Origin of the sequence: Shewanella sp. SG44-6 (genome assembly GCF_014164185.1) — a bacterium.
GTDB lineage: Bacteria > Pseudomonadota > Gammaproteobacteria > Enterobacterales > Shewanellaceae > Shewanella > Shewanella vesiculosa.
Genome location: NZ_JACJER010000026.1, coordinates 1 through 43,755 on the forward strand (window position 1 = coordinate 1; position 43,755 = coordinate 43,755).

The window sequence follows — 43,755 nt, forward strand, 5'->3', positions numbered from 1 at the left end:
GTTAATGCTGTTGTCTGTTTATGGCTACTATTTTCTGCCGCATATTGACGTTTAGCCACAATTTGTACGCCCTCAGTGGATAATTTGAGGTTTAAATCGCTTTCAGGCACACAGCAGCAGGGCAGACATTCGTTAGACTTAAGCTCTGCCAGAGGTTTGGAGAGGTAGCTGACTTCTCCTGATATGACTGTGGTTTTACAGGCGCCGCAAAAACCGTTGCGACACTCTGAAAATACTTTTACTTTTTTCGCTTCAAGCGCTTCTAGTAAGCTTGAGTGTTGGCCGTCAAATAAAATAACCGGCTGTCCTTTCAAGCTTACAATAGGCGCTTTTTTGAAAAATGTTTTATAGGTCAAAATCTAAAAACTCATCGCCATCAACAGAAGAATCAATTTGTCCTACAAGGTATGAAGACACTTCAACTTCTTGTGGGGCAACCTGTACTGCATCACTTTCTAACCAGTTTTTCATCCACGGAAGAGGATTTGACGATTCTTCGTATGGTAGTGGTAAATGTACCGATTTCATCCGCTGATTAGTAATAAATTCAACATACTGGCACAAAATCTGCTCGTTAAGACCAATCATTGATCCGTCTTTAAATAAATACTTGGCCCATGCTTTTTCTTGTTCTGCTGCTTTGACAAATAAGTCGTAGGCTTCTTGCTTACATTCAGCTGCAATCTCGGCCATTTCAGGATCGTCTTTGCCGCCTTGCATTAAGCTTAATATGTGTTGCGTACCGTTAAGGTGCAAGGCTTCATCACGGGCAATCAGGCGAATGATTTTAGCATTTCCTTCCATGACGCGACGCTCAGCAAAAGCAAATGAACATGCAAAACTGACATAGAAACGAATCGCTTCTAAAGCATTAACCGACATCATGCACAAATATAATGACTTTTTCAGTATGCGTGAGTTAACGGTAATTTCTTTGCCGTCGATCACATGAGTGCCTTCGCCTAACAGGTTATTAATCTGGGTAAGGTGAATTAAATCATCGTAATAAGCCGCAATATCACCGGCACGCTTTAAAATTTCATCATTTTGCACAATATCGTCAAACACCACAGAAGGATTGTTAACAATATTACGAATAATATGAGTGTACGAACGCGAGTGAATCGTTTCAGAAAATGACCAGGTTTCAATCCAGGTTTCTAATTCAGGTAGCGATACTAACGGTAAAAACGCTACGTTAGGTGAACGCCCTTGAATAGAGTCGAGCAATGTTTGGTATTTAAGGTTTGACAGAAAAATATGTTTTTCATGGTCAGGTAAATCACCGAAATCAATTTTGTCGCGACTGACATCAACTTCTTCTGGGCGCCAGAAGAAACTTAATTGCTTTTCAATCAGTTTTTCAAAAATTTCATATTTTTGCTGATCGTAGCGTGCCACATTCACGGATTGACCGAAAAACATAGGTTCTTTGGTCGAATCGTTAGGTATTTGACAAAATGTTGAGTAAGCCATTATTTAGGTGTCCTGAAAACGCATTTTCCAAAAGCGGGGAAGACCCCCGCTAAATATACATAAAGTGAAGATTAAATTTTACACGCACCGCCACCGCAGCCATCGTCTTCTTCTTCGACAGCAATAATGTCGTCAAATTGATCAGAAGCACCGTCGCGAGTGTTATGATAATACAATGTTTTAATCCCTAGCTTGTAGACACTTAACAGGTCTTTAAGCAAGGTTTGCATTGGTACACGACCGCCTTCAAAACGGCTTGGGTCATAATTGGTATTGGCTGAAATCGCTTGATCGATAAACTTCTGCATTAAACCAACAAGCTGGATATAACCATCATTATTTGGCATATTCCACAGCAGTTCATACTTGTCTTTAAGCAACTCAAAGTCTGGTACTACTTGCTTTAACTGCCCGTCTTTACTGGCCTTAACGCTGATCAATCCACGTGGAGGCTCAATACCATTAGTCGCATTTGAAATTTGCGATGAAGTCTCAGAAGGCATTAATGCAGACAAGGTCGAATTACGTAAGCCGTACTGTTTAATATCGCTACGTAAACCTTCCCAATCCATGTGCAATGGTTCGTCACAAATTTTATCTAAATCGCGCTTATAGGTGTCGATAGGTAAAATACCTTTCGAATAAGTTGTCTCGTGGAATAACGGACATGCACCTTGCTCTTTAGCTAAGTTCATTGACGCTTTGAGTAAATAGAACTGAATTGCTTCAAAGGTTTTATGAGTCAGGTTATTTGCTGAACCGTCAGAGTACTTTTTACCATTTTTAGCCAAATAGTTGGCAAAGTTAATCACACCAATACCTAAAGTACGGCGATTCATTGAGCTGGTTTGCGCGGCTTTGATTGGGTAATCTTGATAATCAAGTAAGTTATCTAATGCACGCACTGCTAAATCTGCTAAAGGCTCAAGTTCAGATAAATCCTTAATCGCACCTAAGTTAAGCGCTGATAAAGTACATAAGGCGATTTCACCGTCTGGATCGTCAATGTTAGTTAACGGTTTAGTCGGCAAGGCAATTTCTAAACATAAGTTAGATTGCTTAATCGGTGCCACTTTAGAGTCAAATGGACTGTGCGTATTACAATGGTCGACGTTTTGAATATAGATACGGCCAGTAGAGGCACGTTCTTGCATCATCAGTGAAAACAATTCAACTGCTTTGATCTGCTTTTTACGTATGCTGCTGTCTTGCTCATACTGCAGGTATAAACGTTCAAATTCGACTTGGTCTTCAAAGAAAGCATCGTAAAGGCCAGGCACGTCAGATGGACTAAATAAGCTAATGTAGTCGCCTTTGATTAAACGTTGGTACATTAATTTGTTTAGCTGCACGCCGTAATCAAGATGACGCACACGGTTGTCTTCAACACCACGGTTATTTTTCAGTACTAGAAGTGATTCAACTTCTAGATGCCATAACGGGTAGAACAGTGTTGCTGCACCACCACGGACTCCGCCTTGGGAACAAGACTTAACCGCTGTTTGGAAATACTTATAAAACGGTAAACAACCGGTGTGGAATGCTTCACCGCCACGAATAGGGCTACCTAAAGCACGAATACGGCCTGCATTAATACCAATACCTGCACGTTGGCTCACGTATTTAACAATAGACGATGCCGTAGCATTGATTGAGTCTAGGCTGTCATCACACTCGATGAGTACACATGAGCTGAATTGACGTGTCGGTGTACGAACACCCGCCATGATTGGCGTTGGAAGTGAAATCTTAAATAAAGATGTCGCGTCATAGAAGTCTTTAATGTACTTCAAACGGATTTCTTTCGGATAACGAGCAAACAAACACGCTGCGACTAAAATGTATAAAAACTGTGCGCTTTCATATACTTCGTGAGTCACACGGTTTTGAACCAGGTATTTACCCTCTAGCTGCTTGACTGCGGCGTAAGAGAAATTCATGTCACGCCAGTGATCAATATAGCCATCAAGGATATCTAACTCTTCACGGCTGTAATCCGCCATGATGTGCATGTCATATTTACCAATTTCAACTAACTTGGTGACATGATCGAATAGCTTAGGCGGTTCAAATTGGCCAAACGCTTTTTTACGTAAGTGGAATACCGCTAAGCGGGCTGCCACAAATTGGTAATCAGGTGACTCAGGAGAGATCAAGTCAGCCGCGGCCTTAATGATCGTTTCATGAATGGCTTCAGTTGGAATGCCATCAAAAAACTGCAGATGAGATCGAAGTTCTACTTCAGATACTGAGACGTTTTTTAATCCCTTGGCTGCCCAAGTGATCACGCGATGAATTTTATCTAAATCGATCGATTCACGTTCGCCACTGCGTTTAGTGACTGTCATATTGCTATTCATTGAAGAGAGGCCTTGGTTCTATATCTAATCATGTGATCTGTTGTTGGATGCAGTGCTGCTGGGTTCGATCTGAACCCGTTACAAAACAATTCCATGTTAAAACAATCAACTTGAAGGTACTCACAACATGGCAGTAAACCACCAATACGTTCAGTTAACATCTATCTCCTTGTTATGCTGTGGAGTAGTGTTTTGATTGTCGGCCACACACAAGATATGGTGTTATTTAAAATCTAAGATACAAGATAGTGAGGTTTGAGTTTTTTTGCAAGCCACAATTATATTAACTTCTTGTGGATAACTTGAGGATAAACTGCAGGGTTAGTGACAGCTAACCCTAGAGCCCAAATTTATAACGTGTTTTTTATAAATGATATTTTTTCAACCATCAAATAAGAAAGTTTTGATCGCTAAAATAAACAGCGATCGAAAATTTACCCTCAATTTTAGATTGATCTTTTAGGGCTTTTGATCGGTAAGTGATTGTCAGCATAATCTTTAGCCAATGATGCATTCAGAGGTGTATTTTCGATGAATCGATCTCAAAAAGACGACGGAGTAAAAAAGTGTTTTAATGCTGCACCATGTTCAAATTGGCATGTTGCTGGCCATGTATTCGGTGTGTCGCTGGCTGATAAATAGCCCCATAAGGCAATGCCACCTATCATACTTGCGTTGCGAGCGGCGACTAAATCACGCTCAGCATCGCCTAGGTATAAAATACTTTGAGGTGCGATGGCTATTTGTTGAGCGGCTAATAACATCGGCGCAGTATGAGGTTTAGCGTGACAGGTACTATCGCCGCTGATCATGGTTTTCAGTTTATCGGTTAAGCCCAGCTTTTGTATTAATGGCCGAGCAAATCGAGCTGGCTTATTGGTGACGACACCGTAGGGAATGGCTTGGGAATCTAATAGGGTTAAGAGTTCGGGTAAATCGTCGAACAAACGGCTATGATCGCCATTAATGCGTGCATAATGGCGCAGTAGTGCTTGTTGAATATCAAGTTGAACGTGTTCATCTGCCTGTGGTATGGCGGTCTTGACCAAATATAAACTGCCATGTGAAGCCGCATGGCGCATGGTTTCAAGCGTTTGAACCTTAAAACCGGCTTCGTCTAAACTCAAATTTAATGCTTGGACTAAATCAGGTGCGGTGTCGGCTAAGGTACCGTCTAAATCGAACAGTACCCCTTTAATGTCGTGCATATGCAAGAGTTAGCTCCTCACAGAGAAATGGCAGTAAATCCACGCAGCCTTTAATAGCGTTATCGGTATAACATAACGCTATTGGGCTTCATCTATGTTTTTCACTGTTGCAACATAAGTGAAAAACATAGGCTGGCTAATCTATTTTTTGTGTGGCTATCATATAGTTAACATCGACACTCTTAGTGTACTTAAATACACCTGATAGAGGATTGTAGGTAATACCTAATGCATCTCTGCACAATAAATCGGTGTTATCGACTAATGCCATCAGTTCAGACGGGCGAATAAATTTACTGTGATCGTGAGTGCCAATTGGAAGCATTTTTAATAGATATTCAGCGCCGATTATGGTTTTAAGGTATGACATCATGTTGCGGTTAATCGTCGAGATAAACACAAAACCGTTGGGTTTAACCATGTCACAACATGCTTGAATTACCGATTGTGGATCCGGTACGTGCTCAAGCATTTCCATACAGGTTACTACATCGTATTGCTCGCGGTGCGTATCGCGGTGTGCTTCGGCGGTAGTTTTAAGATAGTTAACCGCTACCCCAGAATCTAATGCATGCAGTTTTGCCACTTCAAGTGGTTCAGTTCCCATGTCAATACCATCAACGTGTGCACCCAGGCGAGCCATACTCTCTGACAAAATGCCACCGCCACAGCCGACATCAAGCACTTTCTTATCGAAAATACCGCCAGCGGTTTGATCAATGTAGTTTAAACGCAGTGGATTAAGTAAGTGCAATGGCTTGAACTCGCCATTGAGATCCCACCATGTTTGTGCCATGGCTTCAAATTTTGCGATCTCTTGCGGATCAACATTGGGTGTCGATTGTTCAGCGTGTGACATAACTTAACCTAAGTGTCTAATAAAGTATGATGGCTATTATAACGATAACCTTTGTGAATAGTAGTCAACAATGGCTTGGCTTGTTCACACTTGCTCATAAAACATCCACTTAAGCCAGCTTAATTGTAAAATTGTGCTCTTAACTGCTTAAAGCATCAGCAAATTGGCTTTGATTATGACTTATTTATCAGCCTATATTCATGTGCCAATAATATAAATTCGCTGAATATATTAGCTTTTTTATCATTTTTAAGAGTCATAGAGCATTTGACAGGTCTTTGTTCTGGCGACATTAATTATCTGTGTTAGAATGCCAAATCACGTTTTTAAGCTAGATAATAATATGGAAGTTTTATTGTCAGCTCACTTTAGAGGAACGCGCAGTTTATGACTGATCTGGCATCATCTATTTCGCCAATTAACATCGAAGACGAACTTAAGAATTCTTACCTTGATTATGCCATGAGCGTAATTGTAGGTCGTGCATTGCCTGACGTTCGTGATGGGTTAAAACCTGTTCACCGTCGGGTTTTGTTCGCAATGAGCGAATTAAAAAACGATTGGAACAAACCATATAAAAAATCCGCTCGTGTCGTTGGTGACGTAATTGGTAAGTATCACCCACATGGTGACACAGCTGTATACGATACTATTGTGCGTATGGCGCAACCATTCTCGCTACGTTACACCTTAGTTGATGGACAAGGAAACTTTGGTTCTGTCGACGGTGACTCTGCAGCTGCGATGCGTTATACCGAAATCCGCATGCAAAAGTTGGCGCATTCATTATTAGCCGACCTTGAAAAAGAAACTGTGGATTTTGTGCCTAACTACGATGGCACTGAGATGATCCCTGCGGTGTTACCAACACGCGTACCGAACCTATTAATTAACGGTTCATCGGGTATTGCGGTTGGTATGGCCACCAATATTCCACCACACAATTTAACTGAAGTGGTCAAAGGCTGTTTGGCGTTAATCGAAGACCCAAGCTTATCGATTGAACAGTTAATGGAATACATTCCAGGTCCAGATTTTCCAACGGCAGCGTCGATTAATGGCCGCAAAGGTATTATTGATGCGTACAACACCGGCCGTGGTCGCGCGATTATGCGTTCTAAAGCGGAAATCGAAACGGAAGAGAATGGTCGTGAACGTATTATTGTTCATGAAATTCCATATCAAGTTAACAAGGCGCGTTTGATTGAAAAAATCGCTGAACTTGTTAAAGATAAAAAATTAGAAGGTATCAGTGGCCTACGCGACGAGTCTGATAAAGACGGTATGCGTATTGTTATTGAAATCAAACGCGGTGAAGTGGGTGAGGTTGTATTAAACAACTTATATGCTCAAACACAAATGCAGTGTTCTTTTGGTATTAACATGGTGGCATTGACCAATGGTCAGCCTAAATTGTTTAACCTTAAAGAAATGCTTGAGTGTTTTATTCTTCACCGTCGTGAAGTAGTTACCCGTCGTACAGTATTTGAATTACGCAAAGCCCGCGAACGCGCCCACATCCTTGAAGCACTTGCTATTGCACTGGCTAACATCGATCCGATCATTGCACTGATTAAAGCTTCGCCTACACCGGCTGAAGCTAAAGCTAAATTAGTCGCACAAGGTTGGGAGTTAGGCCATGTACAAGGCATGCTTGAAAAAGCGGGTGACGATGCAGCTCGTCCAGAATGGTTAGAGCCAGAGTATGGTATTCGCGATGGTCAGTACTATTTAACTGAGCAACAAGCACAAGCTATTCTCGAGTTACGTTTACACCGTTTAACCGGTCTTGAGCACGATAAAATTTTAGCTGAGTATGAAGAGCTATTAGTACTTATCGCAGGCCTGTTATTCATTCTTCGTAATCCATCGCGCTTGATGGAAGTGATTAAAGAAGAACTAGAAGAAATTCTTGAGCAATACGGTGATGAGCGTCGTACGATTATCAACGCTAACGAAATTGATATGAGTCTTGAAGACTTAATCAATGAAGAAGACGTTGTAGTAACCTTGTCTCACTTAGGTTATGCAAAATACCAAGTATTGTCCGACTACCAAGCGCAGCGTCGTGGCGGTAAAGGCAAAGCGGCAACTAAAGTAAAAGATGAAGACTTTGTTGAGAAGTTATTGGTGGCGAACACCCATGACACCATCTTGTGTTTCTCTGACTTTGGTAAAATGTATTGGTTAAAAGTGTATCAATTACCTTTGGCCAGTCGTACTGCCCGTGGTCGTCCAATTGTTAACTTATTACCACTTTCTGACGGTGAGCACATTACTGCCATTCTACCGGTACGTGAGTATGCTGATGATAAGTTTATCATTATGGCTACAGCACACGGTACCGTTAAGAAAACCGCATTAACGGCGTACAGTAACCCTCGTGCAAATGGCATTATTGCTGTGAACCTAAAAGACGGCGACCAATTAATTGGCGTTGATATTACTGAAGGTAGTGACGACATTATGTTGTTCTCTAACGAAGGTAAAGTGGTTCGCTTTAATGAGAAAGCGCGTGATTCTGAAACCGGTGAAGTGAAGATTGATGCTGAAACTGGCGAAGAAGTGATTGCATTGCGTCCTATGGGTCGTACTGCAACGGGTGTTCGTGGTATTAAGCTTGATGCTGGCCAAAAAGTGGTGTCGTTAATTGTGCCTAAAGGTGACGGCGCTATCTTAACCGTAACCGAAAATGGTTATGGTAAGCGTACTGAGCTGAGTGAATACCCAGCGAAGAGCCGTGGCACTAAAGGTGTGGTATCGATTAAAGTCAGTGAGCGTAATGGTGAAGTTGTTGGTGCCGTTCAAGTAGGTACTTTTGACGAAATTATGCTGATCAGTAATAAAGGCACCTTAGTGCGTACTCCTGCTGAAGGTGTATCTATTATTGGTCGTAATACTCAAGGTGTGACGATCATTCGTACCGCAGAAGACGAGAAAGTCGTTGGTTTGCAGCGTATTGAAGAGATTCAAACCGAAGAGTTGTTAGACGCAGAAGGCAATGTTATTCCACCTGCGGACATTATCGAAGGTGAAGCTATTGACCTTGAGGCGGCTGAGTCTACTGAGTCTGACGTAGAGAGTGACGGACAAAGTGATGTAGAGAGCGACGAACAGGACTAACCTGAACGTTTACTTTGTAACATCAATAACGAGCGCCTTATGGCGCTCGTTTTATTTTACGGAAAATAATTCATCAAAATAGGCTGATAAAAGTCTATTCAATTGATGCTAAAGTCCTTAGTATTAATAGTCTTATGTGTGTATTAAAAACTGATTCAAGGAGTTGTCTGTGAGCGCGATTTATAATTTCTGTGCGGGTCCTGCTATGTTACCTCAAGCTGTAATGCAAAAAGCACAACAGGAATTAATCGATTGGAATGGCCTTGGCGTCTCCGTGATGGAAATCAGTCATCGCAGTAAAGAGTTTATTGCCCTGACCGAACAAGCAGAAGTCACACTGCGTAAGTTAATGAACATACCTAAAAACTATCATGTGTTGTTTATGCATGGTGGCGGCCGGGCGCAATTTTCTAACGTAGTCAATAATTTCTTGGGTGATAATGGTCGGGCGCTGTATTTGGTCAGCGGTCAATGGTCATCTTCTGCGGTAACAGAAGCGCAGAAGCTAGCCGGTGAGCACAGTATCGACAGCATCAATATTGTTGAGCAGGTCAATGGCCTTAATCAAGTGACATTACCTGACTTACATGCAATCGATAAAGACTATCGTTATGTACATTATTGCTCAAACGAAACCGTTGACGGTATTGAAATTTTTGAAGAGTTTACTAGTCCGTGGCCGGTAGTTGCTGACTTGTCATCCACTATCATGTCGCATGAAATTGATGTCAGTAAATACGGACTTATTTATGCCGGCGCGCAAAAGAACATCGGCCCATCGGGTTTGTCGATTGTTATTGTGCGTGACGATATGCTCAAATTACCAAGTTTGCCGCAGTCTTCAATAATGGATTATCGTGTCGCGGTTGAATACGGTTCAATGTTTAACACCCCTCCAACGTTTGCCTGGTATTTAGCTTCTGAAGTATTTGCTTGGTTGCAGGCTAATGGCGGCGTGAGTGCCATGGCAGAGATAAACCAGCAAAAAGCGAAGTTACTGTATGAGTGTATCGACAATAATCCATTTTATAAAAATGGTGTTGCGCCACAAAATCGTTCACGTATGAACGTTACTTTTCAATTAGTGAACGATGCTTTAGACAGTGAGTTTCTAGCCCAAGCAGAGCAGGCCGGTTTAGTCGCGTTAAAAGGGCACCGTATTGTTGGTGGTATGCGTGCCAGTATTTATAACGCCATGCCGTTAGCGGGTGTGCAAGCGTTAGTTGATTTTATGAATAACTTTGCTGTAAAGCACAGTTAATTCGAACCGCTTATTTACCGTAAGTTCGGCTTAATAAAGAAAAAAGCGAATGCTAAACAGCATTCGCTTTTTTTATGTCATCGATATATGTGTATTTCAACGCTTCATTCCTGATCAAACAAGCCTTGATAGCAAACATCATCGACGAAGTGTAGGTTCTTGAATGCCATATCATCATAAAGTAAAAATAGCTGGTTTTATCGAGTCGATAACGCTCATCCTTACACCCAAAAATACCCATACTTAATCCCATATCGAGCAATACATGAATGGCATATTCAGACAATTTAAAATCTTGAGTAAATTGAATTAGCTCAATACCTTCGTTTCCGGCGTCATCAACTTTTGCCAGTAAGCCAAATTGACTTAAGTAACGGGCGACTTAAAAGCTTATTAGTGCGAAGGCTATTTTTTGTGCTTCAAACTGGGCATCAAATGCAGACATTTTATGGGGATGGGTAAAAAGACATTAACTGTATTAACTCGAGGTAGGAGGTGATATGACTTTAATCGTAGCCAGATCATGCTAGTAAGGGGTTGAGCGACTTCTCGTTTTTGTTTTTTGATAAAGTTATAGCAATATATGCTAAAGGATAACACTCGTTTTTGGGATTATTATTTCCGGCAATCACCTCTTTATATTCACTGCCGCGTTAGCATGCGTTGAGCCGGCCGTGGAGAATTTGGCATTGAATAGCGTATTTACAATCAATTCTTGCTGACTTTCTATCGCGCCGTTCGCCCTGAGTTTGTTGATATCACTCTGTCTCAATGAATAATTCGAGCGGGGCTGATCCCGCTCGAATTATCTTATTTAACTCAGTAAGCCAAATAGAATGGCCGTCATAGACAATAAACCAGTAATAACGACGAATATGTTGCTTACTCGGCCACGGTAGGCTTTAAGTGCTGGGACCTTGTGTATCGCATACATTGGCATGAGATACAGAATTGCTGCAATCACCGGGCCGCCAAGTGCTTCAATCATACCCAAAATACTTGGATTGATAATCGCTACGCCCCAAATAGTGAAAAACATAAATCCTAAAATACATTTATCTAATGTTTTGCTATTGGCTGGCTTGCTGCTATTAGGCAGTTGCTTAGTGATAATGCCTTTCAAACCCTCAGTGGCACCCATATAGTGACCGAAGAAAGATGAAATAATAGCGATGAAAGCAATCACAGGAGCAAAATAGCTGATAAAGCCACTTTCGTGCACGTTGGCAAGATAAGACAAGATTGGCAGGTTATCAGCCTTTGCTTCTAACAACTGCGCCGGTGTTAACGACAGCACGCAAGAGAACACGAATAACATTACAAATCCCACTAGCATAATGGCTGTATTGCGCAGGATAGCGTCCGCCTTTTTCGAGGCATTGACACCGTGTTGTTTTTTTAGTGACACCGAAAACTGAGAGATAGCAGGTGAATGGTTAAAGGCAAACACCAATACTGGTATGGTTAACCAAACAGTGCCCAAGAAATTAGTGGGTGAAGGCACATCCATCAGTGCATCAAACTTCCAGTCTGGTATGAGATACAATGACATGAAGGCGAGGATCGCAACTAATGGATAGACTAAAAGTCGTGTCACCGAGAGCATAAATTTTTCACCCGCGACCATCACAGACATCATGCATAAGATTAGTGATCCTGAAAGTAACCAGCGCGGAATACCACTTATTTTATCAACAACTTGCACGCCTGCTTCAGTCAGCATAGGCGTTCCATCCAGCATGGCTCTTGGTACGTCGGTAAACATGCCTAATTGATTAATAATAAAACTATCAACAGTATTGGTTATCCCCACACCGTAGATTAACACTATTGGGAAAATGGCCAAAAAATATAGCCAGGTTATGGCTTTACCTGCGCCAATACCAAAATGTTCTTCTACTACTTGGGTGATGTCACTACCAGGAATGGCTGAAGAACACAGGAAACGCGATAAACCACGATGAGCAAAATAGGTCATCGGGCCTATTATTACTGCCATAAACACGAGTGGCCAAAATCCGCCCATTCCGGCATTGATTGGTAAAAATAAAATACCTGCCCCGACGGCTGTGCCAAACAGGCTTAACATCCAGGTCGTATCTTGGCGCGACCAGCCCGTACTTGAAACAACGGTCGACTCGGGGATATCTTGTACACTTACGGCTTCATTTTGCATAACTGACTTACCTTTAAGGTAGATTAATCTTAACTCGGGGTCATAAACGGATATCGAACAGTCCTTTGTTTCGCTAACTGTGCTGCATTGACTTGCAATAGATCCGCTATTGTCTAAGCCAGTAATAAAAGACTGTGTCGTGTTAGTAAACCAAATGACAAGTTCAATATGAAATAGGCTGACTCTTGTTATTGTGCCTTACATTTCCCGAGTTGATGTTAGGTTAAATTCAGCGCCAGACTATATCTTTTTTCGAGGAATTAAATAGTTACCAAGTCGAAATGTTAATAAGGTTCATGAATTGGGAGCTGTATCCCGATGATGGTAAATCAAACATCACAAGCATTTTCAATTTATCTACAACCCTCATGTATAGATTTAACAGTGCAGTTACCAATCTTGCTGCAGCAAGCATTCATCACTCATTGATGGAAGTGGGGGATGGCACTGTTGAGATTCAAAAATAAACACTAGTAATATGGCTTGCAAGACAAAATGATAAAAGATGGGGGCAGATGCTATCAAACCAGTCGATGCTTATGGGTAAATATATTTAGGCTGGTTTAACAGGCTTAAAAAAGGTCGCAATATGCGACCTTTTTGATGAGGTAATGTGGCTTCAACGCACCTTGATGACAATAGCGTTTAGTTACAATACTGCTGCGATAGATTTAGCTAAATAATCCACATTAGTTTCACTGATACCGGCAATACTGATGCGGCTTGAACCTACCATGTAAACGCTGTATTGCTGTTTAAGTATGGCTACCTGCTCAGGATTAACCCCCAAGAATGAAAACATGCCTTTTTGACGAGCGATAAAACTAAAGTCGCGATCAACGCCATTGGCTTTAAGCTTGTCGACTAAAATGGCACGATTACCATTAATGCGATCACGCATGACCTTTAGTTCGTCCAACCATTGCTGCTTCAGGGCTGGGGTGCCTAAAATGGTTTCAACAATCGCCGCACCATGTGCTGGCGGCATAGAATAAAGACAGCGTACTACATATAACAATACCGATTGGGTAATATCTGCAGTGGCGCTGTTTTTAGCCACAATGGAGCAAGCGCCAATACGTTCGCGATACAAACCAAAGTTTTTCGAGCAAGAACTGCATAAAATCATGCTTTCAACGGCCGCAGCCATTTGGCGTACGCCGTAAGCATCTTCATCTACGCCGTCACCAAAACCTTGATAAGCCATATCAATTAATGGCGTAAAGCCTTGCTTAACAGTAACCTTAACCACTTCATCCCATTGCTCTGTGGTTAAATCCATGCCGCTTGGGTTATGACAACAAGCATGTAAAAGCACCACGTCATCTTTTCCAATGCTATTTAAGGTTGCCAGCATTTGATCAAATTTAAGGGTTTTGCTGTCGTAGTCATAGTACGGATAGGTTTTAACTGTAATGCCAGCCGCTTCAAATAATCCCGTATGATTTGCCCACGTTGGGTCGCTTACCCATAACACGGCGTTAGGATTACAACGTTTAATAAAGTCAGCTGCAACGCGCAGAGAACCGGTTCCGCCAGGCGTTGACACTGTTCGAACGCGGTTAGCGAGTAATGCGCTGTGACTGGCACCAAACGCTAATTCACCCATAAGTTGATTGAATGATGCTGAGCCTGTTGGGCCTATGTACACTTTGGTTGTTTCTGTGTCTAAACGAATTTTTTCAGCCGCTTTTACACAATCTAGAATAGGTGTATGACCAAGAGGATCTTTATATACGCCAACACCTAAATCGACTTTATTTGGGTGATTGTCTTCGCGGTATTGAGTCAATAGGCCTAAAATGGGATCGGCAGGCAACGCGGTTAATGAATTGAACATGAATAGACCTTCTTATTTTAAATTTACAGGCATTAGGGCGAAATAAGCTAACAAGATACATATTATGGTCTTTAGCATAACGTGATTTACATCAATAAAGAACTGCTAAATATACTGTGATGGCATATTAGAAAAGCGTAATTAGTGAATTTTGGCAACAATGGCTGACAACTGAAACAAGCATTATTATGCTCGCAATGACCTCCTCAATACCTACTTAATAGTAAATAAATTCAACTTGAGTATAAAAGTCACCTAAAACACAAAATAACGGTTGAATCCTTGCTGACAATCAGTAACGTAGGGCTACGAAGAATTATTTAGTAAATTATTAGTAAACTGTACCGAAACATTGCCAGTGACATGTATTTGTAAAATGTGCACCGCTCCATATTACATTAACAATGTCACGTTTATTTCTCCGGCTAAGCCTTTTACTCATATATCGGTCTATCGACGTTTAATGAGTGCAACACTAAGAAGAGTATTAATGAAACAATTGCGTCTAGACCACATTACCCGCATGAATGGCGAAATTAACATTCCTGGCTCCAAGAGCATTTCTAACCGCGCGTTATTATTGGCAACTTTAGCACAGGGTAAAACCACTCTGACTAACTTGCTCGACTCTGATGACATTCGTTATATGTTGGCATCATTAAAGCAGTTAGGTGTGCATTACCAATTGTCTGACAATAATACTGTTTGTGAACTGACCGGTTTAGGGGGCGCAATTTCATCTGTAAATGCACAGAGTTTATTTCTTGGTAATGCTGGTACAGCAATGCGTCCATTATGTGCCGCACTGACATTAGGTCATGGCGAATTTACCTTAACCGGTGAGCCTCGTATGGAGGAGCGTCCAATTGGCGATTTGGTCGATGCGCTGCGTCAATTAGGCGCTGATGTCACCTATCTGAAAAATGATGGTTTCCCACCATTAACGATTAAGGCAACAGGCTTAAATGGCGGTGATGTTGACATTGCCGGTGATTTATCAAGTCAATTTTTAACCGCATTACTCATGGTCGCGCCACTGACCAAAGACAGCGTCAACATTAATATTAAGGGCGAGCTTGTTTCTAAACCTTATATTGATATCACCATTGCGCTAATGAAGCAGTTTGGTGTCGAAGTGCTCAATCATCAATATCAACGTTTCGAAATTAAGGCCGGTCAGCAATATGTCTCACCAGGTAAAGTACTGGTAGAAGGTGACGCTTCATCGGCATCTTACTTCCTCGCTGCTGGCGCTATCCAAGGCGGTAAAGTGAAGGTCACTGGTGTTGGCCGCTTAAGTATTCAAGGCGATGTTAAGTTTGCCGATGCATTAGCCCAAATGGGTGCCGATATAGAGTGGGGCGATGATTTTATTATTGCTAGAAAATCCACTCTTAGCGCCATTGAAATGGACATGAACCACATACCTGATGCCGCTATGACCATCGCCACTGCAGCTTTATTTGCCACAGGCACCACAAAACTGACTAATATTTATAACTGGCGCATTAAAGAAACCGATCGTTTAGCGGCGATGGCGACTGAATTACGTAAAGTGGGTGCGATTGTTGATGAAGGTTATGATTACATTACTATCACGCCGCCAGCGATATTAAATACCGCAGCGATTGATACCTATAACGATCATCGGATGGCGATGTGCTTTTCAATGATGGCTTTTGCTGACAGCGGTATCACCATTAACGATCCAGACTGCACATCTAAGACATTTCCAGATTATTTTGCGCAATTTGCTCGTCTAGCAAAATAATCCACCTAACCAGATTGTCACTTGCTCTTTTATGTTGTCTTGCAATATAAAAGAGCGATCTTGGTTTTAATAACCGAAAATTCATCAGTAATTAACATTTTTTTGTTATACAATGCGCGCGCTTATTTTGATGAACCCTTTATCTTTTTCAGGGACGATAGATTATTTTCGGAGGAAACTATGTCAGAACGATCTCCAGTGATCACAGTAGATGGCCCTAGCGGTGCAGGGAAAGGCACAATATGCCAATTATTGGCACAACATTTAGGATGGCATTTATTAGATAGCGGGGCGATTTATCGTGTTTTAGCCTTAGCCGCTATTCATCATGACGTTGAGCTAGAAAACGAAGAAGCACTTACCTTATTAGCTGCTCACCTTGATGTCCAATTTTTAACTGGCACCGACATTGATGCCATTAAAGTGATTCTTGAAGGTGAAGACGTTACCACGACCATTCGTACTCAAGAATGCTCTAATGCAGCCTCTAAAGTCGCGGCGCTTCCACGGGTACGTGAGGCATTATTGCGTCGTCAACGGGCTTTTAGTGCCGCGCCAGGTCTGGTTGCTGATGGACGTGACATGGGCACCGTAGTTTTTTCAAAAGCCCCGGTAAAAATATTTTTAACAGCGTCTGCCGAAGAACGAGCGCAAAGACGCTATAATCAGTTGCAGGACAAGGGCTTCGATGTTAAAATCGACCGCCTTTTAGCTGAAATTATTGAACGAGACGACCGTGATATCAATCGCGCCGCTTCGCCGCTGGTCCCAGCTGAAGATGCACTTGTTATTGATACAAGCGGCATTGGCATTGAAGATGTATTGAAGCAAGTGCTTGAGTACGTTAGACAAAAAATTACTGTTGCGTAACCGAATTGTCGATTACTGTGCAGTAGGTATTCGTGTTAAGGATGACACGAATAATATTACTAGACTCCACATCTAGGATGGATGGTGGTTTATTTAATGAAAGTAACCTAAAACATGACTGAATCTTTTGCTGATCTATTTGAACAATCCCTTCAAACCCTAGAGTTCCGTCCAGGTTCTATCGTTCGTGGTACAGTTGTTGCCATCGAAAACGGTATGGTACTTGTTGACGCAGGCCTTAAGTCTGAAAGCCCAATCAATGCTGACGAATTCAAAAACGCACAAGGCGTTTTAGAAATCCAAGTAGGTGATGAAGTTGACGTAGCCCTTGACTCTGTTGAAGATGGCTTCGGTGAGACTCAATTGTCTCGCGAAAAAGCTAAGCGTCATGAAGCTTGGATCGTTCTAGAAAAAGCGTACGAAGATGCTGAAACTGTAATCGGTATCATCAATGGTAAAGTTAAAGGTGGTTTCACTGTTGAATTAAACGGTATCCGTGCCTTCTTACCAGGTTCTCTAGTTGACGTGCGCCCAGTTCGCGACACCGCTCACTTAGAGTTCAAAGAATTAGAATTCAAAGTTATCAAGCTTGACCAGAAGCGTAACAACGTTGTTGTTTCTCGTCGTGCTGTTATCGAATCTGAAAGCAGTGCAGAACGTGATACTCTTCTTGAGAATCTACAAGAAGGCCAAGCTGTTAAAGGTATCGTTAAAAACCTTACTGACTACGGTGCATTCGTAGACTTAGGTGGTGTTGACGGTCTTTTACATATCACTGATATGGCTTGGAAACGCGTTAAGCACCCATCTGAAATCGTTAATGTTGGTGACGAAATCAACGTTAAAGTACTTAAGTATGACCGTGAGCGTACTCGCGTATCACTAGGTCTTAAGCAACTTGGCGAAGATCCATGGTTAGAAATCAGCAAGCGCTACCCAGAAAGCACTAAGCTAACTGGTCGCGTAACAAACTTAACTGACTACGGTTGCTTCGTCGAAATCGAAGAAGGCGTTGAAGGTTTAGTACACGTTTCTGAAATGGATTGGACTAACAAGAACATTCACCCATCTAAAGTTGTTAACTTAGGTGATGAAGTTGAAGTGTTAGTACTAGACATCGATGAAGAGCGTCGTCGTATTTCTCTAGGCCTGAAACAGTGTAAAGTTAACCCATGGGATGACTTCGCAACTCGTTACAACAAAGGCGACAAAGTATCTGGTAAGATCAAGTCAATCACTGACTTCGGTATCTTTATCGGTCTTGACGGTGGAATCGATGGTCTTGTTCACTTATCTGACATTTCTTGGAACGGTACTGGCGAAGACGCAGTTTCTGAATACAAGAAAGGCGATGAAATCCACGCTGTAGTGCTTTCAGTAGACCCAGAGCGTGAGCGCATCAGTTTAGGTGTTAAGCAAACTGAAGACGATCCATTCAACGCATACTTAGCTGACAAGAAGAAAGGCACCGTAGTTCACGGTACTGTTTCTGCTGTTGACGCAAAAGGTGTTACAGTTGAACTAGCAGAAACTGTTGAAGGTTACATTCGTGTAGCTGATATTTCAGCAGACCGCATCGAAGATGCATCTACTGTATACTCAGTAGGTGATGCTATCGAAGCTAAGTTCATGGGCGTAGATCGTAAGAACCGTTCTATCAGCTTATCTATCAAAGCGAAAGATGAAGCTGAACAGAAAGAAGCGATCGCTACTTTGAACAAGCAAGACGAAGTTGTAATGAGCAGCGCAATGGCTGAAGCATTCAAAGCAGCTCGTAAGTAATCGAAAATCGTCTGTTGTATGGGGACGTGGTCCCCATTAGGCGACTGTGTTTGGCTTGATAATATGGGATAGCTAAGATGACAAAATCTGAACTTATCGAAAAACTCGCCACTAGGCAGTCGCAACTGTCGGCGAAAGAAGTGGAAAGTGCAATCAAAGAGATGTTGGAGCAAATGGCAACAACATTAGAAAGCGGTGATCGTATAGAAATCCGTGGATTTGGTAGTTTTTCACTTCACTATCGTGCGCCACGTACTGGCCGTAACCCAAAAACTGGTACCTCAGTTGATTTGGAAGGCAAGTATGTTCCACACTTTAAGCCGGGTAAAGAACTGCGCGAACGTGTCGATGCTGTTAATCCTTGATTAACGCTTTAATAAAAAGCCTCCTCTTGGAGGCTTTTTTGTATCTAATGGCAGTCAATGCTGGTCAGCCCAGTAAATTTCTTGGATAATCATTATATTGATGCACCTTCATGGAGAATAGCGTGAGATCATTTATTGTCGTTGTACTAGTTGGGCTATTGTTTGTTTTAGCATTATTATTTGGTGCTAAAAATGAGCAAGTTGTCACCTTAAGTTACTTTATTGCTGAAGGGCAATATCGATTACCTATCGTGCTTGCCGTGGTATTTTTCAGCGGGTTTATTATCAGCTGGATATTTGCAAGTTACCATATCGTCAAGCTAAAGCTGGCGTTGCGTAAAAGCAATAAAGCCCTTAAAAAGCTCACTGCTGCAGATGCAACAAGTGTTGCTGTAATGCCTAAGGACCAAGCTGTCTAGTATGCTAGAAATCTTGTTCTTGTTATTACCTATCGCTGCCGGTTATGGATGGTATATGGGACGACGCAGTATTCGTCATAGCGATAGCCAGCAGAGTAAAAAATTAAGCCGAGATTATTTTACTGGGCTTAACTTTTTACTGTCTAACGAGTCTGATAAAGCGGTTGATTTATTCATCAGCATGCTAGATGTCGATGACGAAACCATCGACACTCATTTATCGTTAGGTTCGTTATTCCGTAAAAGAGGTGAAGTGGATCGTTCCATTCGTATCCATCAAAACTTGATTGCCAGACCGAGCTTAACCAATGAGCAGCGCGATATTGCGATGATGGAGTTAGGTAAAGATTATATGGCTGCTGGGTTTTATGACCGCGCCGAAGAAATTTTTATTAACTTGGTCAGCCAAGATGATCACAGTGAAGAAGCCGAAACTCAGCTGTTATTAATCTATCAAGTGACTAAAGAATGGCAAAGTGCCATCGATATCACTAAGCGTCTTCCTCGTAAACGTCAGCAAGTGCTTAAGCGCACCACAGCCCATTTTTATTGCCAGCTAGCTGATGAAGCTCATAATGAAACAGATAAAATCAAAAAGCTGCAACAAGCCATTAAGCAAGATGCTCAATGTGGTCGAGCTTGGTTAACTCTCGCCAAGATTTATCTTGATGCTGGCCAAGTTGACTTATGTAAGCACGCGTTACAAGAGCTGAAAGTGGCTGATATTGATTTATTTGCTGATGGCGTTTCAATAGCAAAACAAGTTTATCGCGACACACAAGATCCTAACGGTTTTCACGAACTACTCGCTAAAGCCATTGCCGATGGCGCGGGAGCAAGTGTAGTGGTGGCATTAGCTGAGCACAAAATAAGCCTAGATCAACATCAAAGTGCTGAAACCATGATGCTGGATAATTTATATCGTCATCCAACCATGAAAGGTTTTCAGCATTTAATGAAGTTACACATTCAACAAGCTGAAGATGGTCAAGCTAAGCAAAGTTTATCTATGCTAGAGCAACTTGTTGAACAACAAATTAAATTCCGCCCAAGTTATCGCTGTACTGCTTGTGGTTTTCCTTCTCACGGTTTGTATTGGCATTGTCCATCATGCAAACAATGGGGCAGTATCAAGCGGATAAAAGGCCTAGATGGTGAATAACGTGGCCATCGTAAAATACCAACCCTATAATTAATGCAGTAACACCATATTACCGCTGGAGTTCCAATGACTGAGAAATCAATTGTAGTCGCCCTCGACTATGACAATAAACATGACGCATTGACCTTTATTGATAAACTCGACCCAGAGATATGTCGGTTAAAAATTGGCAAAGAAATGTTTACCTTATTTGGGCCTGAGTTGGTTAATGATATTCACAGCCGAAACTTTGATTTATTCCTTGATTTGAAATTTCATGATATTCCCAACACAGTTGCCAAAGCCGTTGCCGCTGCTGCTGATTTAGGCGTGTGGATGACTAATGTGCATGCCAGTGGTGGACTTGCTATGATGCAGGCCGCTAAAAAAGCACTAATACCATTTGGTAAAGAAGCACCACTACTGATTGCGGTTACCGTATTAACCTCAATGTCAGATGAAGACTTAGCCTTACTGGGTATCAATGTGCCAGCATTTGAACATGTACTGCGCTTAGCTAAGCTGACTCATCAAGCTGGTTTAGACGGGGTGGTATGCTCAGCTCAAGAAGCTAAATTACTAAAATCATCATTTGGCCAAGACTTTACCTTAGTGACCCCAGGGATAAGACCGGCTGGCAGTGATGCGGGTGATCAACATCGGGTGATGACGCCTCCACAAGCCATTGCTGCTGGGTCTGATTATTTGGTGATCGGTCGCCCAATCACTCAAGCTGCCGATCCCTTAGCGGCGCTCAAGGCTATTTACCAATCGCTACATGTTTGATGTAAAGGCATTATTGAAACAGAGATATTCTCTAGCAATGATGCCAGCAAAGTACACTTATCTACATCAAGCAATCACACAGAAATAAAGGATGACTATGTCTGATAATACAAGGTTTGATTACACGGCTAAAAATGTTGTCGTGGTGGGTGGTACCTCTGGCATTAATCTTCAAGTTGCGATTCAATTTGCAAAAGCTGGCGCCAATGTTACCGTTGCCAGTCGCAGTGTTGATAAGGTCAATGCCGCCGTTGAATTACTCAATCAAGCTAATCCAAATTCAATTCATTTAGGGGTGAGTTTTGATGTGCGCGACAACGATGCGTTAATCCTTGGGTTTGATAAAATTGCTTCCACTTATGGGCATATTGATGTGTTAATCAGTGGTGCAGCAGGTAATTTCCCTGCCAGTGCGGCAAAATTGTCTCCTAATGGTTTTAAATCGGTTATCGATATTGATTTAATTGGCAGCTTTCAAGTATTGAAACATGCTTATCCATTGTTATCTCGCCCAAATGGCAGCATTATTCAAATTTCTGCGCCACAAGCTTATATCGCCATGCCATTGCAAGTGCATGTTTGCGCCGCTAAAGCCGGTGTTGATATGCTCACTCGCACATTAGCGTTAGAGTGGGGCGTTGAAGGCATTAGAATTAACTCTATTGTGCCAGGGCCTATAGCTGATACTGAAGGCTTTAACCGTTTAGCCCCCACTGATGAGTTACAGCAACGGGTGGCAAATAGCGTGCCGTTGAAACGTAATGGCCAGGGTCAGGACATTGCTAACGCTGCCTTATTCCTCGCATCAGATATGGCATCATATATTACCGGCGTAGTATTACCCGTTGATGGCGGTTGGTCATTAGGTGGCGCCAGTATTGCAATGACCGAATTAGGTGACATAGCCGCGAAGCACGGTTTATAAAAATCGATAAAATTAAAGGTATATAACATGGCCAATGCATTACAAGATCAATTGCTTAAAGCAGGTCTTGCCAGTAAACAAAAAGTGCGCGACGTTAAAACCCAAAAGCGTCGTGATAAAAAATCAAAGGTAGATGACGGCAGTTCAGCGCTCAAGCAACAGATTGCTGAGCAAAAATTAGCGCAAGCCAAAAAAGATAAAGCCTTAAATGAGCAGCGCTTTGCCGCAGCAACTGAAAAAGGACAAGTCCGTGGCTTAATCAGCGAGTTTGCTAAATTTGCCATTACCGTTTCTAGAGATGCAGAGCTGAAATTCAACTACACCCTAGAAAACAAAATTTATTCGGTTTACATCACCGACAAAATTCAAGCTGATTTATTAAATGGCACCTTAGGTATCATCCGTCATGAAGATAAAAGCTACATAGTGCCGCATAAGCTTGCTGAACGAGTGAAGTTACTTGTGCCGCAGTGGTGTGGTTATTTGTGGGATAAAGCGGCTAAAGATTCTGTGGCGCAGGTAAGCGGCGCTGATGATCCATATGCCGACTACGCGATTCCAGACGATTTAATGTGGTAATCATTAATCATTAATCATTAACAAAAACGCCTCTAAATAGAGGCGTTTTTTGTGTGGTGTTTACTATTCTGCATTAGCCTGCTTGGCCGTTAACGCTATGACTTGCTGACAATAAGCAAGGTGATGGCGGATAGTGTCTAAGTATTGTGATGCTTGATAATCAATTAGGTACCAATAACTGGCTTGGCTGTCTGGGTATTGATTATAAAACAACGACTCAGCCAAGATTAAGTCGCTTTGATTGGCGTAGGTTAACCATTGCACACTAGGTAAGTTACTTAATGCGGCGAGTAACGCATATTGCACCTCAAGATTATCTGGTGTATCCGAGCTGACTTGCAGGGCTAAGCGTTGCGCGACCTTAAAATGTGGATCGGTATTGTCTGGACTTAATAGTTTATTTTGCCGGCGTCGGACCGCATCACTCAGTAATACTTCAAATGGATTAATATCAACGGGTTCGTTATCCTGCGGCAATAGGGGAGATGCATCATCGAGAAATAACGCTGGCCACTGAATATTATGGCTGGTGAGCTGTAATCCTAAGGCGATACGACGTTCGCCTAACCAATTATGCACCATGCAGGGTAAATACTCATTCGCCGGCATGTCATCAGGTCTGGCTAAAGAGGGTAATAAAGACATCCGCTGTACATTGACCTGTTGTGCCATCAGGGACATTAATAAAATAGTCACCAGTCCTGATGATGGCCAACAGGTTAACTGCACCTCGAGAGTTTCGCCTACTTCGGTAAGCAGTGACACTAATTGATCGTTATCCGGGCTATTACTGACCACAAAAGCATAATGTGAGCCAGCATAAGGGCCATTACAAATATTAATCACTTTATCGGCTTCATGTTGAGTGCCATTAAAGATGAAAGTATGTCCAATTTGAGCGGGTTGCCAATCACCACTTGCATTACCAATAACTGTTACTTGCTGAAAGTATTCAGATAAAATCGGTGATGAGGCCTGCGAGTCATTGCGAGTATGCATAAAGTGTCACTTGCTATTATCTAATGCTAAGGTCTGTGTATTGTGGTGAACAATGTGCTTTAAACACACCATGGTTGTTAATCAAATAAGTTGCTCACCCAATCAGCGTTCGACCAATTGTAACTCATTGAAACCCTATTGGGTTGAGAAACCTAAACAATCAACATAAAGGCAAGTGAGAAGCCAACATTCGTCAAAATATGGTTAGATAATTGCTAAAAAGCTTTTCCTTTTGTGACGCTTTAGTATAAATTAAAACAACTGTTTTAATTATTCGTTTAAGAGACTCTTATGAACCCATACCAAGCACCGTTAAAGGACATGCAATTCTTGTTGGCACAGGTATTTGATGCAAAAGCAACATGGGAACAGCTTCCTGCGATGGCAGATGTTGTTGACCTTGATACTGCATTCGCCATTCTAGAGGAAGCCAATAAGATCAGCCGTGATCTGCTTCACCCTTTAAATCGCAACGGTGACGAGCAAGGTGTGGTTCATAAGGGTAACGACATTATTACCCCTGATGGTTTTAAAGAAGTGTATCAGCAGTTTTCTGATGGCGGTTGGGTGGGATTATGCGGCGAGGCGGATTTTGGTGGCATGGGTATGCCCAAAATGCTCGGTGTACTGGTAGATGAAATGGGCTATAGCGCATGTAACTCATTTACGCTTTACAGTTCACTGACCGCAGGCGCTGCCTTGTGTATTAATGCTCATGCAAACGACGAGTTAAAACAAACCTATTTACCTAATTTGTATACTGGCCAATGGGCTGGTGCCATGGATATGACCGAGCCTCATGCTGGTTCTGATCTACGTGGTATTCGCACTAAAGCAGAACCACTTGATGATGGCAGCTACGCCATTACGGGTAACAAGATTTTTATTACTGGCGGCGATCAAGATTTAACTGAAAACGTTATCCACTTAGTATTAGCTAAACTACCCGGTTCAAAAGGTATTTCATTATTTTTAGTGCCTAAAGTTCGCGTTAACAGCGACGGTAGCTTAGGCGAACCTAATGGCGTAACGGTAGGTTCTATTGAACACAAGATGGGGCTGAAAGCATCCGCGACGTGTGTGATGAACTACGATAATGCTAAAGGCTTTTTAATCGGTGAGCCGGATCGTGGTTTAGTGTGTATGTTTACCATGATGAACTATGAGCGTTTAGCCATTGGCTTACAAGGTTTAGGTAACGCGCAAGCGGCTTATCAAATGGCCAGTGAATATGCTAAAGATCGTTTACAAGGTATCGCAGCAGCGGGTTCTGCCACGGGTGCAACATCTGATCCGATTATTGTTCATGGCGACGTGCGTCGTATGCTATTAACGATTCGCGCAATGACCGAAGCGGGTAGAGCATTGTCGGTATATACCGGTAAGCAGCTGGATTTAGCAAAATATGCTAGTGGAGATGTACAAGTAAAAGCGGCTAGATATGTAGGTTTACTGACCCCAGTATCAAAAGCCTTTTTAACTGACCGCGGTTTAGATGCCACCATCATGGGCCAGCAAGTCTTTGGTGGTCATGGTTATATCCGTGAAACAGGTATTGAGCAGTTTGTGCGTGATACTCGTATTGCACAAATATACGAAGGCACTAACGGTATTCAGGCTATCGACTTTTTAGGCCGTAAAATTACCGGTGATGACGTTGCCACCTTGACTGAATTTGTCGCTGAAGTGAATGCGAGTCTTATTGAGTTAACTCAGGCAAATGGCGATCATAAAGCGATGGTAAGCCAAGTATTTGATGAGTTGCTAACAACCGCTAACTACATTAATGCTAACAAGAAAACTCAACCAGCATTAGTAAACTCTTGTGCGGTCGACTTTTTAGATGCCTTTGGTTACGCAGTATACGGCTACTTCTGGTTATTAATGGCCGATAAAGCATCAAGCCACGAAGATCAAAGCTTTGCGGCGCAAAAGCAATTTGTGGCAGATTTCTACATGGATAAGCTACTATCAAAATCTCAGTATCATTTATCACAAGTTAATCAAGGTGATAAATCGATTATGGCCATGCCAGCTGACATGTTCTAAGCCTAGTTACCGCTGAACTGAGTCGATAGCTGAGTCCATTATGCGCTGCTGATAAATTGCAGCCACACAATAAGCCTTCCACTGGAAGGCTTTTTTACTGCAGCTATACACTCACTAACTTGAGTTCAGGTTAACTCGTGAAGGCAATAAGTTTGTTCTTGCTTCGCAATACAGAGCCTAAACTGGCGTTACCTATCGCCTAACCACGAGTCGCTTGATTACTTACTTCGCTTCCAATAGATAAAGGCCACAATGGCCACAAGTACGATGGCTGGAGTGAGTTGAGTGAAATGATGAAAAAGTCCTACCCCTCCATGTCCCTCATGTGCCATGGCAATAGATGGAATGGTGGCAAGAATAAAGGCAAGAGATAAATATTTCATGGTGGAGTCCTTCTGTTGGGTTTACTTTTGTTATCATCGTTTTGATTGAGTTAACGCGTCGTTCAATAATCTGTTAATTGTTATCTGTATAAATGCTAGGTATCGAGCACCAACTGCATCAGCATCATGTCTTCACCATCGATCACCAGAGTGTTATTGCCGCCACACTCAGGGCATATCACAGTGCGCTCATTGACTTCTGATTGCGTTTGGCAGTCGCGGCATTGCAACACTAACGGTTGAATATTTATCATCAATTTAGCGTTATGGCATACCGTTTCAAGCTTGAAGGTGTCAAATGCTTGGGATAATAAAGCGGGTTCGACGCCACTTAAAATACCAATCTTAAGCACCACTTGCTCTATGCCTGTGGCTTGATGCTCCAAAGCTAAGGCTTCGCACTGCTCCATTAACGCCATCACAATCGAGTATTCGTGCATTAGCAAATCCTTGGCAGCAATTCACCTTGTGGTAAATCTAAGTAGCGACTACTGCCCCAAGGGGTTTGCAGCACCACTTTACCAGGATGCCCGTCAGTCACCTGGCCAATTATCGCCGCATGCTCACAATGACCATAACGCTGCATGACTTCAATTGCGCCTTCGGCTACATCCATTGGTAAGGCCATAATAAAGGTGCCTTCATTGGCTAAATCAAAAGGTTCAAAGCCAAATAATTCACATAAGCCTTTGACTTCATCACAAATAGGAATACTGGCTTCGTCAACGTTAATGCCAATTTGCGACGCTTTAGCCCACTCGTTTAATACTGCGGATAAGCCGCCCCGAGTGGCGTCGCGCATAGCATGAATGTTAATGTTGGCCACAAGTAACTGCTCAATAATAGGCCATAAAGTATCGCAATCACTGTGCAATTCAGACTCAAGCGTTAAGCCATCGCGAGCCATTAAAATGGCCGCGCCGTGGCAGCCAATATCCCGAGAGACAATAATCGCATCCCCGACTTGTAAGTTACGCGCTGAAATATCAGGACGTAAAATACGCCCTACGCCAGACGTGTTTATAAACAAGCCATCTGCACAGCCTTTAGGCACCACTTTAGTATCACCGCAGACAATTCGAGCGCCAGATTTACGTAACTCAGTCGCCATGCTGTTAACAATGGTTTTTAAGTCATCAAGAGGAAATCCTTCTTCAATAATAAAGCTGCAGCTCAAATATTCAGGTTGCGCGGCCATCATAGCTAAATCATTTACTGTGCCAGCAATCGCTAACTTGCCGATATCGCCACCAGCGAAAAACAACGGTGAAACTGTGAATGAATCGGTAGTAAAGGCAATATGACCACACATGTTCAATGTGGCCGCATCTTCTTGCGCGGTCAAAATGGGATTATCAAAGGCTTTAAAAAACAGCTCATGGATCAATTGGTCCATCTCTTTACCGCCACCACCGTGGCTAAGCTGAATGGTTTTTTTAGTCGACATGACTCACTTCTCCATAGCGATAATAAGCATTACAGGCGCCTTCAGAGCTGACCATACAGCTGCCAAGCGGGCTTTGTGGCGTACAACCTCGGCCAAATACTTTACAATCTTTAGGATTGGCCAAACCACGCAAAATATCGCCACACATGCAGGCTTTATGATCATCAATTTCCTCTGTGGGCAATATCTTGGCATAAATACGTTCAGCATCACGGTGATGATATTCAGGCCGCAGCGTCAGCGCAGAGTTAGCAATCGGCCCAAGTCCACGCCAACGGAAGCTGTCGCGAACCATAAAGTATTTGTCGACTAGTTGCTGTGCGGCAATATTGCCCTCGTAGCTCACTGAGCGGCTGTATTGGTTATCAAGTTCCGCTTTGCCTGCTACTTTTTGACGCACAATGCGCAAAATAGATTCCATAACATCCACAGGTTCAAAGCCAGACACCACAACCGGTGTCTTGTATTTATCCACAGTAGATTGATAAATTTGGGCGCCGCTAATCACACTCACGTGTGCTGGTCCAATAAAGGCATTGACTTGACAGCGGCTATCAGACATCACAGCATCAATGGCTGGTGGCACTAGCACATGGTTAATATGAAACAATAAATTGTCGATCTTTAGCGCTTCAGCTTGCGCTAATAATGCCGCTGTCATTGGCGTTGATGTTTCAAAACCAATGGCGAAAAAAATCACCGTTTTATCAGGATTATCACGGGCAATCGCTAAGGTATCTAGTGGATCGTATATTGGCCTAATATCACAGCCTTTTGAGCGAAATAGCGCCAAACTGCCCACAGAACCGGGAACTCTGATCATATCGCCTAAGGTGACTAATATGGTATCGGCTTGGGAGGCAAGGGCGGCTGCATGGTCAATGCGTTCTTTGGGCATAACGCAGACCGGACAACCAGGACCATGAATAAAGTGAATGTTGGCGGGTAATAATTGTAATAAGCCGTATTTCATAATGGTGTGTGTATGACCTCCGCACACTTCCATGATGTTTATTTGCTCGTTGGTTTTAGCTGCTTGTTGCGCAATTAATTGCGCCAAATGACGAATCGTCAGTGGATCTCGAAATCCTTGATAAAAGTCATTGAGGGTCATCATTGCGCCGACTCCAATTGCATCGCGGTGACTATTTGACGATACAAATCGAGGCTTTCTTGGGCATCTTTATGGTCAATTTTATTCATCACAAAACCAATATGAATCAATACAAAGTCACCGATGGCGAGCGGATCACTGATTAAATGACAACTCACGCGGCGTTTTACGCCAAGCGTATCAACCGTTACTGTTTCATCATCATGAATTTCAACAACTTTTGATGGGATTGATAAACACATAATTAATATTCCTGATGCTTATCAAACCAGCTCGCCAATGCTTTCATTGAATCAGAATTTTTCACTGATACCACTAATAATTCAACGTTGGGATTTAATTTACTTAACTGTGCTTTAGCCTCATCAATACTAAAATCAAAGTGAGGCAGCAGATCAGATTTAGTAATAACGACCAAATCGGCACGGCGAAACATCACTGGATACTTCTCAATTTTATCGTCACCTTCAGGCACTGATAACAACACAATATTTTTATGGGTGCCGACATCATAACTGGCTGGGCACACTAGATTGCCGACGTTCTCAACGAAACAAATCTCTACATCATCTAAATTAATGTGATGCAGTGCGCCGTGAACCATAAAAGCGTCGAGATGACAAGCTGAGCCGGTTTGAATTTGATAGGCATTGATGCCTTTGGCTATTAAGCGGTCGGCATCGCGTGAGGTTTCAAGGTCTCCTTCAATTACCGCATAACAAGCATCGAGATATTCATGTAAACACTCTAACAGGCTGGTTTTACCGCTACCTGGACTGCTCATTAAGTTAAATGCGCTTACCTGATGAGCGGCAAAATGATCACGATTATGTTGTGCTTCTACGTCATTTTTATCCAATATCTTATGGATAACCGCTAACGTCTTTTTGTCGTTAAGCTGAGGATTACTATGAAGAGTATGGTCATGAGTCATTGAGCAACCGCAATCTTTACACATATGATGTTCCCTAACCTTATTGTTATGATTATCAATAAGTGTCGGTTAATTGGTTGCTGCATTCTTTGATGCACATCAGATTTTGTAATAAAGACTGTGAACAAAAGTGCTATTGAGTAAATTATGTGATCAATAGCGCAATTATTGGCAGTTAAGCATTATCTAACTCACGGTAATTAGATTGCAGAGGCAGGGTAAAAAACCTCTAGCATTTAATACTACGCCATGTGATGAATGGCAAACCACAATTGTCCCAATGCAATACCACCGTCAATTAGCAGTTAAGCATTATCTAATTCACGGTAAGTCGATTGCAGAGGCAGGGTAAAAAACCTCTAGCATTTAATACTAAGCCATGTGATGAATGGCGTACCACAATTGTCCCAATGCAATACCACCGTCATTGATAGGAATATGACCACTGGGTAAAAAGCGCCTGCCACCTTGATGACAATCATCAAGACATTGACTAAGTAAGAGTTTATTTTGAAATACACCACCACAAAATACCTGTGGTAGCTGCGGATACTGTTGAGCGACTTGGTTAACTTGCTGGCTAATGGCATGAATAAAATGCCAACATATTTGCTGTTTAATTGAAGTGCTTTGTGAGTGAGTGAGCAAATGATTGATTAACTGAGCGATAAAGTCACTGCTGTGCCATTGCACTGGCTCAATTGCTTTATCCGTCTGATTACCCGTGCAGCTTAACCTGTTGAGTGTTACCGGTAAGAGTGCCGGTAAGCCCCCAATACCGACATTGTTAAGATAGTCATTTGCAGCGGCTTCAATCATCATACCGGCTTGGCCTTCATATTGTGAGCTGCCAATAAAGTCTAATGCCACCGCCAGTGCATCAAATAAGCGTCCAACAGAGCGACATTCAATACAATGGCTATTGTTACGCCATAACTGATACAAATTCATTACCTTATGTCGGCCTAAATTTTGTATCGCAGCAATGGGAAGTGTGAGCACGTGTTGCAGTGACATCTGCTCAAATAATAATGCCAGTAAAATTCTCACTGGCTGCTTAATCGCTTGTTCACCGCCCATAAGCTTAAAGGAACTAAAGTGTGCCAAAGTGGTAAAACCGTGTATATCTGCCAGCATCACTTCGCTGCCCCATAGTACGCTGTCATCGCCTAAGCCGGTTCCGTCAAAGCTAAATCCTACAACTTGATCAGTATGTTGATGCATTGCCATCACCGACAGTACATGGGCGAAATGATGTTGTACGCCAATACAATGAGATGGCGGCAGTTGATGCTCACATTGATAATTCGCCGCCCATTGAGTTGGTGCATATTGTGGATGATTATCATGCACAATATGGCTCGGGCTAAAATCATATAAGCGACTGAACGTTGCTAAACTTTGGTTGAAATATTGCTGTGCTTCTAGATTGAATAAATCACCAATGTGTGGCGAAACAATCAGATTATCGTCAAAGCCAAATGCAACGGTGTTTTTCTGTTGCCCACCAACCGCTAATACGCTGTGTTGACTATTGGATAGCATGGGAGAGTGAAGGTTGATGGTCAGTGGCGCATAGCCACGGGCCAATCGAATCACTTGCACCTGTTCGTCGATCACTTGCACCACACTGTCATCACAGGCATTAATAATCGGCCTGTTATGGTCAAGTATCCCATCAATAACATGGGCTAGATGTCGTTCGATATCCGTCTTATTCGTGATAATCGGCTCGCCGCTGCGATTGGCACTGGTCGCCACAATGGGCTTGTTTAAACGCTGCATTAATAAATGGTGTAATGGGGTGTAGGGCAAAAAGATCCCAAGGCGATCAATACCTGGTGCTAGCAATGAGCTAAGTGCGATAGCATTATTATGTTTACTTGCAGCATCATTGTTATCACTCTTTGCACGAGTATGACGCTTATTCATCAAGGTGATGGGTTTCTCAGGACTGGTTAATGTTTTCCATTCTGCTGGCGTGCCACTAACGCACAGTTGAGCTTGAGCTAAGTTGGTGACCATAATCGCCAAAGGCTTTGCAGGGCGCTGTTTACGTTGGCGCAGTGCTGCCACAGCGTCATTATTAGTGGCATCGCAGACTAAATGGAATCCGCCTAAGCCTTTAATGGCCACAATGCCGCCACGGTTAATCATTTCAACGGCTTGCTCTAATGCGATTAACATCGACGAGTCATAGAGAAATTCGGCGTTAGCATTGATGGTACTAAAGGTTAATTGTGGGCCACAGTGGGGACAACTCACTGGCTGAGCATGATAGCGTCGATTGAGTGGATCGGTATAAGCCGCGCGGCAGCGATCGCACATCACAAAATCCGCCATCGCAGTGTTGCATCTGTCATAGGGGAGTGAATCAATAATGCTATAACGCGGGCCGCAATTTGTGCAATTGGTAAACGGGTACTGGTAGTGACGGTTATGAGGATCGTTAATGTCATCGAGACAATCTAGGCAAATACTCATGTCGGCTGAAATCGCGACGTTGGCATGTTCGCCGTCTAAAATGTGGCTATCGATAATACTAAAGCCGTCAAATTGACTTAATTGGCGGTGATTTATGACTTCAATGGCATCAATTCGCGCTAATGGCGGAGGCGATTGAGTCAAATTATCCATAAACTGTTCAATCAGCTGGTTGCTACCTTGCAAAATAATTGTCACCCCAAGATGATTGTTGAGCACACTGCCCACTAAATTCAATTGGTGTGCCAGCCTAAACACAAAGGGACGAAATCCAACTCCTTGTACAATACCTTTAACAATAACGGTAACTTGTCGTAATGGCTTCATAAAAACTCAATCTCAAACGAGGATAAGCAAAAACTGATATACCTAAAGATACCCTTTATCCGCGGCGTTGTTTGAGATATAGCCCACCTATTGCGATATTAACGCCATCAAAATCCAATAACGGATTAACCACTAGGGGAAAGTTTTTACCAATGCGTATTTGCACTCGTTCAGTTAACACCGGGTTGGCAAAGTCACTGCCAGCAATTACTAATTGTTTTATGCCAATATTTTGATCTAAATGCTCTATCCAATGACTTAAATAATCTGCAAACGAATCATGAAATGCAAAGGCTAATTTGGCTAAGTTAGTTTCACCCGCTAGCTTGAAACTCATTAATGTGCCTAACGTTTTACACCAATTGAGACCTCGATGCGCGGCTCCCTTGGTGAGCGGAAAGTCAATTCGTGGAGCGTTGTTACCCTGATGCGCCATTGCCAGGGCGATAAATTTATCGGCAAGTTCAGTGACAGTGACTCGCTGAGCGGTCTCAACCGAATAGCCGCCAATAATAAGCGTGGCAACCGCCATTAATTGTGACAATGCGCCATCATCTGCTTGAATGTGCAGATCCAACAGTTGGTTATACTCTGCAGGAAATAACTGCTTAAATTTATCCAGCAGACTTTTTTGTGGCGACTCAGATAAGCGATGACAAATCTCATAACCAGATAAAGGCAGTTTGGGGATTTCAAAAAACAACTCAGGCTGACTTTGGCTGTCTAGGGTGACGATTTGGCTGGCATTATGTTGGCTGAAATATAGTACCGCAGCATGTTTTACAAATTGCGCTTTACGAATTTTTTTGGTCAGGTCACAACGTAATAGTGCGGCATTTAATGCACATAAACTGGTCGTTATTGAGGTGCTGACATCACTTGAAACGTCAGTTATGACATTCTCTAACACTGTTGCTGGTGGCTCAGCAGGGCTGACTTGCCAGTCTATGCTGGTGTTTGTGGTGTGAGCACGAAACGCAAAATGACCATCTTGATAGTTATTTTCATCATGTAAACAAGTGATAGTAGAGGGCAAGGGCATAGTGCCATTACTCAGGCTGGTAATGGGCAACCACTGATGATTAATCATCGCTAAACGCAATGGCGCTTTCAGTACGCCATCGTGGCTGGTTTGTTGATCGCTATTCTTGCTCACGTATAACCAATGAATGCCTTTTTGGCGCAGCACTTCGGTGAGGATCACCAACAAACGGTTTTCAGCGAATTGGATCTCATACAAGGGCGCCAATAAGCTGGGATGATCGCTACTTGCTCGAACGCAAATTAACGGTTTTTCGATACTCGATAAAGCCAATACTTGGCTGTCATTGACGATAAAATGGCTATTCAGTGAATTGGGGTTACAAATTAATATGTGTGGTTTTTGGTATTGATTCGCTTGGCGTGTTTCAGTCTGCGTTGGTGTTTTGGCTTGCTCATCTGTTAATGAGGTGGGTGGCGTTAACCACAAGGTTAACCCGAGAATAGGTAAGGGCAGTGATTTATGGCTAATTAAGCGGTTGGCCATTAACACAATGTCGGCCTGAGTTAACGATTTTTCATCACGACTGAGTTTCTCATGCCCCATGCAGTGTTCACAGTGCAGGTTTATATTACCAAAAGAGGGCTGTTGATTATCGCCAAAAAGTGGTTGGCAATGTTGGCAAAAATACAAAGGTAACCCTGAAGATTTGGCTGACATCGCCAAAGGTTTTCGCTGGCCACTGTGCTGCTCAATACGTTCAATATGAGTGTTGAGTAACCAAACCGACAGTAAAAAATCACTGGCAATATCGTCTGCTAACGCTTCAAGTTGAGCTTGTGTGGCAAAGGCTTCAATAAAATAACGTGTGGTACTTGTTTGCGGGTCAGATTCTGCACCAATACTAATATTAAGTTCAGTCCGGTCCAGATATTGATTACACAAGTGCTCATATAATGGCACATGCCTCTGGCATACAAAGTCAAATCGAATGTTATGCATCGACATAGCAACCTCGCTTATAAGCGTCAGGAATCACCTGATCAATGGTTATATTATTCACAATTTCCAGGCTAAATCCTAAGCTGGCCAAATGGGATAATAGTGCGTGTTCCATCACAGGAATGGCGGCATGTAAATCTGGCGTCAATCCTAATGTCATTGGTTCAATTACCGTTGGGGTAACGCCGAGAACAAATGTGAGCGGTCTGTCACCGACAATGTCCATCATGTTGAGTGTTTGCAGCATTTCTACTTCATGGGCACTGCCTTGCCAATCAATTTCAGCTGGGGCGTGGTCAAAATCAAAAAAATACACTTCGCCAGGCTTCACACCAACACTGTTAACCGTATCAACCACTATTAAATGGTCATAACGACTGATCATTGGAATTAGCCCTTGGGCGAGGGTGCCACCATCGACAATATCCATACTGTCAGTTAGGTGGCTAATTTGATATTTGTCTTTGATATAATTGACAAAATGCACGCCGACTCCTTCGTCGGCGTACAATACATTGCCTATACCTAACAGCAATATTTTTTTCACTATTATTGATTCATCCTATTTACGTACTTTGTGATAGTCGTAACCAGATACAATGGAATCGACTGAATTATGTTTAAAGCGAATACCAGACCACACCGCCATATACACATGGATCACCACAAAAATAATGAAGGCCCATGTTAGGTAATGATGATAAGTTCGCAGTGGTGCTAATCCGCCACAAAGACCAGTTATCCATGCTGATACATCACCTAGCATTCCGCCAACACCTAAGTGATACACATTGGCGTAGAGCACTAAGCCAGTGATGCACATAATCAAGGCAACAAACGAAATGGCCACATAAGTCATAAACTGTAATGGTCCGTAAACCCCAGCTTTGTCTAAACTGCCCATCCAAAAATAGGATTTTATTTGTGTTATCCAGCTTTTTACACTCAACACATCTTTAAACGAACGTCGTTCGATGCTATTTCGACTAAAGAAAAACAAGTAAAAACGCACTAAGGTAATGCTGGTTAACAAAAATCCAAAAATGATATGCGCAAAGCGGATCCAACCTTGCACCAAGACATCTGTGCTAGCCGGTGCCACTAAAAATGGCCAGGCGATATAAAATCCGCTGATCACTAATACTAAAATAGACAAGGCACGTAACCAGTGAAATATTCGAATCGCTGGAGTAAATATCAACTGCCGGTCGTGGGTTGCAATATGTTGCATACTTTTATCCCTCCTAATCCATTACCTCTGATTAAAACCCATTTGGATCAATTTTAAATTGACCTAGAGTCTGTTTCTTGTAATCCATCACGTGAACTGAACACGCCATGCAAGGATCAAAGGAATGAATGATGCGAATGACTTCTAAAGGCTTAGTTGGGTCTTCAAGTTTCAAACCAATCAAGGATGCTTCATAAGGGCCCATTTTTCCATTAGCATCCACAGGGCCAGCATTCCAGGTAGTGGGGACCACTGCTTGGTAGTTTTCAACTTTAGCATTTTTAATGCGGATCCAATGACTTAACATACCGCGAGGTGCTTCAATCATCGCAAAGCCCTCATAAACGCGGTCTGGATCAATTTCAGGCTTCACATAAGTTGATTCATCTGACTGCATATTGACCAGTAAGGCATCAAAGGTTTGTAAACTCGCTTGACCGACTAATACCGTTTGCAGCATACGTGCAGCTGTTCTACCTAAGGTGGTAAATAGCGCCTCAAGAGGTAAGCCGGTACGGGCTAACAAGCCGTTTACCGCATCGACAACAACCTGATTTCCGCGGGCATAGTTAACCAGTAAACACGCTAATGGACCCACTTCTAACGGCTCATCTTGATAGCGTGGTGATTTAACCCAAGAGTATTTACCGTCGCCATTAATGGTTGGCAATTTGCCGTACACAGTATCGCGCTCAATAAAGCCAGTGTAATCAGGAATTGTGGTGCCTACATATGGATGTTGCGGCCCATCAGCTTGATACCAAGCATGGGTGACGTCTTCCTTAATTAAGCTAGGGTCTATATCCGATACATTGGCTAAATCACCGTTTAAAATCACCCCTTGTTGGAATAAATACTCGCCATCAGAGGTAATAAAGTCTTCACCGCATAAGAAGCTGCTAACATTTACCCCGCCAAGTACACTGGGTTCAGAGCCAAATGCTTCTGCCGCCATCACAATATCGGCTTGATAAGCTCGCTCAATAAAATCTTGTACGATAGCGTGTTTTTGTTTCCATTCTTGTAAACGGGCAGGGCTTAACATGTCACGCACTGAGGTTACGCCGCCCACAACAATCGACTGTGGATGTGGCGATTTACCACCAAATATCGCTAACATTTCAGCGGCAACACGTTGCACTTCAAGGGCTTTTAAATAATGCGATAACGCAATGAGGTTTTGTTCAGGGCTAAAGCGATAAGTACTATTACCCCAATAAGCATTCGCAAATGGCCCGAGTTTTCCGGTTTCAACCAAGCCTTTTACGCGGGCTTGTACGGCTTTAAGTTCACCTTCACCAGCAGCAATAGGCGTATCAGAGTATTTCATCGCCACTTGTGCCGCCAGTGCCGGATCGGCGCTCAATGCCGATACCACATCCACCCAATCTAACCCGTGTAGATGATAAAAATGCACAATATGATCATGCATGTAGAGTGACGACTGCATTAAGCTGCGTAAGTATTTTGCATTAAGAGGGATCTTAACTCCGAGGGCATTTTCAACCGCCTCAGTACCGCAACGATAGTGCGAATAAGTACATACGCCACAAATACGTTGCACAATTAAGCCCACATCCATTGGAGTTCGGCCTTTTAAAATCACCTCAATGCCGCGCCATAAGGTCGACGAAGACCAAGCTTTAGTAATGACATTATTGTCATCCACTTCAACTTCGACACGTAAATGGCCTTCGATGCGGGTGATAGGGTCGATAACGACACGTTTACTCATGATTATTCCTCCAAAGGCTTAGCAAATACGCTTGCTACTGCATGGGCGCCAATACCGACAACGGTTGCGCCTAAAATGACTGCACCTATGGTGTCAGCTGTAGCATCAACACCGTGTAACAGTTGGCGTCCGAGTGGTTTTTCAAAATCGGCCATGTCATCCCAGAAATTAGGCTCAGAGCACCCCATACATCCGTGACCGGCTAACACAGGCCAACTTGTGTGATGATTAAAACGCTCCGTAGGGCAGTTGTTGTAGGTGTAAGGACCTTTACAACCGACTTTATAAAGGCAGTAACCAGCTTTTGCGCCTTCATCACCAAATTCTTCAACAAACTCGCCGGCATCAAAGCGACCACGACGTTCACAATTATCATGTACCCGTGCGCCATAGGCCCATTTAGGACGATTAAACATATCCAGGGCTGGCAACTTACCGAACATAATGAAATACATTATTGTGCCAACAATGTTCTTTTCACTCGGAGGGCAACCGCCTAAGTTAATCACCGGCTTATCGACCACTTCATAAACTCCTTTTGCCACTGTCGGATTTGGCGCTGCGGCTTGTACACCACCAAAGGCGGCACAGGTGCCAACAGAGACAATTGCCGCAGCATTTTCAGCCGCTTCTTTGACAATGTGCAGACCCGTATGGCCTTTACAGCCGACGGTTAAAAAGGTGCCATTGTTAGCCGTCGGCACAGCGCCTTCAACCGCAAGTAAATAGCGACCTTTGTAGGTTTCAAGGGCATTTTCTAAGTTTTCTTCAGCTTGCCAACCAGAGGCCGCCATCAGCGTCTCATGATATTCAAGTGAGATATGATCGAAAATTAACGTGTCAAGGTTGGGGGAGTCAGTGCGAATTAATGACTCTGAGCAACCAGTACATTCGGCTAGGTGCAACCAAATGAGAGGGACTCGGTCGGCTAATTCAGCTGCTTCAGCGACCAAGTTACTAAAGGGTAGGGGCAAGGCAAACATTGCAGAGACCGATGCGGTCCATTTAATGAAGTCTCGACGAGATATCCCAAGGTTAGCCATTTTTTCTTGTAATGAGACAGGCTGACGTTGGGCAAATTGGCGTAAATAATCAAGGCGATCTTGACCCTGTTTATAAAGGGCTGCATGTGTGTCCATGTTGATACCTTCTGCTTAAGTTAGCTCAGTTGCTAATAATGAGTTGCAATCTATCGGTATCAATTTTAGAACTCGGCTAAAAATCCTCTTTGATGTAAATCAACTTGTAAGAAATTTCCTTATCAAAAATAAGCTTGTAGCTTCTAATTTATGAGGTTGATCAAGTTAACAAAACTCTATTTGGACAAATTGTCTCAGATCATATTTTAGCTCAGGACGTGATCGCGCAGTGAACGGCAGTGATTCAGTTGAGATTGTATGGCGTGACCGATTCATTTTGCTTATAGATCAAAATGAATCAGTGAAAATGAAAAACGTTTTGCGGCCATTATCAGCTAGATGTGGGATAACGGGTGAAGCTTGATGCTTATTTTGAATAGCAATAAGCTGATATAAAATAACTGACTACTGCCAGAGTATACTGCCAGAGTATGATGTATTTAAGATTACCCATCAGTTTAGGCAAGCACTGCTAATCGACTTATGTTCGCCGCGCTAGACTTGAGTTAGCCCTGTGCTTTGAGCAAAATCAAGCAAGGCTATTGGCATAAGCTAACAGTATTATCGACGTCATCGAATGCGAGATCTAAATCAACCAGACTCTCACAGGCGGCATCAAGATGCCCGTGTAGATATTGATGCTTTATCCCATCAGCAATAAAATGAATCTTACTATGATGGTGTTCAAATAGTTGAATATATTGCGATTCAAATAACTGCCCTTGCTTTTCTCGACGGATCCAGTTGCCGCATTGACATGTCTGCTCATCAAGAATGGGCCAAGGAATTCCTTCATCTGCAGAGGATAAAATCTTTTTGGCAAATTTCTCTCTCCACTGTGCAGTGATCAGTTTAAATATATCTAGGCTAGTTTGTTTGTTACTGTGATTTTGATTACCACCAATACGCCAACTTTTATTTGGAATATAGTTGCTTAGCCATGGTAAAAAATCTTTTGCAGGCATAGGTTTGGCTATTCCATAGCCTTGAGCTTGATCACAGCCCATGAGTAACAGCAGTAGACCATGATTGGTTGTTTCAACGCCTTCGGCAATAACATTGCGGTCAAATGATTTCGTTAATGCAATGACTCCCTCAATGATGGAGTAGTCACTTGGGTCATCGAGTATGTCTCGCACAAAACTCTGATCTATCTTAATCGTATTCACCGGTAAACTTCTTAAATGAGTTAACGATGAATACCCAGTACCAAAATCATCCAGTGCAAAGCTCACCCCCAGCCGGTTTTGGCATTCCTCAATAATATGATTAATGGTATTGATGTCGCCAAAAGCAGAACTTTCTAATATCTCTAGTTGCAAATATTGAGCATTATTATTGGGATACTGGCTTAAACTATCTTCAAGATGAGCAACAAACGTTGGCGTACGCAGATGATTTGACGAAATATTAACGCTAATTTCAAGTTTAATACCTTGTTTTTGCCAATCATCAAGTTGTTGTAAAGCCTGATTGATAACCCACTCGCCGATGTCGATTTCTAATACGGTACCATCGATAAATGGTAAGAAATCTCCCGGTGAAGTGAGCCCTTTCTGTGGGTGGTTCCAACGTATTAAAGCCTCTACGCCAAATACATGTCCACTGACCATATTCACTTTCGGCTGATAGTAGAGCTGAAATTCATGGTTAGCAAATGCCTGTTGAATTTCTTGGAGGTGATGATTTTTTTGGATAATAAGCTGGTCAGAATCGGCACTGTATAATCGAGAACGATTTTTACCGGTTAATTTCGATTGGTACATAGCGTGATCAGCGTGACGCAATAACGTATCTATATCACCATTATCAGCAGGATATAAGGTCAGCCCACTAGAAACGGTAATACGATGTTGTATATCATCAATGATATAAGGTTCTGCTAACGCTTTATGGATTCGGTCTATGGTTACTTCATATTGTGAAGCAGACTTAATATCATTGAGTAATATGGCAAATTCATCGCCGCCTTGCCGCGATACGGTATCTTCTTCTCTAATACAGGCACTAATGCGGTTTGCGACTTCAATTAATAAGCGATCTCCAACATCATGACCATAGTTATCATTTACGGGTTTAAAATCATCTAAATCTAAGAAACACACGGCAAGTTGATGTCCTGTGCGCATACTATGAGCAATGGATTGTTGAAAACGATCTACAAATAACGCGCGATTAGGCAGTTTCGTCAGAACATCATAATGAGCCATTAAATTCAGTTGGTCTTGTTGTAGCTTACTGTTGGTGATGTCAGAAAACATCCCAACATAGTGAGTCACTTCATTTTGGCTATTGGTTAATGATGAAATAGTGAGTAATTCTGCATAGAGTTGCCCTTGCTTTGTCCTGTTCCATACTTCTCCTTGCCAGTATCCATTTTCTGAAACTGTGTGCCACATCAGTGCATAAAATTGCGGACTTTGTTTACCCGAACTCAATATGTTTGGTGTATTACCAATAATATCTCCTCGGCTATAACCGGTTATTTGGGTGAATGCTGGGTTGATATCAAGTATCTGTTGTTTGGCGTCGGTAATCATGATGCCTTCATGGGTATCACTAAACACTCTTGAGAATAATTGCAGTCTTTCTTGCGCTTTTTCTCGCTCCGCAAGTAACCTTGATTGTTTGATGGCACTGAAACTTGACGCAGAAATGATATCGGTGAGTTTGGTATAAAATCGCATTCCATGGGCGACCTCATCACGGGTAAAGCGCGGCACTTTATCGAGAGCGGCAAGGTACGTCTGTTCATCAAAGCCATATTGGTGTGCTTGTTGGCGAAATATCTCAACATCAGGGATTTTATCCTGATAAAAGAACTGACCAATGAACACATTGCCGAGATGCTTGCCACCAATAACAATAGGGGCAACCATTTCGTACATATTGTTTTTGCAGTTGTATTCCTTAAATGTATTGTGCTCAACATTGTGTGTGAGCACTGCATCGCTCTCTATACAATTTTTTCGTGTTTGAGGATGGCAGCGATGAAATTGGGTACAGATATCTTGCCAACCTACGCTGACAAGAATATTTCCTTCGATATCAAGTACTGCACCTAACATGCCGGTTAAATCATAAAAATCATCCATCAGAGATTGCAGCGCCTCTGCATCAATGATATCCGATAGCGATAAGGCACCAATGTCTGCATCGGGCTCTAATATTGCTTTGAGCTTGTTTTGGATGGTTGCTTCACTTTTGCGTAAGGTATCTTCAGCTTTTTTGCGCTCAGTTATATCTTGGATAAAACCAGCTATCTTTTGCACTTCACCTGCGCTATTTGTGATCAATTGTCCTCGACATTCTATCCAGCGCTCTTCACCATCTTTGGGCCTAATGATCCGATATTCAACATGGTGTTCTCGGCCAGTCAAGAAGCATTCTTTAACTGATGCCATAAAAGTGTCAATGTCACTTTTATTCATCACGTTACAAAGGGTTTGCGGATCTGCTTTGGCGTTTTCAACCAGTCCAAATAACGCACACATTTGATCAGACCAAACGGCGGTTTTCTGGTCGGGCAGTAATTCCCAATAGCCAATTTTGGCATAAACTTGCGCTTCTTTTAACCTGGCCTCACTTTGCTTAAGTTGTTCCAATGATTTCTTATAGTTAGTGACATCTCTGGCTACACCTAAAATACCCACTAAGTGACCATGATTGTCTTTCATCGGTGTTTTTATGGTTTCGACCTGTTCAACGTGACCGTCATTGGCAAATGTCAGCGATTCTTCATTGACGGTGGATTCACCGGCGTGGAGTGCTTTGGCATCATTGTGGCGAAAAAAAGTAGCAAGCTCATGGCTGAAAAAATCAAAGTCGGTCTTACCGATGATTTCATGTTCCTTGGCGCCATACATTTCTTCAAATTTGGTGTTACAGGCTAAATAACTTCCTTGGGTATCTTTCAACCAAATCATATCAGGAACAGTGTTTAATAAAGCTTTTATCATTGCCTGACTCGATTCAAGCTCAGAAAATAATGTCCGCTCTTCGGTAATGTCTCTGAACACAAGCACCACACCACTGATATCACCAGCAGGATTGCGCATTGGCGCAGCTGAGTCGGCAATGTGATATTCAGATCCATCTTTAGCGATAAGCTTAGTGTGATTATCCAGGCCGACGATTGAGCCAGTATCAAGGACTCTTTTTACCGGGTTATTGACCGATTCAAGTGTGTAAGCATCAACAATATTAAACACTTTTGTAAGCGGTTGTCCTAATGCCTGAAGAGATGTCCAGCCGGTAAGTTGAATTGCTACAGGGTTTATATAGGTCACCGTGCCATGGGTATCGGTAACTATTACTGCATCACCGATAGAGCTTAAGGTAATCCGCAGTCTTTCTTCTTGTTTAAATAACGTCAGCAGGTGTTTGTTTATTCTTGTGTTGTAACGCAACAACAAACTCACAATAACAATCCCTACCATCAAGATAAGAGCCGCAAGCAATAGTTGCATGAGTTTAAAGGTGTGTAGATCGTCATTGATAACTTGTTGCAGGGCGGTTTCCACATGATCAACCGCAAGGTTAAACGCGATAAAAGCTTGGTCAAATTGTTGGTCAATATCAGAACCAATAGCGGATGTGGATTGTGCATCCCAACGTTGTTGGGCCATGTGGCGAAATTTTTGCAGGTCGACTATGGTTTGGTCAATTTGCTGGCGTAAATCAGGATTATCAAGAGGCATGATGACGGTGTCGCCATTCTTACCGCCCTCAAGCATGACATGTGCATACCATAGTGATTTATCAAAATGAGCCCATACAGTGTCAATATCGATGCTGCTATCACCACTAATTGCCTCTTCAAACCACAAGTGTCCTGTTGTCGCCTCAAGCTTAATTTTGATAGCGGCATCGATCAGCGGAGAGTAACGAAACGCAATATCACGACCGGAGTTGAAGGAGTAATAAACGATTGCCATGATGAGCAAAGTTAGGGGAACAGAGAAAAGTAGTATTCTACGAGAGCCAGC

Annotated in this window: 34 protein-coding genes; 12 read left to right on the forward strand and 22 right to left on the reverse strand. The window is 42.6% G+C overall.

Features of this window, described 5'->3' with window-relative positions:
* The 5 genes from yfaE to ubiG form a co-directional block, all read right to left on the reverse strand.
* Window positions 1-356 (reverse strand): class I ribonucleotide reductase maintenance protein YfaE (gene yfaE / locus H5185_RS06790; protein WP_182741677.1); only part of this gene is annotated, 356 nt, incomplete at its 3' end.
* Window positions 346-1,476, reverse strand: a complete 1,131-nt coding sequence (gene nrdB, locus H5185_RS06795) for a class Ia ribonucleoside-diphosphate reductase subunit beta (protein ID WP_124014755.1) — start codon at window positions 1,474-1,476, stop codon at window positions 346-348. The genes nrdB and yfaE, both read right to left, overlap by 11 nt.
* A gap of 71 nt (window positions 1,477-1,547) precedes the next feature.
* The gene (gene nrdA / locus H5185_RS06800; protein WP_124014756.1) at window positions 1,548-3,836 is read right to left on the reverse strand and encodes a class 1a ribonucleoside-diphosphate reductase subunit alpha; all 2,289 of its coding nucleotides are present in this window, start codon (window positions 3,834-3,836) and stop codon (window positions 1,548-1,550) included.
* Between the two features lie 542 nt (window positions 3,837-4,378).
* The gene (locus H5185_RS06805) at window positions 4,379-5,050 is read right to left on the reverse strand and encodes an HAD family hydrolase (RefSeq protein ID WP_124014757.1); all 672 of its coding nucleotides are present in this window, start codon (window positions 5,048-5,050) and stop codon (window positions 4,379-4,381) included.
* Between the two features lie 130 nt (window positions 5,051-5,180).
* Window positions 5,181-5,903, reverse strand: a complete 723-nt coding sequence (ubiG, locus tag H5185_RS06810; protein ID WP_182697284.1) for a bifunctional 2-polyprenyl-6-hydroxyphenol methylase/3-demethylubiquinol 3-O-methyltransferase UbiG — start codon at window positions 5,901-5,903, stop codon at window positions 5,181-5,183.
* 387 nt (window positions 5,904-6,290) lie between these two features.
* Between ubiG and gyrA the strand changes: the two genes are divergently transcribed.
* Together gyrA and serC are read left to right on the forward strand one after the other, a co-directional pair.
* Window positions 6,291-9,026 (forward strand): DNA gyrase subunit A, encoded by a 2,736-nt coding sequence (gene gyrA / locus H5185_RS06815; RefSeq protein WP_124014759.1) that lies wholly within the window; start codon window positions 6,291-6,293, stop codon window positions 9,024-9,026.
* A 169-nt stretch (window positions 9,027-9,195) separates the two neighbouring features.
* A complete protein-coding gene (serC, locus tag H5185_RS06820; RefSeq protein ID WP_124014760.1) occupies window positions 9,196-10,287 on the forward strand; it encodes a 3-phosphoserine/phosphohydroxythreonine transaminase in 1,092 nt (363 codons plus the stop codon).
* A gap of 52 nt (window positions 10,288-10,339) precedes the next feature.
* Here serC and H5185_RS06825 read toward each other — a convergent pair whose 3' ends face one another.
* The 3 genes from H5185_RS06825 to H5185_RS06835 all read right to left on the reverse strand — a co-directional run bounded on the left by H5185_RS06825 (window position 10,340) and on the right by H5185_RS06835 (window position 14,303).
* Window positions 10,340-10,639, reverse strand: coding sequence for a hypothetical protein (locus H5185_RS06825; RefSeq protein WP_404948446.1), 300 nt, complete (start codon window positions 10,637-10,639; stop codon window positions 10,340-10,342).
* 462 nt (window positions 10,640-11,101) lie between these two features.
* Window positions 11,102-12,463, reverse strand: coding sequence for an aromatic amino acid transport family protein (locus H5185_RS06830; protein ID WP_182741679.1), 1,362 nt, complete (start codon window positions 12,461-12,463; stop codon window positions 11,102-11,104).
* A gap of 649 nt (window positions 12,464-13,112) precedes the next feature.
* On the reverse strand, window positions 13,113-14,303 hold the full coding sequence (locus H5185_RS06835; protein ID WP_182697288.1) for an amino acid aminotransferase: 1,191 nt from the start codon (window positions 14,301-14,303) through the stop codon (window positions 13,113-13,115).
* Window positions 14,304-14,793: 490 nt separating this feature from the next.
* Between H5185_RS06835 and aroA the strand changes: the two genes are divergently transcribed.
* The 9 genes from aroA to H5185_RS06880 all read left to right on the forward strand — a co-directional run bounded on the left by aroA (window position 14,794) and on the right by H5185_RS06880 (window position 22,941).
* Window positions 14,794-16,074, forward strand: a complete 1,281-nt coding sequence (gene aroA / locus H5185_RS06840; RefSeq protein WP_182741680.1) for a 3-phosphoshikimate 1-carboxyvinyltransferase — start codon at window positions 14,794-14,796, stop codon at window positions 16,072-16,074.
* Between the two features lie 180 nt (window positions 16,075-16,254).
* Window positions 16,255-16,944 (forward strand): (d)CMP kinase, encoded by a 690-nt coding sequence (gene cmk, locus H5185_RS06845; RefSeq protein ID WP_124014764.1) that lies wholly within the window; start codon window positions 16,255-16,257, stop codon window positions 16,942-16,944.
* A gap of 114 nt (window positions 16,945-17,058) precedes the next feature.
* Window positions 17,059-18,726, forward strand: coding sequence for a 30S ribosomal protein S1 (rpsA, locus tag H5185_RS06850; RefSeq protein WP_124014765.1), 1,668 nt, complete (start codon window positions 17,059-17,061; stop codon window positions 18,724-18,726).
* Between the two features lie 77 nt (window positions 18,727-18,803).
* Window positions 18,804-19,091 carry an integration host factor subunit beta gene (gene ihfB, locus H5185_RS06855; RefSeq protein WP_124014766.1) on the forward strand — a complete coding sequence of 96 codons (288 nt, stop codon included), beginning with the start codon at window positions 18,804-18,806 and terminating at the stop codon, window positions 19,089-19,091.
* 122 nt (window positions 19,092-19,213) lie between these two features.
* Window positions 19,214-19,510 carry a LapA family protein gene (locus H5185_RS06860; protein WP_273058137.1) on the forward strand — a complete coding sequence of 99 codons (297 nt, stop codon included), beginning with the start codon at window positions 19,214-19,216 and terminating at the stop codon, window positions 19,508-19,510.
* A gap of 1 nt (window position 19,511) precedes the next feature.
* A complete protein-coding gene (gene lapB / locus H5185_RS06865) occupies window positions 19,512-20,672 on the forward strand; it encodes a lipopolysaccharide assembly protein LapB (protein ID WP_124014768.1) in 1,161 nt (386 codons plus the stop codon).
* A gap of 66 nt (window positions 20,673-20,738) precedes the next feature.
* Window positions 20,739-21,437 carry an orotidine-5'-phosphate decarboxylase gene (gene pyrF, locus H5185_RS06870; protein ID WP_124014769.1) on the forward strand — a complete coding sequence of 233 codons (699 nt, stop codon included), beginning with the start codon at window positions 20,739-20,741 and terminating at the stop codon, window positions 21,435-21,437.
* A gap of 97 nt (window positions 21,438-21,534) precedes the next feature.
* Complete coding sequence (locus tag H5185_RS06875; RefSeq protein ID WP_182741681.1) at window positions 21,535-22,362, forward strand: SDR family oxidoreductase; 828 nt, start codon at window positions 21,535-21,537, stop codon at window positions 22,360-22,362.
* A 27-nt stretch (window positions 22,363-22,389) separates the two neighbouring features.
* The gene (locus H5185_RS06880; RefSeq protein ID WP_124014771.1) at window positions 22,390-22,941 is read left to right on the forward strand and encodes a DUF2058 domain-containing protein; all 552 of its coding nucleotides are present in this window, start codon (window positions 22,390-22,392) and stop codon (window positions 22,939-22,941) included.
* A 63-nt stretch (window positions 22,942-23,004) separates the two neighbouring features.
* Here H5185_RS06880 and H5185_RS06885 read toward each other — a convergent pair whose 3' ends face one another.
* Window positions 23,005-23,940 (reverse strand): hypothetical protein, encoded by a 936-nt coding sequence (locus H5185_RS06885; RefSeq protein ID WP_259396181.1) that lies wholly within the window; start codon window positions 23,938-23,940, stop codon window positions 23,005-23,007.
* A gap of 291 nt (window positions 23,941-24,231) precedes the next feature.
* Here H5185_RS06885 and H5185_RS06890 point away from each other — a divergent pair, with 291 nt between their 5' ends.
* Window positions 24,232-25,989 carry an acyl-CoA dehydrogenase C-terminal domain-containing protein gene (locus H5185_RS06890; protein ID WP_182722864.1) on the forward strand — a complete coding sequence of 586 codons (1,758 nt, stop codon included), beginning with the start codon at window positions 24,232-24,234 and terminating at the stop codon, window positions 25,987-25,989.
* A gap of 218 nt (window positions 25,990-26,207) precedes the next feature.
* Here the strand turns inward: H5185_RS06890 and H5185_RS06895 are convergent, their stop codons facing one another.
* The 13 genes from H5185_RS06895 to H5185_RS06955 form a co-directional block, all read right to left on the reverse strand.
* Window positions 26,208-26,372: a hypothetical protein gene (locus tag H5185_RS06895; RefSeq protein ID WP_165870019.1), complete on the reverse strand. Its 165-nt coding sequence runs from the start codon at window positions 26,370-26,372 to the stop codon at window positions 26,208-26,210.
* A gap of 95 nt (window positions 26,373-26,467) precedes the next feature.
* Window positions 26,468-26,812: a hydrogenase maturation nickel metallochaperone HypA gene (locus tag H5185_RS06900; RefSeq protein ID WP_182741682.1), complete on the reverse strand. Its 345-nt coding sequence runs from the start codon at window positions 26,810-26,812 to the stop codon at window positions 26,468-26,470.
* Window positions 26,812-27,819 carry a hydrogenase expression/formation protein HypE gene (gene hypE, locus H5185_RS06905; RefSeq protein WP_182741683.1) on the reverse strand — a complete coding sequence of 336 codons (1,008 nt, stop codon included), beginning with the start codon at window positions 27,817-27,819 and terminating at the stop codon, window positions 26,812-26,814. The genes H5185_RS06900 and hypE overlap by 1 nt, the downstream gene beginning before the upstream one ends.
* The gene (gene hypD / locus H5185_RS06910; RefSeq protein ID WP_182741684.1) at window positions 27,809-28,936 is read right to left on the reverse strand and encodes a hydrogenase formation protein HypD; all 1,128 of its coding nucleotides are present in this window, start codon (window positions 28,934-28,936) and stop codon (window positions 27,809-27,811) included. Before hypD ends, hypE begins: the two co-directional genes overlap by 11 nt.
* Window positions 28,933-29,175, reverse strand: coding sequence for a HypC/HybG/HupF family hydrogenase formation chaperone (locus H5185_RS06915; RefSeq protein ID WP_124014777.1), 243 nt, complete (start codon window positions 29,173-29,175; stop codon window positions 28,933-28,935). Before H5185_RS06915 ends, hypD begins: the two co-directional genes overlap by 4 nt.
* A gap of 2 nt (window positions 29,176-29,177) precedes the next feature.
* On the reverse strand, window positions 29,178-29,891 hold the full coding sequence (gene hypB / locus H5185_RS06920) for a hydrogenase nickel incorporation protein HypB (RefSeq protein ID WP_182741685.1): 714 nt from the start codon (window positions 29,889-29,891) through the stop codon (window positions 29,178-29,180).
* Window positions 29,892-30,239: 348 nt separating this feature from the next.
* The gene (gene hypF / locus H5185_RS06925; RefSeq protein WP_182741686.1) at window positions 30,240-32,678 is read right to left on the reverse strand and encodes a carbamoyltransferase HypF; all 2,439 of its coding nucleotides are present in this window, start codon (window positions 32,676-32,678) and stop codon (window positions 30,240-30,242) included.
* Window positions 32,679-32,733: 55 nt separating this feature from the next.
* On the reverse strand, window positions 32,734-34,662 hold the full coding sequence (locus H5185_RS06930; protein ID WP_182741687.1) for a NiFe hydrogenase: 1,929 nt from the start codon (window positions 34,660-34,662) through the stop codon (window positions 32,734-32,736).
* A complete protein-coding gene (locus tag H5185_RS06935) occupies window positions 34,655-35,209 on the reverse strand; it encodes a HyaD/HybD family hydrogenase maturation endopeptidase (protein WP_182741688.1) in 555 nt (184 codons plus the stop codon). Before H5185_RS06935 ends, H5185_RS06930 begins: the two co-directional genes overlap by 8 nt.
* Window positions 35,210-35,224: 15 nt before the next feature.
* Window positions 35,225-35,893 (reverse strand): Ni/Fe-hydrogenase, b-type cytochrome subunit, encoded by a 669-nt coding sequence (gene cybH, locus H5185_RS06940; RefSeq protein ID WP_182697294.1) that lies wholly within the window; start codon window positions 35,891-35,893, stop codon window positions 35,225-35,227.
* Window positions 35,894-35,924: 31 nt separating this feature from the next.
* On the reverse strand, window positions 35,925-37,628 hold the full coding sequence (hyaB, locus tag H5185_RS06945) for a nickel-dependent hydrogenase large subunit (RefSeq protein ID WP_124014783.1): 1,704 nt from the start codon (window positions 37,626-37,628) through the stop codon (window positions 35,925-35,927).
* 2 nt (window positions 37,629-37,630) lie between these two features.
* On the reverse strand, window positions 37,631-38,767 hold the full coding sequence (gene hyaA, locus H5185_RS06950; RefSeq protein WP_182741689.1) for a nickel-dependent hydrogenase small subunit: 1,137 nt from the start codon (window positions 38,765-38,767) through the stop codon (window positions 37,631-37,633).
* A 539-nt stretch (window positions 38,768-39,306) separates the two neighbouring features.
* The gene (locus H5185_RS06955; RefSeq protein ID WP_182741690.1) at window positions 39,307-43,704 is read right to left on the reverse strand and encodes a PAS domain S-box protein; all 4,398 of its coding nucleotides are present in this window, start codon (window positions 43,702-43,704) and stop codon (window positions 39,307-39,309) included.
* Window positions 43,705-43,755 lie beyond the last annotated feature (51 nt).

Coding starts and splice junctions, on each gene's coding strand:
- cmk (WP_124014764.1), top strand. CDS start 16,255: ATGTCAGAACGATCTCCAGTGATCACAGTAGATGGCCCTAGCGGTGCA.
- hypF (WP_182741686.1), bottom strand. CDS start 32,678: ATGAAGCCATTACGACAAGTTACCGTTATTGTTAAAGGTATTGTACAA.
- hypB (WP_182741685.1), bottom strand. CDS start 29,891: ATGTGTAAAGATTGCGGTTGCTCAATGACTCATGACCATACTCTTCAT.
- H5185_RS06915 (WP_124014777.1), bottom strand. CDS start 29,175: ATGTGTTTATCAATCCCATCAAAAGTTGTTGAAATTCATGATGATGAA.
- lapB (WP_124014768.1), top strand. CDS start 19,512: ATGCTAGAAATCTTGTTCTTGTTATTACCTATCGCTGCCGGTTATGGA.
- hypE (WP_182741683.1), bottom strand. CDS start 27,819: ATGTCGACTAAAAAAACCATTCAGCTTAGCCACGGTGGTGGCGGTAAA.
- H5185_RS06875 (WP_182741681.1), top strand. CDS start 21,535: ATGTCTGATAATACAAGGTTTGATTACACGGCTAAAAATGTTGTCGTG.
- ihfB (WP_124014766.1), top strand. CDS start 18,804: ATGACAAAATCTGAACTTATCGAAAAACTCGCCACTAGGCAGTCGCAA.
- hyaA (WP_182741689.1), bottom strand. CDS start 38,767: ATGGACACACATGCAGCCCTTTATAAACAGGGTCAAGATCGCCTTGAT.
- H5185_RS06900 (WP_182741682.1), bottom strand. CDS start 26,812: ATGCACGAATACTCGATTGTGATGGCGTTAATGGAGCAGTGCGAAGCC.
- H5185_RS06890 (WP_182722864.1), top strand. CDS start 24,232: ATGAACCCATACCAAGCACCGTTAAAGGACATGCAATTCTTGTTGGCA.
- hyaB (WP_124014783.1), bottom strand. CDS start 37,628: ATGAGTAAACGTGTCGTTATCGACCCTATCACCCGCATCGAAGGCCAT.
- gyrA (WP_124014759.1), top strand. CDS start 6,291: ATGACTGATCTGGCATCATCTATTTCGCCAATTAACATCGAAGACGAA.
- H5185_RS06830 (WP_182741679.1), bottom strand. CDS start 12,463: ATGCAAAATGAAGCCGTAAGTGTACAAGATATCCCCGAGTCGACCGTT.
- aroA (WP_182741680.1), top strand. CDS start 14,794: ATGAAACAATTGCGTCTAGACCACATTACCCGCATGAATGGCGAAATT.
- pyrF (WP_124014769.1), top strand. CDS start 20,739: ATGACTGAGAAATCAATTGTAGTCGCCCTCGACTATGACAATAAACAT.
- rpsA (WP_124014765.1), top strand. CDS start 17,059: ATGACTGAATCTTTTGCTGATCTATTTGAACAATCCCTTCAAACCCTA.
- hypD (WP_182741684.1), bottom strand. CDS start 28,936: ATGATGACCCTCAATGACTTTTATCAAGGATTTCGAGATCCACTGACG.
- H5185_RS06835 (WP_182697288.1), bottom strand. CDS start 14,303: ATGTTCAATTCATTAACCGCGTTGCCTGCCGATCCCATTTTAGGCCTA.
- H5185_RS06930 (WP_182741687.1), bottom strand. CDS start 34,662: ATGCATAACATTCGATTTGACTTTGTATGCCAGAGGCATGTGCCATTA.
- H5185_RS06880 (WP_124014771.1), top strand. CDS start 22,390: ATGGCCAATGCATTACAAGATCAATTGCTTAAAGCAGGTCTTGCCAGT.
- nrdB (WP_124014755.1), bottom strand. CDS start 1,476: ATGGCTTACTCAACATTTTGTCAAATACCTAACGATTCGACCAAAGAA.
- H5185_RS06885 (WP_259396181.1), bottom strand. CDS start 23,940: ATGCATACTCGCAATGACTCGCAGGCCTCATCACCGATTTTATCTGAA.
- H5185_RS06955 (WP_182741690.1), bottom strand. CDS start 43,704: ATGGCAATCGTTTATTACTCCTTCAACTCCGGTCGTGATATTGCGTTT.
- nrdA (WP_124014756.1), bottom strand. CDS start 3,836: ATGAATAGCAATATGACAGTCACTAAACGCAGTGGCGAACGTGAATCG.
- H5185_RS06895 (WP_165870019.1), bottom strand. CDS start 26,372: ATGAAATATTTATCTCTTGCCTTTATTCTTGCCACCATTCCATCTATT.
- cybH (WP_182697294.1), bottom strand. CDS start 35,893: ATGCAACATATTGCAACCCACGACCGGCAGTTGATATTTACTCCAGCG.
- ubiG (WP_182697284.1), bottom strand. CDS start 5,903: ATGTCACACGCTGAACAATCGACACCCAATGTTGATCCGCAAGAGATC.